This window comes from Pseudomonas sp. efr-133-TYG-23 (assembly GCF_030209215.1).
Taxonomy (GTDB): domain Bacteria; phylum Pseudomonadota; class Gammaproteobacteria; order Pseudomonadales; family Pseudomonadaceae; genus Aquipseudomonas; species Aquipseudomonas rhodesiae.
On the sequence record NZ_JARVSL010000023.1, the window covers coordinates 1 to 56,833 of the forward strand.

The 56,833-nt window shown below is 60.0% G+C and carries 53 protein-coding genes and 2 pseudogenes (1 of these 55 cut by a window edge); 14 read left to right on the forward strand and 41 right to left on the reverse strand.

Annotated elements, in window-relative coordinates; all coding sequences use genetic code 11:
• From QRN41_RS16710 to QRN41_RS16770, 13 genes and pseudogenes are all read right to left on the reverse strand, one after another.
• Positions 1–1,297 (reverse strand): annotated as a pseudogene (locus QRN41_RS16710) (YncE family protein); the annotation flags it as partial.
• Between the two features lie 631 nt (positions 1,298–1,928).
• Positions 1,929–2,561, reverse strand: coding sequence for a class I SAM-dependent methyltransferase (locus QRN41_RS16715; protein ID WP_034095334.1), 633 nt, complete (start codon positions 2,559–2,561; stop codon positions 1,929–1,931).
• Between the two features lie 39 nt (positions 2,562–2,600).
• Entirely contained in the window at positions 2,601–3,245 is a 645-nt protein-coding gene (locus QRN41_RS16720; protein WP_034136471.1) for a methionine ABC transporter permease, read from the reverse strand.
• Positions 3,235–4,350 (reverse strand): methionine ABC transporter ATP-binding protein, encoded by a 1,116-nt coding sequence (locus tag QRN41_RS16725; protein WP_167418178.1) that lies wholly within the window; start codon positions 4,348–4,350, stop codon positions 3,235–3,237. Before QRN41_RS16725 ends, QRN41_RS16720 begins: the two co-directional genes overlap by 11 nt.
• A 2-nt stretch (positions 4,351–4,352) precedes the next feature.
• A complete protein-coding gene (locus tag QRN41_RS16730) occupies positions 4,353–5,162 on the reverse strand; it encodes a MetQ/NlpA family ABC transporter substrate-binding protein (protein ID WP_034095337.1) in 810 nt (269 codons plus the stop codon).
• A gap of 75 nt (positions 5,163–5,237) precedes the next feature.
• Positions 5,238–6,590 carry an LLM class flavin-dependent oxidoreductase gene (locus tag QRN41_RS16735; RefSeq protein ID WP_167418177.1) on the reverse strand — a complete coding sequence of 451 codons (1,353 nt, stop codon included), beginning with the start codon at positions 6,588–6,590 and terminating at the stop codon, positions 5,238–5,240.
• The gene (locus QRN41_RS16740) at positions 6,590–7,783 is read right to left on the reverse strand and encodes an SfnB family sulfur acquisition oxidoreductase (protein WP_167418176.1); all 1,194 of its coding nucleotides are present in this window, start codon (positions 7,781–7,783) and stop codon (positions 6,590–6,592) included. Before QRN41_RS16740 ends, QRN41_RS16735 begins: the two co-directional genes overlap by 1 nt.
• A 24-nt stretch (positions 7,784–7,807) precedes the next feature.
• A complete protein-coding gene (locus tag QRN41_RS16745; RefSeq protein WP_167418175.1) occupies positions 7,808–9,049 on the reverse strand; it encodes an SfnB family sulfur acquisition oxidoreductase in 1,242 nt (413 codons plus the stop codon).
• A gap of 186 nt (positions 9,050–9,235) precedes the next feature.
• Positions 9,236–9,996, reverse strand: a pseudogene (locus QRN41_RS16750) (hypothetical protein).
• 316 nt (positions 9,997–10,312) lie between these two features.
• Positions 10,313–11,059 carry an L-cystine ABC transporter ATP-binding protein TcyN gene (tcyN, locus tag QRN41_RS16755; protein ID WP_034136477.1) on the reverse strand — a complete coding sequence of 249 codons (747 nt, stop codon included), beginning with the start codon at positions 11,057–11,059 and terminating at the stop codon, positions 10,313–10,315.
• Positions 11,060–11,062: 3 nt separating this feature from the next.
• Positions 11,063–11,728 (reverse strand): cystine ABC transporter permease, encoded by a 666-nt coding sequence (gene tcyL / locus QRN41_RS16760; RefSeq protein WP_034111309.1) that lies wholly within the window; start codon positions 11,726–11,728, stop codon positions 11,063–11,065.
• Positions 11,728–12,522 (reverse strand): cystine ABC transporter substrate-binding protein, encoded by a 795-nt coding sequence (gene tcyJ, locus QRN41_RS16765; protein WP_034095344.1) that lies wholly within the window; start codon positions 12,520–12,522, stop codon positions 11,728–11,730. Before tcyJ ends, tcyL begins: the two co-directional genes overlap by 1 nt.
• 277 nt (positions 12,523–12,799) lie before the next feature.
• Positions 12,800–13,795, reverse strand: coding sequence for a D-cysteine desulfhydrase (locus tag QRN41_RS16770; protein WP_167418173.1), 996 nt, complete (start codon positions 13,793–13,795; stop codon positions 12,800–12,802).
• Positions 13,796–13,961: 166 nt separating this feature from the next.
• On the opposite strand from QRN41_RS16770, the gene epsC reads away from it, so the two are divergent.
• The 3 genes from epsC (at position 13,962) to mgrA (ending at position 18,363) form a co-directional block, all read left to right on the forward strand.
• Positions 13,962–14,888: a serine O-acetyltransferase EpsC gene (epsC, locus tag QRN41_RS16775; protein WP_034095345.1), complete on the forward strand. Its 927-nt coding sequence runs from the start codon at positions 13,962–13,964 to the stop codon at positions 14,886–14,888.
• A 336-nt stretch (positions 14,889–15,224) separates the two neighbouring features.
• Positions 15,225–17,186 (forward strand): choline transporter BetT, encoded by a 1,962-nt coding sequence (gene betT / locus QRN41_RS16780; protein WP_167389851.1) that lies wholly within the window; start codon positions 15,225–15,227, stop codon positions 17,184–17,186.
• A gap of 139 nt (positions 17,187–17,325) precedes the next feature.
• A complete protein-coding gene (mgrA, locus tag QRN41_RS16785; RefSeq protein ID WP_034111313.1) occupies positions 17,326–18,363 on the forward strand; it encodes an L-glyceraldehyde 3-phosphate reductase in 1,038 nt (345 codons plus the stop codon).
• Positions 18,364–18,425: 62 nt separating this feature from the next.
• On the opposite strand, the gene QRN41_RS16790 is transcribed toward mgrA, so the two are convergent.
• From QRN41_RS16790 to QRN41_RS16835, 10 genes are all read right to left on the reverse strand, one after another.
• Positions 18,426–19,169: a hypothetical protein gene (locus tag QRN41_RS16790; protein WP_167418172.1), complete on the reverse strand. Its 744-nt coding sequence runs from the start codon at positions 19,167–19,169 to the stop codon at positions 18,426–18,428.
• Between the two features lie 57 nt (positions 19,170–19,226).
• Positions 19,227–20,159: a hypothetical protein gene (locus tag QRN41_RS16795; protein ID WP_167418171.1), complete on the reverse strand. Its 933-nt coding sequence runs from the start codon at positions 20,157–20,159 to the stop codon at positions 19,227–19,229.
• Between the two features lie 50 nt (positions 20,160–20,209).
• Positions 20,210–21,184 (reverse strand): hypothetical protein, encoded by a 975-nt coding sequence (locus QRN41_RS16800; RefSeq protein WP_167418170.1) that lies wholly within the window; start codon positions 21,182–21,184, stop codon positions 20,210–20,212.
• Between the two features lie 387 nt (positions 21,185–21,571).
• Positions 21,572–22,408 (reverse strand): taurine dioxygenase, encoded by an 837-nt coding sequence (gene tauD, locus QRN41_RS16805; RefSeq protein WP_167418169.1) that lies wholly within the window; start codon positions 22,406–22,408, stop codon positions 21,572–21,574.
• 13 nt (positions 22,409–22,421) lie between these two features.
• The gene (gene tauC / locus QRN41_RS16810) at positions 22,422–23,258 is read right to left on the reverse strand and encodes a taurine ABC transporter permease TauC (protein ID WP_167418168.1); all 837 of its coding nucleotides are present in this window, start codon (positions 23,256–23,258) and stop codon (positions 22,422–22,424) included.
• Positions 23,255–24,034 (reverse strand): taurine ABC transporter ATP-binding subunit, encoded by a 780-nt coding sequence (tauB, locus tag QRN41_RS16815; RefSeq protein WP_285421856.1) that lies wholly within the window; start codon positions 24,032–24,034, stop codon positions 23,255–23,257. The genes tauC and tauB overlap by 4 nt, the downstream gene beginning before the upstream one ends.
• 17 nt (positions 24,035–24,051) lie before the next feature.
• A complete protein-coding gene (tauA, locus tag QRN41_RS16820; RefSeq protein WP_167418167.1) occupies positions 24,052–25,029 on the reverse strand; it encodes a taurine ABC transporter substrate-binding protein in 978 nt (325 codons plus the stop codon).
• A gap of 243 nt (positions 25,030–25,272) precedes the next feature.
• Positions 25,273–26,856: a glutamate--cysteine ligase gene (gene gshA / locus QRN41_RS16825; protein WP_034095352.1), complete on the reverse strand. Its 1,584-nt coding sequence runs from the start codon at positions 26,854–26,856 to the stop codon at positions 25,273–25,275.
• 214 nt (positions 26,857–27,070) lie between these two features.
• The gene (locus tag QRN41_RS16830) at positions 27,071–27,454 is read right to left on the reverse strand and encodes a PaaI family thioesterase (protein ID WP_034095353.1); all 384 of its coding nucleotides are present in this window, start codon (positions 27,452–27,454) and stop codon (positions 27,071–27,073) included.
• On the reverse strand, positions 27,454–29,778 hold the full coding sequence (locus QRN41_RS16835) for a Tex family protein (protein WP_285421857.1): 2,325 nt from the start codon (positions 29,776–29,778) through the stop codon (positions 27,454–27,456). Before QRN41_RS16835 ends, QRN41_RS16830 begins: the two co-directional genes overlap by 1 nt.
• A 357-nt stretch (positions 29,779–30,135) precedes the next feature.
• On the opposite strand from QRN41_RS16835, the gene ompR reads away from it, so the two are divergent.
• Together ompR and QRN41_RS16845 are read left to right on the forward strand one after the other, a co-directional pair.
• Positions 30,136–30,876, forward strand: coding sequence for an osmolarity response regulator transcription factor OmpR (gene ompR, locus QRN41_RS16840; RefSeq protein WP_003187669.1), 741 nt, complete (start codon positions 30,136–30,138; stop codon positions 30,874–30,876).
• Between the two features lie 117 nt (positions 30,877–30,993).
• Positions 30,994–32,307 carry an ATP-binding protein gene (locus QRN41_RS16845; protein ID WP_034095356.1) on the forward strand — a complete coding sequence of 438 codons (1,314 nt, stop codon included), beginning with the start codon at positions 30,994–30,996 and terminating at the stop codon, positions 32,305–32,307.
• Positions 32,308–32,406: 99 nt separating this feature from the next.
• On the opposite strand, the gene rimK is transcribed toward QRN41_RS16845, so the two are convergent.
• Genes rimK through rimA form a run of 3 tightly spaced genes read right to left on the reverse strand, consistent with a single transcriptional unit; the run spans position 32,407 to position 34,584 of the window.
• Positions 32,407–33,312: a 30S ribosomal protein S6--L-glutamate ligase gene (rimK, locus tag QRN41_RS16850; RefSeq protein ID WP_034095357.1), complete on the reverse strand. Its 906-nt coding sequence runs from the start codon at positions 33,310–33,312 to the stop codon at positions 32,407–32,409.
• A complete protein-coding gene (rimB, locus tag QRN41_RS16855; RefSeq protein WP_005783815.1) occupies positions 33,309–33,791 on the reverse strand; it encodes a retropepsin-like aspartic endopeptidase RimB in 483 nt (160 codons plus the stop codon). Before rimB ends, rimK begins: the two co-directional genes overlap by 4 nt.
• A 13-nt stretch (positions 33,792–33,804) precedes the next feature.
• The gene (gene rimA / locus QRN41_RS16860; RefSeq protein WP_040265300.1) at positions 33,805–34,584 is read right to left on the reverse strand and encodes a S6 modification regulatory phosphodiesterase RimA; all 780 of its coding nucleotides are present in this window, start codon (positions 34,582–34,584) and stop codon (positions 33,805–33,807) included.
• Between the two features lie 116 nt (positions 34,585–34,700).
• On the opposite strand from rimA, the gene QRN41_RS16865 reads away from it, so the two are divergent.
• A complete protein-coding gene (locus QRN41_RS16865) occupies positions 34,701–35,108 on the forward strand; it encodes an RNA-binding S4 domain-containing protein (protein WP_034095359.1) in 408 nt (135 codons plus the stop codon).
• A 43-nt stretch (positions 35,109–35,151) separates the two neighbouring features.
• Here the strand turns inward: QRN41_RS16865 and QRN41_RS16870 are convergent, their stop codons facing one another.
• Positions 35,152–35,955 (reverse strand): phosphatase PAP2 family protein, encoded by an 804-nt coding sequence (locus QRN41_RS16870; RefSeq protein ID WP_034136488.1) that lies wholly within the window; start codon positions 35,953–35,955, stop codon positions 35,152–35,154.
• A gap of 103 nt (positions 35,956–36,058) precedes the next feature.
• On the opposite strand from QRN41_RS16870, the gene hslO reads away from it, so the two are divergent.
• Positions 36,059–36,961 carry an Hsp33 family molecular chaperone HslO gene (gene hslO / locus QRN41_RS16875; protein WP_285421858.1) on the forward strand — a complete coding sequence of 301 codons (903 nt, stop codon included), beginning with the start codon at positions 36,059–36,061 and terminating at the stop codon, positions 36,959–36,961.
• A 179-nt stretch (positions 36,962–37,140) separates the two neighbouring features.
• On the forward strand, positions 37,141–38,682 hold the full coding sequence (locus QRN41_RS16880; protein WP_034095362.1) for a phosphoenolpyruvate carboxykinase: 1,542 nt from the start codon (positions 37,141–37,143) through the stop codon (positions 38,680–38,682).
• A 99-nt stretch (positions 38,683–38,781) separates the two neighbouring features.
• Here QRN41_RS16880 and QRN41_RS16885 read toward each other — a convergent pair whose 3' ends face one another.
• The 6 genes from QRN41_RS16885 to QRN41_RS16910 form a co-directional block, all read right to left on the reverse strand.
• Positions 38,782–39,414, reverse strand: coding sequence for a DUF1493 family protein (locus QRN41_RS16885; protein ID WP_244192332.1), 633 nt, complete (start codon positions 39,412–39,414; stop codon positions 38,782–38,784).
• A 4-nt stretch (positions 39,415–39,418) separates the two neighbouring features.
• Positions 39,419–39,901, reverse strand: a complete 483-nt coding sequence (locus QRN41_RS16890) for a hypothetical protein (protein ID WP_285421859.1) — start codon at positions 39,899–39,901, stop codon at positions 39,419–39,421.
• 348 nt (positions 39,902–40,249) lie between these two features.
• Positions 40,250–40,606: a DUF1493 family protein gene (locus QRN41_RS16895; protein WP_285421860.1), complete on the reverse strand. Its 357-nt coding sequence runs from the start codon at positions 40,604–40,606 to the stop codon at positions 40,250–40,252.
• Between the two features lie 277 nt (positions 40,607–40,883).
• Positions 40,884–41,354, reverse strand: coding sequence for a hypothetical protein (locus QRN41_RS16900; RefSeq protein WP_094066169.1), 471 nt, complete (start codon positions 41,352–41,354; stop codon positions 40,884–40,886).
• A gap of 205 nt (positions 41,355–41,559) precedes the next feature.
• Positions 41,560–42,159, reverse strand: a complete 600-nt coding sequence (locus QRN41_RS16905; protein WP_034136490.1) for a putative adenosine monophosphate-protein transferase Fic — start codon at positions 42,157–42,159, stop codon at positions 41,560–41,562.
• Positions 42,159–42,329, reverse strand: a complete 171-nt coding sequence (locus tag QRN41_RS16910; RefSeq protein WP_080761377.1) for a YhfG family protein — start codon at positions 42,327–42,329, stop codon at positions 42,159–42,161. The genes QRN41_RS16905 and QRN41_RS16910 overlap by 1 nt, the downstream gene beginning before the upstream one ends.
• Positions 42,330–42,504: 175 nt before the next feature.
• On the opposite strand from QRN41_RS16910, the gene QRN41_RS16915 reads away from it, so the two are divergent.
• From QRN41_RS16915 to QRN41_RS16925, 3 genes are all read left to right on the forward strand, one after another.
• Positions 42,505–43,680 (forward strand): tetratricopeptide repeat protein, encoded by a 1,176-nt coding sequence (locus QRN41_RS16915; protein WP_213632844.1) that lies wholly within the window; start codon positions 42,505–42,507, stop codon positions 43,678–43,680.
• 225 nt (positions 43,681–43,905) lie between these two features.
• Complete coding sequence (locus tag QRN41_RS16920; protein ID WP_285421861.1) at positions 43,906–45,843, forward strand: RecQ family ATP-dependent DNA helicase; 1,938 nt, start codon at positions 43,906–43,908, stop codon at positions 45,841–45,843.
• A gap of 23 nt (positions 45,844–45,866) precedes the next feature.
• The gene (locus QRN41_RS16925) at positions 45,867–46,298 is read left to right on the forward strand and encodes an acyl-CoA thioesterase (RefSeq protein WP_285421862.1); all 432 of its coding nucleotides are present in this window, start codon (positions 45,867–45,869) and stop codon (positions 46,296–46,298) included.
• A gap of 68 nt (positions 46,299–46,366) precedes the next feature.
• Here the strand turns inward: QRN41_RS16925 and QRN41_RS16930 are convergent, their stop codons facing one another.
• From QRN41_RS16930 to QRN41_RS16945, 4 genes are all read right to left on the reverse strand, one after another.
• A complete protein-coding gene (locus QRN41_RS16930; RefSeq protein WP_034136493.1) occupies positions 46,367–46,846 on the reverse strand; it encodes a glycine zipper domain-containing protein in 480 nt (159 codons plus the stop codon).
• A gap of 207 nt (positions 46,847–47,053) precedes the next feature.
• Positions 47,054–49,402 (reverse strand): FdhF/YdeP family oxidoreductase, encoded by a 2,349-nt coding sequence (locus tag QRN41_RS16935; RefSeq protein WP_285421863.1) that lies wholly within the window; start codon positions 49,400–49,402, stop codon positions 47,054–47,056.
• A complete protein-coding gene (fdhD, locus tag QRN41_RS16940; protein ID WP_034136495.1) occupies positions 49,399–50,238 on the reverse strand; it encodes a formate dehydrogenase accessory sulfurtransferase FdhD in 840 nt (279 codons plus the stop codon). The genes QRN41_RS16935 and fdhD overlap by 4 nt, the downstream gene beginning before the upstream one ends.
• A gap of 96 nt (positions 50,239–50,334) precedes the next feature.
• The gene (locus QRN41_RS16945) at positions 50,335–51,222 is read right to left on the reverse strand and encodes a LysR family transcriptional regulator (RefSeq protein ID WP_034136496.1); all 888 of its coding nucleotides are present in this window, start codon (positions 51,220–51,222) and stop codon (positions 50,335–50,337) included.
• A gap of 132 nt (positions 51,223–51,354) precedes the next feature.
• Between QRN41_RS16945 and lysM the strand changes: the two genes are divergently transcribed.
• The gene (gene lysM / locus QRN41_RS16950) at positions 51,355–51,795 is read left to right on the forward strand and encodes a peptidoglycan-binding protein LysM (RefSeq protein WP_285421864.1); all 441 of its coding nucleotides are present in this window, start codon (positions 51,355–51,357) and stop codon (positions 51,793–51,795) included.
• 43 nt (positions 51,796–51,838) lie between these two features.
• Here lysM and yrfG read toward each other — a convergent pair whose 3' ends face one another.
• Positions 51,839–52,501 (reverse strand): GMP/IMP nucleotidase, encoded by a 663-nt coding sequence (gene yrfG / locus QRN41_RS16955; RefSeq protein WP_034095373.1) that lies wholly within the window; start codon positions 52,499–52,501, stop codon positions 51,839–51,841.
• A gap of 87 nt (positions 52,502–52,588) precedes the next feature.
• On the opposite strand from yrfG, the gene nudE reads away from it, so the two are divergent.
• Together nudE and cysQ are read left to right on the forward strand one after the other, a co-directional pair.
• Positions 52,589–53,155 (forward strand): ADP compounds hydrolase NudE, encoded by a 567-nt coding sequence (gene nudE / locus QRN41_RS16960; protein ID WP_034095374.1) that lies wholly within the window; start codon positions 52,589–52,591, stop codon positions 53,153–53,155.
• On the forward strand, positions 53,152–53,988 hold the full coding sequence (gene cysQ, locus QRN41_RS16965; RefSeq protein ID WP_285421865.1) for a 3'(2'),5'-bisphosphate nucleotidase CysQ: 837 nt from the start codon (positions 53,152–53,154) through the stop codon (positions 53,986–53,988). Before nudE ends, cysQ begins: the two co-directional genes overlap by 4 nt.
• Positions 53,989–54,050: 62 nt before the next feature.
• Here cysQ and QRN41_RS16970 read toward each other — a convergent pair whose 3' ends face one another.
• The 3 genes in view from QRN41_RS16970 to QRN41_RS16980 are tightly spaced (at most 26 nt apart) and all read right to left on the reverse strand, a layout consistent with a single transcriptional unit that may run on beyond the window.
• Complete coding sequence (locus tag QRN41_RS16970; protein WP_094066146.1) at positions 54,051–54,506, reverse strand: thioesterase domain-containing protein; 456 nt, start codon at positions 54,504–54,506, stop codon at positions 54,051–54,053.
• A 26-nt stretch (positions 54,507–54,532) separates the two neighbouring features.
• Entirely contained in the window at positions 54,533–55,918 is a 1,386-nt protein-coding gene (locus tag QRN41_RS16975) for a sigma-54-dependent transcriptional regulator (RefSeq protein WP_034136500.1), read from the reverse strand.
• Positions 55,915–56,833, reverse strand: the 3' portion of a protein-coding gene (locus QRN41_RS16980) for a sensor histidine kinase (RefSeq protein ID WP_123478606.1). Its footprint extends 890 nt past the window's final position; the window shows 919 of its 1,809 coding nt (coding positions 891–1,809); the start codon falls outside the window, past its right edge; it ends in the stop codon at positions 55,915–55,917. The genes QRN41_RS16975 and QRN41_RS16980 overlap by 4 nt, the downstream gene beginning before the upstream one ends.

Genomic DNA, 56,833 nt, shown 5'->3' on the forward strand with positions numbered 1-56,833 from the left:
CCGTGATGTCTTCACCTGCCGGAATCAACCCCAGCTCGATAGGGCTGACATCGGGGGCCGGCATCAAGACCTTGGTGCCGACCACGGTGATGGTAGTGCTGCCCGATTGCCCCAGCGACACGCCGGCGGCGGTTTGCCACTCGAACGATACCCGAAATGAGCCGCCAACCCATTGAGCGATGATGCTGGCATCCACCGGAACAAAGGTGAAACCGAGGTTCTTGTCGGTAACCGGCTGCAGCACAATTGTCTGGGTGGTGCCGTCTTCGAGCATCCCGAGCAACGTCACAATGATCTGATGCCTGGGGAGGGGGGACGGAAACTGTTTGTCTGTAAGGGCGATCACTTCGAAGGTTGAGCCACTCTGGGTATCGAAGTCGATCTGCCTGGATTCGAGCTCTTCGCCGTCCACCAGGAAAATCGGCGGTTCCAACAGCGAAGGGTCCAATTCGGCGTCCAGGAAATAAGGTTTGGAATACTGATACTTTACCCCGGAAAAGTTTTCCACCACATCATGCACACGAAACCGAAGGGTCACTTTCCCAAGTTGCCCCCCCTTATCAATGATCGATTTGGGCACAAAGACCCGAATCGGTCCTGACCCGGCCGCCTCAGCCGGGCTCACGGTATGCTGCACAAACTCGCCATCCCAGGACAGCTCGATGACATCGTTCTGGCGGATGTGTTCGTACAGATCAATCAGGCACCAAAGGCCGCCCACAACATCGCCTGCGCCAATATTCGATCCTTCGGGGAAGCCTTCTACGCGCATGACCAGGCCGGTATGCCACGGAATGCCGGGGTCTTTGTCCACACCACCGGGGCGGTCGGTCTTGATCAAAAGGGTTCGCACAGGAGAGGTGCTTTCATTGCCACTGCCTATGCGAATCACTCGACCATAACTGGACACCTCACCTTCAGGAATAAATTCGGAGGGGATGGCCAGGTACTGTTGGGGATTTGCCGAACTCCACACGTAATCTTCGGCAACGGGAAAAGTCAGGTCTTCAAGATAAAAAGCAAAATAGTCGAGAAAGTTGGGATTCAGCCATGTTTCAAACACGAACAGCGCATAAGGTCGTACATGGCGGATACCCAGACCGTAGGCCGCATTCTCAGGGTGGGCGGCGAGCTGGAGGTCGACCCAGGGGAAGGCCGAATATGGGTGATCCAGGTCTTCAATTCGTCGCGGTTCAGGGCGTTCCAGGCTGGGTGATTGATAGGGCACTGGAAGCGACGCGGCGGGTAGACCGCCCGAGATCGAATTGTTCTCGGGGTCAAGAGGGGTGTCGGACATGATGAATCTCCTGGCTGGGAGCGCGCTCAGGACTGGCGCGTTGAGCAAGGAGAATCAAACCCCCATCCGGGTGGGGTGGGTAACTGTCAGAATTGACAGTGGCGACGAATGGCAGCCGTTGGCGTCCCGTTGATGTGATTCAGCAACATCACACTTTCCCTTAAAAATTTTTTCACGCTGCGGGTGGGTGCAACGCCGGTGGTGTATCAGGTGCAGTAAATGTGGGAGGGGGCTTGTTGTGGTGAGCTTGCCCTGCGCTGGGCTGCGAAGCGGCCCTAAAACCTGGCAACAGCTCTGGCCTGGCACACCGCAGTGTCTGTAGAGAGGGCCGCTCCGCGCCCCAGCGCGGGGCAAGCCCGCTCACCACAAAAACCGCATTTTTTCAGGTTGCTAATAAGGTTTACACCAGACGCTCGCCAGCCACGCCTCCAGGTCGTGATACGACCCGTAGCGCGGCCCGTTCCAGCCTTCCTGGTTGTCACTGCGGATGGGGGAGGCGCCGGTGGTGTATCAGGTGCAGTAAATGTGGGAGGGGGCTTGCCCCCGATATCGGTGTATCAGTATCAGATGTGCTGACTGACCCACAGTCATCGGGGGCAAGCCCCCTCCCACATTGGTATGTATTGCCAAGCTATTGGTGAGGTTTGCGCCAGACGCTGGCCAGCCACGGCTGTTGTTCGCGAGGCAATCCGGCAGGGCGGTAGTAATGCTCCAGCTCCACGAACCCTGCGCTGGTCAGCAACGTCTGCCACGCCTCCAGGTCGTGATACGACCCGTAGCGCGGCCCGTTCCAGCCTTCCTGGTTGTCACCGCGCGGGTTGGAGCTGAACAGCACGCCCCCCGGTTTCAGCGCGGCATGCAGTTGCTTGAGTACCCGGGGCAATTCCTGTTTGGGGATATGAAACAGCACCGCATTGGCGAAGATGCCGTCGAAGCGCGCAGCGGGTAGTTGCAGCTTGAGGAAGTCTTGTTGCAGCACTTCGCAGCCGCTGTCCTCGCGCGCCATCTGCGCGAAACGCTCGGAGCCGTCGAGCCCTACGGCGATGTGGCCCAGGCGCGTAAAAGTCTGTAGATCGCGGCCAGGCCCGCAGCCAAAATCCAACACGGTAAACGGCGGCGCACCCTGGATATGCCGCAGCAAGGCGTCGATGTTCTGGCTCACATCGTGGTCGCGGGTGCCTTCGCGAAAGTCCTCGGCCACCTTGTTGTAGTGGCCGAGGGTGGTGGAGGTGATCTGGTCGAGGTCGTCGGGTTTGAGGGTCATGGCGAGCGATACCGGGCACTGAAAGGTCCCGACTATACCTCACCGTTTGTTCAGCACCCGCGCCAGGCGATCGCCGCTCACCTGAATCAGCACCACCAACGCCACCAGCAGCACGATCACCGTGAGCATGATCTGCGTATCGAAACGCTGGTAACCGTAGCGGTAGGCAATGTCCCCCAACCCACCGGCACCGATTGCGCCGGCCATGGCCGAGGAGTTGATCATGGTCACCAGGGTGATGGTGAAACCGCCGACAATCCCCGGCAACGCTTCGGGCAACAGCACATGCCAAATGATGTGCCAGCGCCGGCAGCCCATGGCCTGGGCGGCTTCGATCAGGCCGTGGTCGACTTCGCGCAGGCTCACCTCGGCGATCCGGGCAAAGAACGGCGTGGCAGCGATGGTCAACGGCACCACTGCGGCCCACACGCCGTAGGTGGTGCCGACGATCAGCCGAGTGAACGGGATCAGCGCCACCATCAGGATCAAAAACGGAATCGAGCGGAACAGATTGACGAACGCCCCCAGCGCCCGGTTCAACGCCGGCGCCTGGAAGATGCCGCCCTTGTCGCTGGTCACCAGGAACACCGCCAGCGGGATGCCCACCAGCAACGCGATCAACGATGACACGCCGACCATCAGCAGGGTGTCGAGGGCGCCCTGTACTAAACGATCAAACCACATAACCCAGCACCTCCACCTGTTGTGCAAAGCGCCCGGCGCGTTGGCGCAAGGCGTCGGCGCCGTGGGCCGAACCACTCACCGCCAGCAGCAATTGCCCCAGGGCGTGGCCTTGGATGCGCTCCACTCCGCCATGCAGCAAACGCACGCGCCCGCCCAGTGCGCTGAATAGCGCGGCCAGGTCCGGCTCGTCGGCGGCGCTGCCGGTGAACTGCACGCGCAGTACCACCGCCGCCTCGGCAGAGGCTGGCTGGTCCTGCAAGCGCGCTTGCAGCTCCGGCGGCAAACCTTGTTGCAGCGGTGCCAGCAGGGTTTTGCTGACCTCATGCTGCGGATCGCCGAACACCTGCCACACCGGGCCTTGCTCGACGATGCGTCCATGCTCCAGCACTACCACGCGGTCGCAGATTTCGCGGATCACCGCCATCTCATGGGTGATCAGTACGATAGTCAGGCCCAGGCGCCGGTTGATCTCGCGCAGCAGGCCAAGGATCGACTGGGTGGTTTCCGGGTCGAGGGCCGAGGTGGCCTCGTCGCACAGCAGGATTTGCGGGTCGTGCACCAGCGCGCGGGCGATGCCCACCCGTTGTTTCTGCCCGCCGGAGAGCTGCGCCGGGTAAGCCTGATGCTTGTCCTTGAGCCCCACCAATTCCAGCAGCTCGCGCACCTTCTGCTCGCGCTGCAGCTTGGCCACGCCGGCTACCTTGAGCGGCAGCTCGACGTTCTGCCATACGGTCTTGGCCGACATCAGGTTGAAGTGCTGGAAGATCATGCCGATGCGCCGCCGCAGCGCCACCAGGTGGTCTTCGTCGAAGTCGCCGATGTCCACCTGATCGATCAGCACGCGCCCGCTGCTGGGTTGTTCAAGCCGGTTGATGGTGCGGATCAGTGATGACTTACCGGCGCCGCTGCGGCCGATAATGCCAAACACTTCACCACGCTGGATCGCCAGGTCGATGCCTTGCAGCGCATGCACGCTGCCGTCGTAGGTCTTACCCAGGTTGATAAAGCGCACATGGGCGCGGTTCAGGTGCGGATGCAGCTCGGTCTGCTCGGCGTCCCTGGGCGGTAAACCCAGGTCGCGCAAATGTGCGTGGGCGACGGTCATGTTCAGCCCTCCCAACCGACTTGGTAGAGCTTGCCGAGGGATTTATCCAGCGCGGCGCGCACCACCGGCGAGTGCTGGTAGATGTCGACGAACTTGATCACCCGTGGGTCGGTTTTGCTGTTGGGCTGAACCACAAACTGGATCACGTATTCGGGATGGTCGAGGCCGTCGAACAGCAGCGCCGACTCGGCATCGAAGGTCTTGGACAAGCGGATATAGGCCGGGTAGCCCTGCACCAGGTCCGCATCGTCATAGGCGCGTACCAGTTGCACGGCTTCCACTTGCAGGATCTTGATGTGTTTCGGGTTGGCGACGATGTCTTCTTCGGTGGCCTTGTAACCCACCCCCGGCTTGAGGGTGATCAAGCCCGCCTTGGCCAGCAATTGCAGGCCGCGACCGCTGTTGATCGGGTCGTTGGCAATCGCCACGCTGGCGCCTTGGGGCAGGTCGGCGAAGCTTTTATATTTTTTCGAATACAACCCAACGTTGTTGATGATGCCCGGCGCATACGGCACCAGGTCAAACCCGGCGGCGGCCTTGGCGTTTTCCAGGAACGGGATGTGCTGGAAGTAATTCACATCGATGTCGCCCGCCGCCAGGCTGACATTCGGTGCGATCCAGTCGGTGAACTCCACCAGCTCGACCTTCAAGCCTTGCTTGCCGGCTTCGGCCACGGCGGCCTCCAGCGGAATCGCAAAGGCTGCGGTGGTGCCGACTTTCAGCGGTGCGTCGGCGGCGAACACCGTCGAGCTGAACAGCCCGAAGGCCAGGGCCAGTGCTTTGACTGGGTTATTGATCAGTGTCTTTTTCATAGTGGTTTCCAGTCATCAGGGATCAGGGCAAACAAGGCAGTTGTACGGTGGGAGGTGCCCTCCCAGATCTTTTGATCAGGGGCGGTACGTAGAGCCGGTGTGTTGGTCGGGTAGGCGGGCGCTGGCGTGAAAGACTTTTTCACGCAGGGTGCCTTGCTCATATTCAGTCTTGTACGACCCGCGCCGCTGCAACTCCGGCACCACCAGGTCGATGAAGTCCACGTAGCTTTCCGGGGTCACGATGCGCGTGAGGTTGAAGCCATCCAGCCCGGTTTCGTTGATCCACGACTCCAGCTCATCGGCCACCTGTTGGGGCGAGCCCACCAGGGTGATGTAGCGCCCGCCCAGGGCGTGCTGGTCCAGCAATTTGCGGCGGGTCCAATCGTTGTTTTGCAGGGTTTTGGTGGCCGATTGAATGGCGTTGCTCTTCACGTACTGGATCGGTTCGTCGAGTTCGTACTGGGAAAAGTCGATGCCGGTGGAGGCCGAAAAGTGCGCCACGCCCGCTTCCGCGCTGGCGTAGCTCAGGTACTCGGCGTGTTTCTCCCAGGCCAGGGCTTCGGTGGCGCCGACGATCACATTGATGCCCATGAACACCTTGATGTCCTCGGGGTTGCGCCCGGCTTTGAGCGCGCTGGCGCGCACTTTGTCCACCTGCACCTTGGTCGCGGCTTTGTTCTGCCCGCTGATAAACACGCACTCGGCGTGTTGCCCGGCGAAGGCCAAGCCGCGCTCGGAACTGCCGGCCTGAAACAACACCGGTGTGCGTTGCGGTGACGGCTCGCACAGGTGATAACCCTCCACCTGATAGAACTCGCCGCGATGCTCGACCTTATGCACCTTGCCCGGTTGCGCGTAGACCCGTTGCTGCGGGTCGTTGAGCACTGCGTCGTCTTCCCAACTGCCCTCCCACAGTTTGTAGAGCACCTGCAGGTACTCATCGGCCTGGTCGTAGCGGCGGTCATGCTCGACTTGTTCGGTCAGGCCCATGGCCTTGGCGGCGCTGTCCAGGTAGCCGGTGACGATGTTCCAGCCCACTCGGCCTTCGCTCAGGTGATCGAGGGTGGACATGCGCCGGGCGAACAGATACGGCGGCTCGTAGGTGAGGTTAGCGGTGAGGCCGAACCCCAGATGGCGGGTGACCGCGGCCATGGCCGAGACCAGCAGCAACGGGTCGTTGACCGGCAGTTGAATCGACTCCTTGAGCGGCACCTCGACCGATTGCTGGTAAACGTCATACACGCCGACGATATCGGCGATGAACAAACCATCGAACAATCCGCGCTCCAGGGTCTGCGCGAGATCGGTCCAGTAGGCCAGGGTTTTGTACTGGGTCGAGGTGTCCCGAGGATGGGTCCACAGGCCGTGGTTGATGTGCCCGATGCAGTTCATGTTGAAGGCATTGAGCAGGATTTTCTTTTTGCTCATCAGATCGTCCCCCGCAATGGCGGGTTGGCGTCGTTGAGGTAGTAATTGCCCACCGCGTGATACTTCCAGCGCACCGGGTCGTGCAGGGTGTGTACGCGTGCGTTGCGCCAGTGCCGATCCAGGCCGTGTTCAGCCAGGGTCGCCTGGCTGCCGGCCAGCTCGAACAAAGTGCTGCCGGCGGCCAGGGAAATCTCGGTGCTCAAGGCGCGCGCTTCGGCCACCGCAATCGAGGCGGCCGCGACGTGTTCGGCGCTGCTGTCGGCCTGGGCGCGGTCGAGGTATTCGCCGGCGCGCTCCAACAAGGCTTCGGTGGCATGCAGACGCACGCTCAGGTGGCCGAAGCTTTTCAGGGTCAGCGGGTCTTCGCTGGCTTTGTCGCTGGTGGCGTCGATCCACGGCCGGGTTTTGGTGCGCACAAAGTGCAGCGCATCTTCAAAGGCGGCGCGGGCGATGCCGGTGTCGATGGCGGCATGGAGGATCTGCGCCAGCGGGCCCACGGTGGTCGGGCGCTCGAAGGCGCTCTGGAACGGCACCACGTCCTGCGCCGCGACCCACACATTATCGAACACCACCGAACCACTGCCGGTGGTGCGCTGGCCGAAGCCGCTCCAGTCGTCGATTACGTTCAGGCCCTGGCTGTCGCGGGGCACAAAGGCCAGTTGCTGCACGCCGTGTTCGTCCACCACCGAGGTGGGAATGCGTTGGGCGTAGAGCGCGCCGGTGGCGTAGAACTTGCGCCCGTTGATGCGAAAACCATCGCCGTCGCGGGTCAGCGCCGTCACGCGGTCGTGGGCGGTTTTAGTGCCCAGTTCCGCCAGTGCATTGCCAAAACGCTGGCCGGCGAGTACCTCGGCGTACAGGCGCTGCTGCTGGGCGGCGCTGCCATTTACGCGCAGCACCTCCAGGGCATAGAAATGGTTCTGCGGGATTTGGCCCAGGGAGGCATCGGCCTGGGCGATCAGCGCGATGACCTTGGCCAGGGTCACGTTGGACACGCCGGCACCGCCGAAGGCTTTGGGCACGCTGATACCCCACAGCCCGGAGCGCGAGAACGCATCCAGCTCAGGCCACGGCAGGCGGCGCTCGCGGTCGCGCTGGGCGCTGTCGCGACGAAAGTCTTCGGCCAGGTCGCTGGCCACCACAAGGGCATGTTCGTCGCTGGTGATCACCGCGACGTTGGTCGAGAAAGGCATAGAGGTCTCCAGACGTCCGCTCGGTTAAATCCAGGAGTGTCGAGCGGGCAAGGTGCCGTTGAGGCGATACGCGCCCACCGCGTGATACTTCCAGCGCACCGGATCGTGCAGGGTGTGCACGCGGGCGTTGCGCCAGTGGCGGTCGAGGTTGAATTCGGCGAGGGTGGCGCGGCTGCCGGCCAGTTCGAAGAGCTTTTCGCTGACCAGCAGCGATACTTCGGTGGTCAGCACCTTGGCCTCGGCCACGGCAATCGACGCGCGCGCCGCCGACTGCGCAGTGATCGGCGCGGCGCTGACCTGGTCGAGTACCTGGCCGGCCTTGCGCAGCAGGGCTTCGGCAGCGTGCAGTTCGATGGTCAGCTTGCCGATATCGGCGATCACGTACGGGTCATCACTGGCGCGTTCGACCTTGGCGTCGATCCACGGGCGCGAGCGCTCACGCACGAAGGCGATGGTGTCTTGCAGCGCACCGCGGGCAATGCCGGCGTCAATGGCGGCCTGGATCAATTGCGAGACCGCGCCCTGGATGTTCGGGCTTTGGCCGAGGCGCCAGTTGTCCACCACCAGGTCGGCGTCCACCGGGACGCGATCGAGCAACACGGTGCCGCTGGCGGTGGTGCGTTGGCCGAACCCGGACCAGTCATCCACGATGCGCAGCCCTTGGGTGCCACGGCGCACGAAGGCCATGACTTGTTTGCCGTCGTCGTTGAGCGCCTTGATCGCAACCCAATGGGCAAACAGTGCGCCGGTGGAGTAGAACTTCTGGCCGCTGACCACATAACCGTCGCCTTGGGCGGTGAGGCGCGCCTTGAGCTCCAGGGTGTTTTTAGTCCCGCGTTCAGGGCCGCCGTTGCCGATGCGCCAACCGTCGAGCACGCTCTGGAACAGCTGCTTTTTCTGGCGCTCGGTGGCAGTGCCCTGCAACAGATGCAGGATGCCGAAGTGGTTTTGCGGGATCTGCCCCAACGCGGGGTCGGCCGCGCTGATGATCGCGAACACCTCGGCCAGGGTGGCGAAGGACACCTGCGGGCCGCCGTACTCGCGGGGAATAGAAATGCTGCCCAGCCCACTGCGGGTGAACTGTTCGATTTGCGCCCAAGGCAGTTTGCGTTGCTGGTCGCGCGTGGCGGCTTGCAGGCGCGCGGCCTGGGCCAGCTCATGGGCGGCGTCGAGCGCCTCTGCGTCGTTGCGCAGCACCACGGCCGGCAACAGCAAAGGCGCGACGTCCAGCTGAGTGACTGGGGGTGTAAGAGCCAAGTTAGACATCAGCGCCGCTCCTTGGCTGCACGCAATGCCCTGGCGTTGCGCACCGGGGTAATTCTGACCATACCGACCTCGCATTCAATGAAATTAAAAACAAAAATTCAGAGATGTCCGGTGGTCCGGTGCATATACCCTAAGCTTGTTAAATATTTAAATAAACTAACTTATAGGAATATGCATAGAAGGCGATCAGCCCGGTTCGCACGGGGAGCCGAGCGTCTGGGGCGCTAGGGCGTCACGGCCCGGGTCGGCCGTGACGACGTCGACGCCGCGATGCGCACCGTGCGTGACGGCGCCCAGTGCGAGGTGTTACCAACGCGATCCAGAATGCAGTACGTCACCTCCAGCCGGCAGTCGTCGCCCGCCTCCGCGATCACCGTCGCCGGCACCCAAACCTGCACGGCCAGGCCGATGCCGCGGGCCTGGATCTTCGGCAGATCCATGCGCACATCGCCCCAGCGCAGGGTGATGGCGTCGCCGGTAGTCATGTTCAGGTAGGGCTCAATGGTCAGCGGCACACCACGGCGTACCTGGCGACTGTTGACGCCGTAGCGGCGAATGGTCTCGGGCAGGCCGACGGGGGCCAGGTTCTGGTTTTCGTCGCTGTACAGCGCCGGGGGCTGGCCGCCTGGGGCGTTGGTCTTGACGCGCACCTGGGTCACGGCCGAGCGCGCCGGGCCGTGGCCCACCTGCATAACCTGGTAATACACCTGCGCCAGGCCGTCTTGCACAAAGCTCTCCGGCACCCGCAGGTGCGTGGGCGTGCCGACCTTGCACGCCGTGATCCGCCGCGAGGCGGCAAAGCAACGGTTCCAGAACAATTCGATCAGGTCGCCTTCGTCCATGCCGAGGTACGGCGCAATGGCAACCTGCAACTGGGTGGCCGCCCGAGCGTTGATGCCATATCGGTTGGCCTGGGGCAGCGTTGGGGCGGTGAGCGTGGGCGTCATAAGTCATCTCCTTGATGCAGCCAGCAGCAATCGTTCCGGCCCCTTGGCGCGGGTGCGCAGGGGGGCTGAAAGGCACGATTCAGTGAATAGCCGGGATAGGATCCAATCCTCTGAGGCCTAGATAAGAGGGTTGGCCAAGGAGCGTCAATGGCGGCAAAAGGCTAAACGGCGGGTTTGCGGATATTCAGAAGGGTCTGACTGGGAGGGGGATTTCAGGCGGCGCGAGGCAGGGCGTTTTATGCGGTTCGATGGGGCGTTGCTGTAGGAACGCGGGGTATGGCGAGGGCGCAGGCACCCTCGCCACAAACAGGCAGGCTCAGTGAGCGAGAAACTTGCTCAGGAACTGCCGTGTGCGTTCTTCCTTGGGGTTGGCGAACAACGCCTTGGCTTCGCCTTGCTCCACGATCACGCCCTTGTCGAAGAAGATCACGCGGTTGGCCACATCCCGGGCAAAGCTCATTTCGTGGGTGACGATGACCATGGTGCGCTTCTCTTCGGCCAGGCTACGGATGGTCGCCAGTACTTCGCCGACCAGCTCCGGGTCCAGCGCCGAGGTGGGTTCGTCGAACAGAATCACCTCCGGCTCCATGGCCAGCGCACGGGCAATCGCCACGCGCTGTTGCTGGCCGCCGGACAGGCGCCGTGGGTAGGCGTCTTCTTTGCCCGCCAACCCGACCCGAGCCAGCAGCTTGCGGCCCAGAGCCACCGCAGCCTCATGGGGCATCTTTTTGACCACGGTCGGGCCTTCGATGACGTTTTCCAGCGCGGTGCGGTGCGGGAACAGGTTGAAGCTCTGGAACACAAAACCCACATGTTGGCGCAGACGACGTATCAGGCCTTGCTGTTGGTTGATTGGGCGGCTGCCGTCGATCTCGATATCGCCCACCTTGATGCGTCCGCTGGTGGGCGTTTCGAGAAAGTTGAGGCAGCGCAGGAAGGTGGTTTTGCCGGAACCGCTGGGGCCGATGATGGCGATGACTTCGCCTTCCTTGACCTCCAGGTCGATGCCGGCGAGCACCACCTGACCGTTGAATTGTTTGGTCAGTTTTTCAACCACGATCATGCTTCAAGACTCCAGGTCATGCCGGTTGACCCGGTCTTCCAGGCGATTCTGAAAATGCGCCAGGATGCTGGCCAGGATCCAATAGATCAGCGCAGCGCTGAGGTACATGGTGAAAATTTCGAAGGTGCGCGCCGACACCAATTGCGCCTGGCGAAACAGCTCGGGGACCTGAATGGTGGCGGCCAGCGCCGTGTCCTTGACCAGCGAAATAAAACTGTTGCCCAACGGTGGCAGCGCTGTGCGCATGGCCTGCGGCAGGATGGCCCGGCGCAGGGTTTGCGCGCGGGTCATGCCGATACTGGCCGCTGCTTCCCACTGGCCGCGCTCGATTGAGCCGATGGCGGCACGCAGGATTTCACAGGCGTAAGCGGCCATGTTCAGCGAGAAGCCGATCAATGCCGCCGGAATCGGGTCCAGCTCGATGCCTACTTGTGGCAAGCCGTAGTAGATCAAAAACAGCTGCACCAGCAACGGCGTGCCGCGAAAGAACGACACATAGATCCGAGCAATCCCACGCACCGGCAAGAAGCGCGACAAGCGCATCAAGGCTAGGCCAAAGCCCAGCAGCAAACCGAAGAACATGCCGCCCAGGCTGAGGATCACCGTGTAGTACGCGCCCTTGAGCAGAAAGGGCGCGGAATCCAGTGCGAGTTGGAAACTTGCTTCCATTATTGAGTGACGTCAGCGTTGAAGTACTTCTCGGACAGCTTCTTCAAGGTGCCGTCGGCGCGCAGTTTGTCGAGGGCCTTGTTCACGGCGTCCAGCAGTTCAGGCTCGCCCTTGCGCAAGGCAATACCCGATTCCTGGCGCGAGAATGCTTCGCCGGCAGCGGCGGTGTCCTTAGCCTTCTTGGCATATTCCAGCGCGGCCAGGCGGTCGATCAGGATCGCGTCGATGCGGCCGATACGCAGGTCCTGGAACTTGGTCGGGTCGTCGTTATAAGTCTTGATGATGGCTTTGGGCTGGTTGTCCTTGAGCCATTGTTCGTAGTTGGTGCCCAGGCCCACGCCGACTTTCTTGCCGGCCAGGTCATCGGCGGTCTTGATGCTGTCCACATTCTTTTTCAGAACCAGCGCCTGAATCCCGGAAACGGTGTAGGGCTTGGAAAAATCGTACTTTTTCTTGCGCTCTTCAGAGATGGTGACCTGGTTGACCACCGCGTCCAGGCGTTTGGATTCCAGCGCGGCGAGGATGCCGTCCCATGGTGTGGCTTGCAGCTTGACCTTCACGCCCAGCTCTTTGGCCAGGGCTTCGGACAGCTCCACCTCGAAGCCACTGAGCTTGCCGCTTTCATCTTGGAAGCTGAAGGGTGGATAGGTACCTTCCAGGCCGATTTTGATCTCGCCGGCCTTCTTGATATTGGCCAATTGTTCGCCGGCCACAGCCTGACCCAACCAACCGGCACCGAGTGCCAGACCCAGCGTGCCAACCAGTAACGTGCGACGGAATGCAGAAATAGACATGAAGAGCCCCTGTGTTTTTTATGGTGAGCGAAGCAGGTGACGCAGTAGGCGTATCCTGCCTTAAAGCGCGAAGCGCGTCTTCGCCTGCGGCGCGACTATAAAGCCGGTTTTTAAGACTTGAAAATAATATAAATTCAAAATCATATTCTTTTTTAGAATATAAACTGTTTCTAATGTGGGAGGGGGCTTGCCCCCGATAGCTATAGTCCAGCCAGCGCATCTCTGACTGATAGGCCGCCATCGGGGGCAAGCCCCCTCCCACTTTTAACTGGTTTACTCAGTTGAACACCGCGTCATAGGCAAACAGCGCCGGCGCGCCGCCGGTGTGCAGGAAGATAATCGGCCCGTCCTCAAAGCGCTGACGCCCGATACCGTCGAGCAAACCCGCCATGGCTTTGCCGGTGTAGACCGGGTCGAGCAACAGACCTTCCTGGCTGGCCAATAGTTTGATCGCGGCCAATGTGCCGGCATTCGGCTCGCCGTAGCGCGGGGCAAAGTACTCATCCCACAGGATCACCTTGAACGCCTCGGGCAAGCCCACGCCCAGCAGCTCGGCGGTGCGCTCGGCCAGGCCCTGGACTTTCGGGAACTGTGCCTCTTCGGTACGCGATACGGTGACGCCGATGACGGGCAATTGCGGCAGTACCTCACTCAAGGCCAGCGCCAGACCGCTGTGCGTACCGGCACTGCCGGAGGCGAGCACCACGGCGGCGAAGTCGATGCCGCTGTCCTCGATCTGCGCGGCCAGCTCCAGCCCGGCGCGCACGTAGCCCAGGGCGCCCAACGCATTGGAGCCACCGATGGGCACCAGGTATGGCGTCTTGCCGTTGCTGCGCAGCCGGTCGGCGAGGGCGTTGAGCTGCTCGTCGACGTGATCGAGGTTTTCCACCAATTCCACCTTGGCGTCGAACAACTCCAGCAGCAGGCGATTGCCGTTGCCCAGGTAGTTCGGGTCGTCGGTGCCGGTAGGATTTTCCAACAGGGCGACGCAACCCAGGCCGAGTTTGGCGGCGAGGGCGGCGGTCTGGCGCACATGGTTGGACTGGATCGCGCCGGCGGTCACCAGGGTGTCGGCGCCTTGGGCGATGGCATCGGCGGCCAGGTATTCGAGCTTGCGCAGCTTATTGCCGCCCATGGCCAGCGGGGTGGTGTCGTCGCGTTTGACGTAGATATCCCGGCCCAGCCACGCCGATAGCCGTTCGAGTTTTTCCAGCGCGGTGGCACCGCCCAGCAGTTCCAGGCGGTCAAAACGGTCGAGCTGTTGTTTGATCATGGTTAAACACAGTGGCGAAGTAATGGGCCGACTATAGGCAGGCACTTTTCATCGGGCAACCGTCAATCGCTTATGTCCGATGGTTATGAGCATCGCACCATTGGTTCTTAATGTCGGTCGGTGCGCTTGCCGTAAAGTGATGGCCATTTTGTCAGGAGTGAAAACCGTGAGTGAGCGTTCCAGTCATTGGCAATTGCAGACCATCGTCAGCCAACTGCGCGGCGCCCGCGATCAGTGGCGCTCTCGCAATGGCCGCCTGAGCGGCGAGCATGGTGGGCGCGAGTTGCCCTCGCGCCAGGCCGTGGCGCAGATTCTTGAGTCGCTGTGCGGGGCGCTGTTCCCCATGCGCCTGGGCCCGGCGGACCTGCGTGAAGAAAGCGAGGATTTTTACGTCGGCCACACCCTCGATGTGGCCCTCAATGCCCTGCTCGCCCAGGCACGCCTGGAACTGCGCTACGCCGCGCGCCAGGGCGGTGAGGATGACAGTGACATCGACGCCCACGCCATCCGCCTGATCCAGGATTTCGCTCTGGCGCTCCCAGCCCTGCGCAGCCTGCTGGACACCGACGTGCTGGCTGCCTATCACGGCGACCCGGCCGCGCGCAGTGTGGATGAAGTGCTGCTGTGCTACCCGGGGATCCTGGCGGTGATTCACCATCGCCTGGCGCACCATTTGTACCGCGCCGGTTTGCCGTTGCTGGCACGCATCAGCGCGGAAATCGCCCATTCGGCCACCGGCATCGATATCCACCCCGGCGCGCAGATCGGCCCGAGTTTCTTTATCGACCACGGTACGGGCGTGGTGATCGGCGAGACCGCGATCATCGGCGAGCGCGTGCGCATCTACCAGGCAGTGACCCTGGGCGCCAAGCGCTTCCCGGCCGATGAAGATGGGCAGCTGCAGAAAGGCCACCCGCGCCATCCGATAGTCGAGGATGACGTGGTGATCTACGCCGGGGCGACCATCCTGGGGCGCATCACCATCGGCAAGGGCTCGACCATCGGCGGCAATGTGTGGCTGACCCGCAATGTGCCAGCGGGGGCGAATATCACTCAAGCGAATCTGCAACATGATGATGGGGCGCAGAAGTAGAGAACCTGCACGGGTCACCTGTGGGAGGAGGCTCACCACAAGTGACCTGTCAGCCACCGATACACTGACTGTATTCCACACCGGGGCGGTATTTCCGTGAGCAGTCGCTGAACGATTTCCTTTGCTCACCCGTCATACCGCTCAGCCCTGCGATTAGTCCAAAACCACCTATTCATGTTTAACTTGAACGTTCGTTCAAGTTAAACCGGTGGTTCGCTGCCCGCTCACAACAGGAGGCTTACCTTTGCTGAGTCTGTTTTTCCCAGCCACATTTCACGTCCCAGGGGTGCATCGCTCATGAGTGCATCGTCCACCCCTTCCAGCGGCCTGGTGCGCATGAATGCGCCCGTTTTCTACTTTGCCGCCACGGTTATTCTGCTGTTCGGCTTGACCGTTATCGCCATCCCACAACAGGCCGGTGCCTGGCTGCTGGCGGCGCAAAACTGGGCGGCCAATACGGTCGGCTGGTACTACATGCTGGCGATGACCCTGTATCTGGTCTTCGTGGTGGTCACCGCGTTATCGGGCTACGGCAAGATAAAACTCGGTGCCGACCACGACGAGCCCGAATTCAGTTACTTGTCCTGGGCCGGCATGCTGTTCGCCGCCGGCATCAGCATCACGCTGTTTTTCTTCTGCGTCTCGGAGCCGCTGACGCACCTGGTGCAACCGCCCCAAGGCGCGCCGATGAACGCCGACGCCGCGCGCCAGGCCATGCAGGTGCTGTTTCTGCACTGGGGCCTGCATGGCTGGGGTGTGTTCGCCTTTGTCGGCATGGCCCTGGCCTATTTCGCCTACCGGCATAACCTGCCGCTGGCGTTGCGCTCGGCGCTGTACCCGCTGATCGGCAAACGCATCAACGGCCCCATCGGTTATGCGGTGGATGGCTTTGGCATCATCGCCACGGTGTTCGGCCTGGGGGCCGACATGGGCTTCGGCGTGCTGCACCTCAACTCCGGTCTGGACTACCTGTTCGGCATCGCCCACACCCAGTGGATCCAGGTCGGGTTGATCACCCTGATGATGGGCGCTGCGATCTTGGTGGCCGTGGCCGGCGTGGACAAGGGCGTGCGGGTGATGTCCGACATCAACATGCTGCTGGCCTGCGCGCTGCTGCTGTTCGTGTTGTTCGCCGGGCCTACCCAGCACTTGCTCAACACTCTGATCCAGAACATCGGCGACTACCTCGGCGCCTTGCCGACCAAGAGTTTCGACGTCTACGCCTACAACAAACCCAGCGACTGGCTGGGCGGCTGGACGGTGTTCTACTGGGCTTGGTGGATCGCATGGTCGCCGTTCGTGGGTCTGTTTATCGCGCGGATTTCCCGTGGCCGCACCATCCGTGAATTCGTATTCGGCGTGCTGCTGATCCCGCTCGGCTTCACCCTGGCGTGGATGTCGATCTTCGGCAACAGCGCCATCGATCAAGTGCTCAACCACGGCATGGCGGCGCTCGGCCAATCGGCCATCGATAATCCATCGATGAGCCTTTACTTGTTGCTGGAAACCTACCCGTGGAGCAAGGCCGTCATCGCCGTCACGGTGTTTATCAGCTTTGTGTTCTTCGTGACGTCGGCCGACTCCGGCACTGTGGTGCTGTCGACGCTGTCGTCCAAGGGTGGCAACGCCGACGAAGACGGGCCGAAATGGCTGCGGGTGTTCTGGGGCGCGATGACGGCGCTGGTGACCAGCGCGTTGCTGTTCGCCGGCAGTATCGATTCGCTCAAGTCGGCGGTGGTGCTGACCTCGTTGCCGTTCTCGCTGATTCTGCTGCTGATGATGTGGGGGCTGCACAAGGCGTTCTACATGGAGTCGCAAAAGCAGATCGCCCAGTTGCATTCGCTGGCGCCGATCTCTGCGTCACGCAAGGGCCGTGGCGGCTGGCGTCAACGCTTGAGCCAGGCGGTGCACTTTCCATCGCGTGACGAGGTGTACCGTTTCCTCGAATCGACCGTGCGCCCAGCCATCGAAGAAGTGACCGCGGTGTTTGTCGAGAAGGGCCTGAACGTCGTCACCCAGCCGGACCCGGCCAACGACAGCGTCAGCCTGGAAATCGGCCACGGCGAGGAGCGCCCGTTTGTCTATCAAGTGCAGATGCGCGGCTACTTCACGCCGTCGTTTGCCCTGGGCGGCATGGGCAAGAAAGCTATCAATAACCGCCGCTATTACCGAGCGGAAGTGCATCTGAGCGAGGGCAGCCAGGATTACGACTTGGTGGGCTACACCAAGGAGCAGATCATCAACGACATCCTCGACCAGTACGAGCGTCACCTGCAGTTCCTGCATCTGGTGCGCTAGAGAAGAGGCGTGCGTGTTCCTCTCGGGTAGGACTTTGCTGTAAAACAGCAATGGCGAAGTTAAGCGATTCAGCTGGTTAAAGGGCCTGGGAATAGTCTTGTTCCCGGGCCTTATTTGCCGACGTCCAAGAGAGGATTCGATGACTTATATTGCTGCCGAAAACCGCTATGAATCTATCCCGTACCGTCGCGTAGGCCACAGTGGCCTGGTGCTGCCGGCACTGTCCCTGGGGCTGTGGCACAACTTTGGCGACAGCACGCCGATCGCCACCCAGCGCGCGCTGTTACGCACCGCGTTCGACCTGGGGATCAACCACTTCGACCTGGCCAATAACTACGGCCCACCCTACGGCAGCGCCGAGATCAACTTCGGCCGTTTGCTGCGCGAAGACTTCAAGCACTATCGCGACGAATTGATCATCTCCAGCAAGGCTGGCTGGGACATGTGGCCCGGCCCGTATGGCCAGGGCGGCGGCTCGCGCAAATACGTGCTGGCCAGCCTGGACCAGAGCCTGCAACGCCTGGGCGTGGATTACGTGGACATCTTCTACTCCCACCGCTTCGACCCCGACACGCCCTTGGAAGAAACCGCCAGCGCCCTGGCCACTGCCGTGCAACAGGGCAAGGCGTTGTACATCGGCATTTCGTCCTACTCCGGCGCCAAAACCCGCGAGATGGCCGCGCTGCTCAAGGAATGGAAAGTACCGTTGCTGATCCACCAGCCGGCCTACAACCTGCTCAACCGCTGGGTGGAAAAAGACCTGCTGGACACCACCGAAGCGCTTGGCACCGGCGTGATCGCCTTCACGCCGCTGGCCCAGGGTTTGCTCACCGACAAGTACCTCAACGGCGTGCCGGCCGATGCGCGGGTCAATCGTCCCGGCGGTGGTTCGTTGCAGGCCGGGCACTTGTCTGAAGCCAACCTCGCCCACGTCCGGGCGCTGAACGAGATCGCCCAGCGTCGCGGCCAGAGCCTGGCGCAACTGGCCCTGGCCTGGACCCTGCGCGACCCTCGGGTGACCAGCGCGCTGATCGGTGCGAGCCGGCCAGAGCAGATTGTTGAGAACGTCGGCGCGCTGAACAACTTGTCGTTCAGCGCTGAAGAACTGGCGGAAATCGATCGGTTTGCCCAGGAAGGTGGGATTAACTTGTGGGAAAAGCCGTCACTGGCGCAGTAATGCACGACGCCCTCTCGCCTGGACGGCGAGAGGGCGTTTGATCATCCGGTCAGGCGCGGGCGCTATACCAGCTTGAGGTACATCCCGCGCCAATTCCGGAATGGGGACGTCGAAAACGGTCTTTTTTCACCGTAGAGGTCCACGTGCCCATCGACCACGGCCACCGAATGGTTGTTGAGGGAGGCGGTGCCGGTGTTGCCTTTGTCCAGTTCGCGAAAATGAGTCCAGCGGGTTTTGCCTAACAGGCCCAGGCGCTTAAACCCATCCCGGTCTCCTTCACCGTCGTTGAGCGTGCCCATGGCGGCTTCGAAGCTTCGCTTAGCCCGGCCCTCGTGGTTTTTCATCTGCGCGCGCTTGGCACTGGCGGCATATAAAAACACCGCATCCGCCAATACGTCGGGGTCGTCGCCATAAAAAGCCGAACCGGTCTTCGCCTGTTTTATTTCGTCATGGGTCAGGCTTAGCTTGAACGTGTCACGCATGACGATATCGAAGCCCGTGGGGGTTTCTGTCACCGACTTGTAGATGCCACGGGGGTTGTGACCGTATTTCATCATCGCCGCTTTTATAGCCGAAACAGTGACGCAATTCCCCTGCCTGCCTTGCGTGAAAGCAGTCCAGATATTCTTGGGCTTGATGCCAGCGGCGGTTTTGGACATGGGCATGTAGCCCGTGTCGAACCGGTTAACCTGTGCCGCCGTATTGTCATACGCGCCAGGACGCGCGGTGCGGGTGTGCTCAATCGCAGGGGGGACGAGGTTCGAATAAGGTTGGGCATAGCTGCCCACGAGTGCTGATAAGTTCATGCAATGCGCCTTGATGCTTGGAAATCCGCCTGTGTTACAACCAACGAGCAAGGATGCTCAGACCAGGATGTAGCCGTGCCCGTCATACGGCAGCGCCTCCTTATCCAGCACCAAGCCGTGGTTATATAGATAGGACGGTGCCTTGGTTTCCGACATTTCATGTGCGTTGGCGTGGGTCATGAAAGACACCATGCCAAGGTCTTCCAGGATCCTTTTCTCAAACCCTTGCGTAGTGATGACGCTGCGCAAAGCGGCTTCGAAGTTGGAGCGAATGACCGGATCTTCATGGGTGTTCTGAACGCGCTTTACGTAAGCGGTCAGCATGAAGTTGGCGTCCTTGATCATTCCGTTGTCATGGCCGGCGAATTTGGCGGCATCTGCCGTAAGTTGTATTTCCGCGCGGGTGATGTTCACGCTTTCTCCGTCTTTCATGTCGACGGCATAGGTGTCTCCCGTTCGGGTGACTTTTTCGAAACAATCCGTGGGGCTCTGTCCGAACCTCATCATCATCAGTTTGATCATTGCCGCGTAGCGATCCGTATAGCGGTTTTCACCAAACTCGCGGGGCACGGAATAAAACCCCTTTTCGATATCGCTGGGCGCTGCGCCGTTGGTTTTTGACGAAAGGTCCGGGAATTGCGGGTTTTCAGTGTCGTTCGTTGGCGTGACCTCTTTTTGCAGCAGGCTATTAAGACGGGTCGGGAGTTGCCGTGTTGTATCAACGCCGGGACGGACAGGCGTGGAAAGTGGCGTGTCTTGATGGATGACCCCTGCCTGTTGCGGGTGGGTCAAGTTCTTTAGAGCAGTTTCAAGGCTTTGCAATAACGTGAACATCGAACTTAAGACCAACTCGATGCTGTGCTGGGTGTGTGCATTGGGTTGCTGGGGAGCCTCGTAATCGTGGTTTTTTAGCAGCGCATTGCGGTTGTCCAGCGAGGGAGAAACATTGGCGGACAGGGCGTTGGAGCGGTAGTTGGAGAACGTGTTCATCGGCTCAATTCCTAAGAATGTGATGTTGTCCCGGACGTTTACGGGAGTATTCAAGTAAGTAGATAGGCATGTTGATGTTTTCTGACACCAGAAGGTGTGCAGTTGAAGTCTGCCAACCCATCGACAATGGCGAGGGACTCCACAGGGCTTTTCACAATAATGCCTAAACCTTTATTCGCGGCGATGTCATGGGACTTGGCCGACTGGATATGGTTTTTCAGGCCCAATAACTCCAACACGTTTTTGGCCGACTCCCCCTTGTTGGTTTCCCACATGGCAATGGCATAGTCGGAGGGCGCCGAAGCATTAAATGATTCGATCTGCTTTCGTTTTACCAAGGCGCCGAAAAGAAAGGCTGCATCTTTGAGCATGCTTTCGTCACCGAGCATCTGGCAGCCTTCTTGAGCCAGTTTTAGTTCTTCAAACGTAATATGAAGTTTGAAGCCGTCGCGCATCGTTATGTTGAAGCCCGTGTCAAGTCTGGTGACTTCACTGAAAATATCCCGCGGACTTTGCCCAAACCGTTGCATGGCCAGTTTTATACCCGCGACATGGGAACTGAGCGGGGCGCCGCTCGAATACAGCGTGAGCACCGGTGAAGAAAACAGCCCGCCCCAGATGTCATCCGGTTTTTCGCCACTTTTTTTGGCTGAAAGAAACTCGTGCGATTGGGGGACGGTCGCCTTGTCAACTACCTGTGTGGTTTCCAATGTTGTATGGGGTAGTTCGGTGGCTGGCCGGAGAGGCTTGTGATCAACCAACGTTTTTACCGATGGTTGTATGTTTAGCAGGTTATTCAGTGATGTCATGATTTCATTGAGTGCATTGCCAAGCAGTGCAAGTGTTTTTTCGACACTTATATGAGAGGGTGCGGATGCTGAGGTAGTCTGAGCAAGTGTATGTTCCATTGATGTTGAATTAGAGTGCCTGTGAGGCGCAGTTGCCGTGGGTAACGTGTTGTTATAATTCTCGCTTTGTCTATTGGCGGCGATTGACGGGTAAGTAGATGTTAGTGATGTGTTCATCTATTTGTTTCTCAATTAAATAAGTTTTTCGTCGATATAAGATTCAGTTTTATATCGCTTTTGCGGTATTGATGAGTGAGGCGTTAGCGTTTTCACGTCGCGACAGTGTCGTGAGATCTGTGGTTGGTAACTGTCTGGGGTTCCGAGTGCCAGTGCGGAATTGGTAACGTGAGATAACGATAGCTATAGAGGATTTTTCTGAAGTAATAGCAAGGCGGGGATGTTAATTAATTGTGTAGCGAGGTTGCCGAGAGTAGGCAATATGGCGAGTTTTATTTTAATAAATCGGAAGCGGTCGATATTGGCTGTTTAAAGTTTGCTATGAGCATAAAACGCGCCGACGCGAGGCGGCGCGTAATGAGCTGGACTGCATGGGGGCGCCGGAAATCAGAACGGTACATCTCCCAGAATCGTCGCGCGGTGCATCACCCGCCGTTGCGGTCGGTAGTCATCCACTGCGTAGTGCTGGGTCACACGGTTATCCCAGAACGCCACGTCATGGGCTTGCCAGCGCCAGCGCAGGGTAAATTCCGGCCGAGTGGCGTGGGCAAACAACAGCTTCAGAATCACCTCGCTTTCGGCGGCTTCCAACTCGTTGATCCGGGTGGTGAAACCTTCGCTGACAAACAGCGATTTGCGCCCACTCACCGGATGCGTGCGTACCACCGGATGGGACAATGGCGGGTTCTTTTGACGTGCAGCTTCCCAGCGTTGCAGGGCTTCGGCGCTGTTGCCGAAGCGCTCCAGAGGGAAGGACTTGATGAAGTCGTGGGTGGCGGTCAAGCCGTCCAGCAGCCGTTTCATCGGCGCGGATAGCGCCTCATACGCCGCGATCCCGCTGGCCCACAGCGTGTCGCCACCGTACGCCGGCAGCAGCTTGGCGCTGAGCACCGCGCCGAGGGCCGGGGTGGGCAGGAACGTCACGTCGGTGTGCCACACCGCATTGTCGCGCACGTCGGTGACGGCGGTGTCGAGCACCAATACTTCGGGTTGTTCCGGCACGTTGGGGTAGATCGGATGGATGTGCAAGTCACCGAAATTCGCCGCGAATCGTGCCTGCTGTTGCGGGGTGATCGGCTGGTCGCGAAAGAACAGCACCGAGTGGGTAAGCAACGCCTGTTCAATGGCGTCGCGCTGATCGGGGGACAGCGGCCGGGTGATATCGACGCCACTGATCTGGGCGCCCAGGGCGGTGCTCAAGGGGCTCACGGTAACGTTGCTCATGGGATTCTCACAGTCAGTGTGCCTGGCCATGCCAGGGCACTAATTTACGCTGCAGGGCACGCAGGCCCATTTCCAGGGCGAAGGCGATCAGGGCGATGACCAAAATCCCCAGCACCACCACATCGGTCACCAGAAACTGCGCCGCCGACTGCACCATAAACCCCAGCCCACTGGTGGCCGCGATCAGTTCAGCGGCCACCAGCGTCGACCAGCCCACCCCCAGGCCGATGCGCACACCGGTGAGAATGTCGGGCAGGGCGCTTGGCAGAACTACATGACGAATCAATTGCGCGCGCGTTGCCCCCAGGGACTGCGCCGCACGCAGCTTGGCCGGGTCGACGGTGCGTACACCGGTGGCGGTGGCGATCGCGATGGGTGCAAAGATCGCCAGGTAGATCAGCAGCACCTTGGACAGCTCGCCGATGCCGCACCAGATCACGATCAACGGCAGATAGGCCAGCGGTGGAATAGGCCGATAAAACTCGATCAACGGGTCGAAGATGCCACGGGCGATGCGGTTGGCTCCGATGGCGATCCCCACCGGCACGGCGGTCAACACCGCAAAACCCAGGCCCAGGCCGATGCGGCTGAGGCTGGCGGCCAGGTGCTGCCATAAGGTGGAATCCATATAACCGCTGGTCGCCAGCAACCAGCCTTTTTGCAGCACGGCGGCCGGCGGCGGCAGAAACAGCGGCTCGATCACACCGGTGGCAGTCACGGCCCACCAAGCGATCAGCAAGGTAGTGAGGGTCAACAGGCTGATCCAGCGCGTGCTCAGGCTGCGGCGGACCGGAACGGGCGTTTGTGCCGCCGGCTCGGTGGTGGTGACAGGAAGTTCGTAGCTGCTCATGGGGACACCTGCCGTTGCGAGAACACCTTGCCCAAGACATGTTCGCGGGTTTCGATAAAGCGCGGATCGGACTTGATCGCTCGCGCCGACTCGCCGGCGGCATAGCGTTGGCCGAAATCCAGGCGCAGGCGTTCGACGATCTGGCCTGGATTGGGCGCCAGCGGAATCAGATCGGTGGCGAGAAATACCGCTTCTTCAATATCGTGGGTGATCAGAAACACCGGCTTGGCCGTGCGCCGCCAGACTTGCAGCAGCAGCTCCTGCATCTGTTCGCGGGTGAAGGCATCCAGGGCGCCGAACGGCTCGTCCATCAACAACACGCGCGGGTCGGCGGCCAATGCGCGGGCCAGGCCGACACGTTGCTTCTGGCCACCGGACAGTTGCCAGATGCGGCGGTGGTCGAAACCGGCCAGGTCCACCAGTGCCAGCATTTCCCGCGCGCGGGCTTCACGCTGTGTTTTAGGCACGCCGGCCAATTCCAAGCCGAAGCCAACATTGGCCAGCACGTCCTGCCAGGGCAGCAGCGCATCGTCTTGAAACACCACGCCACGCTCGGCGCTCGGGCCTTTGACCGGCACGCCGTCGAGGCTGATACGTCCTGCGCTGGGTTCGACGAAGCCGGCGATCAGGTTCAACAGTGAAGTCTTGCCACTGCCGGACGGGCCGAGAGCTACCAGCAATTGCTGGGGCCCCAGGTCCAGTGAGATATCCGCCAGCACCGGTGCCGGGGCGCCTGGGTACTGTGCGCTGATGCGCTCCAGTTGTAGCAAGGCCATCGCGATAAACTCCCGAATCAGTGGGTAATGAACTGAGCGCTGACGTATGGGGCGTAATCCGGCAGTACCGCGTCGACTTTGCCCTGTTCCTTGAGGAATGCAGCGGTGTCGGTTACGGCCTGGGTGGTCGGCGCGCCGAGCAGGGTGATTTGGTCTGCGGCCAGCGGGTAGACGTTGCCTTGCAGCAGTTGTGGGATATCACTGGCCTTGGCGCCGGAGAGCTTGACCAGTTTGTCGACGTTGCCTGTGTTGGCCAGCCAGGCTTGCGGGTCTTTTCGATAGTCCGCGTAGGCATCCAGCGTAACCTTGGCGAAAGCCTTGACGATTTCCGGATGCTTCTCGGCAAAATCCTTACGCACGATCCAGGCATCGAAAGTCGGTGCGCCGAATTTGGCCAGTTCGCCGGAAGTGATCAGCACCTTGCCGTTTTCCTTGGCTACGCCCAGTGCCGGGTCCCACACGTAGGTGGCGTCGATATCGCCGCGCTTCCAGGCAGCAATGATCGCCGGCGGTGCGAGATTGAGGATGGTCACCTTGGAAGGGTCAATATTCCAGTGCTTCAGCGCGGCCAAGAGACTGTAGTGGCCGGTGGACACGAACGGTACGGCGACTTTCTTGCCGATCAGGTCTTGCGGGCTGGTGATCCCCGAACCGTCACGCGCCACCAGCGCCTCGGCGCCGCCGATCTGCGTCGCGACCAGAAAGGTTTGCACCGGCACTTTGCGCGTAATCGCGGCGGTCAGTGGGCTGGAACCGAGGTAACCGATCTGCACGTCGCCGGAGGCAATGGCGGCGATGATGTCCGCACCGTTATCGAATTTGCGCCAGTCGATCTTGGCGTTGGTGGCTTTTTCGTAAGCGCCGTCGGCCTGCGCGACTTTGGCCGGGTCGACGGTGGTCTGGTAGGCAATGGTTACATCCGCCGCCTGGGCAAACAGGCTGGCACCGGCCAGGGACAATGCGGCCAACAGGCGCAGAGGGGTAAGCAGTTTCAAGGGGAATCTCCTCAATCAGGCGGCCGAGGCTCGGCGTGAGAGGAGACTAAATGATCTAAGAATCGAAAAATAAATAACTTTTTCGAATTAGCTTATGTGGGTAAGGGTGAAGCGAGCCTTGAGCTTGATTGGGGGCAAATGTGGGAGGAGGCTTGCCCCCGATGGCGGTAGTGAAGCCACTGGTGGGTTGACTGGCCCAGTACAATCGGGGGCAAGCCCCCTCCCAATTGACCGAGTTCGGTCTTAGTTACTGATAGCCAGAATACTCGCCTGGTACGAGCCGACAAACACATCGAAATCGCCCACTTCGTTCTGCTCCAATTCCGCCTGCTGCGCCAGCGAGGTGCGCGCCAGCTCCTCAAAGCGTGCCTGCTCTTCAGCCGGCAACGGCTCGCGGCGGAAGTACTCGGCGTGCACTTCGCTCTGATGCAGCGAGAACTGCGCGAAACTCTCTTTGCGCTCGGCCATCGCCGCCAGCACCTGGGCCGACGGTGTCAGGGACGGGTCATTGACCTTGGCCAGTTGGGCGTCCAACGCGTGACTGTGTTCGGTGATGCCGTGGCTTTCATCGAGCAGGGCGGCCAGCGGCGCGATTTGTTCTAACAATTCGGTAGCCCATTCCTTCATGTCCACGGCCTGGCCCTGACGCTGCAATTGCAGGCCCGGACGGCGGCCTTCTTTGACCACGCTGAGGAAGTTGGAGGTGGCGTTGCTGCACTCGTTGTTGGCGAACAGCGGGCTCTCGTTGAGGGCGCAGTACAGCAGGAACGCGTCAAGGAAGCGCGACTCCGGCAGGTCGATGCCCATCGGCAGGAACGGGTTTATATCCAGGCAACGCACTTCAATGTACTGGATACCCCGCGCCATCAGCGCCTGGATCGGCCGTTCGCCGGTGTAAGTCACGCGCTTGGGGCGGATGTTGGAGTAGTACTCGTTTTCGATCTGCAGGATGTTGGTGTTGAGTTGCACCCACTCACCGTCCTTGTGCGTGCCGATTTCGACGTACGGCGCGTAGGGCGTTGCCACCGCTTTGCGCAGGCTGTCGGTGTAGCTTGCCAGGTCGTTGTAGCAGGGCGTCAGGCCGGCCTGGGCGTTACTCTGGTAACCCAGGTCACTCATGCGCAGGCTGGTGGCGTAAGGCAGATACAGGGTGTCGGCGTCGAGTACTTCCAACTGGTGCGAACGTCCGCGCAGGAACCCGGCATCCAGGGCCGGCGAAGCACCGAACAGGTACATCAGCAGCCAGCTGTAGCGGCGGAAATTGCGGATCAGCGCGATATACGCGTCGGACTGGAAGTCGCGATCAGTGCCGACATAGCCCTCGTCTTGCTTGAGCAGCGGCCACAATTTTTCCGGCAGCGAGAAGTTGTAGTGGATGCCGGCGATGCACTGCATGGTCTTGCCGTAACGCAGGGCCAGACCCTTGCGATACACATACTTGAGTTGTCCGATATTGGAGGTGCCGTAGTAGGCAATCGGAATATCTTCTTCGGCCGGCAATGGGCACGGCATCGAAGGACTCCACAGGTATTCGCTGCCCAGCTTGGTGTAGGCGAACCGATGGATTTTTTCCAGGCTGCTCAGGGTATCGGCCGGGTTGGGCAGGGCTGGGGTGATGAACTCCAGCAGCGATTCCGAGTAGTCAGTGGTGATCTGTTCGTGGGTCAACGCAGCGCCCAGGGCTTCGGGGTGCGGCGTCTGCGCCAGGCGACCTTCACCCGTGACACGTAGGCATTCGCGCTCGATGCCGTGCAGGCACTGCTCTAGCAGGGAGAGGTGTTCGCGCTTGCCGAGCAGGGCCAGGCGGCGGTTGAGAAGTTCGCTCAAGTTGGATTCCTTCACGCGTCAGTCGCCCCAATATGGGGGTGGGCAGGACGGTCTACAAGGGTGAAGTTAAAACTGGCGTGATCGCCTGGTTTTGAGTCAAGTTGACCCGCTTTGAAAAAGCCTACTTCATTCCATGAATTGGGCTATAGCACAGCGAGAAAATTCCGACGCTGTTTCAGCAGCGCCGAAATTAACTCAAATCGAGGGTGGGGAGCTATAGGACAGCGAACGTGCCCTGTGCTTTTGCGACAAGTCTTTCGCCTTGGTACACATCCGCCTCGACCACCAACGTGCGTCGGCCGGCGTGAACGATGCGGCTGGTGCACAGCACCTCACCGTCTTCCACGGCGCGGATGTAATTGATCTTGCATTCGATGGTCGCGCTCTGCTGGTCGAAACCATGGGAACTGGAGCAAGCCAGTCCCATGGTGATGTCCACCAGACTGAAAATCGCCCCGCCATGCAGCTTGCCCGCGCGGTTACGCAGATGCGGCTCCAGGCTCAGGGCCACCTCGGCAACGCCCTGCTCCAGGCGTTGCAGGCGGCAGCCGATCAGTTCGCTGAACGCGCTCTGGGTCAAGCCGGCCGGGATCTCCATCAACGTTTCTTCAACTGTTTGGCATTGGCGAACAGCGAGGCCATCGCGTTGTTGCTAGGCGCCGCGGTGGTGGTTTCCTTGCGCGGTGCGCTGTTCTGCGACTGACGCGGCGCCGAGCCAGGACGAGCGCCCCGCGCGCCATCGATTTTTTCTCCGGGGGTGTCGCTCATACGCATCGACAGGCCAACGCGTTTGCGCGGGATATCCACTTCCATGACCTTGACCTTGACCACGTCACCGGCCTTGACCGCTTCGCGCGGGTCCTTGATGAATTTCTCCGAAAGCGCGGAGATATGCACCAAACCGTCCTGATGCACGCCGATATCCACAAAGGCGCCGAAGTTGGTCACGTTGGTCACCACACCTTCGAGGATCATGCCCAGTTGCAGGTCCTTGAGGTCTTCGACACCGTCCTGGAACTCGGCGGTCTTGAACTCGGGGCGTGGGTCGCGGCCCGGTTTTTCCAGTTCTTGCAGGATGTCGGTGATAGTCGGCACGCCGAAGGTTTCGTCGGTGTACTTCTTCGGGTCCAGGCGCTTGAGGAACGCGGCGTCGCCGATCAGCGAGCGGATGTCGCGGTCGGTCTCGGCGGCAATGCGCTGCACCAGCGGGTAGGCTTCCGGGTGGACCGCCGAGGCGTCCAGTGGGTTGTCGCCGTTCATGACGCGCAGGAAACCGGCAGCCTGCTCGAAGGTTTTTTCGCCCAGGCGCGCGACTTTTTTCAGCGCGGCGCGGGTTTTAAAGGCGCCATTTTCATCGCGGTGGTTGACGATGTTCTGTGCCAGGGTGGCATTGAGGCCGGAAATCCGCGCCAGCAGCGCCACCGAGGCGGTGTTGACGTCCACGCCCACGGCGTTCACGCAGTCTTCGACGACCGCGTCCAGGCCGCGTGCCAGCTTCAACTGCGACACATCGTGCTGGTACTGGCCGACGCCGATGGATTTAGGGTCGATCTTCACCAGTTCGGCCAGCGGGTCCTGCAGGCGACGGGCAATGGACACCGCGCCACGGATCGACACGTCCAGGTCCGGGAATTCCTTGGAGGCCAGCTCCGACGCCGAGTACACCGACGCACCCGCTTCGGACACCATGACCTTGGTCATCTTCATGGCTGGGTATTTTTTGATCAGTTCGGCGGCCAGTTTGTCGGTTTCACGGCTCGCGGTGCCGTTGCCGATGGCAATCAGGTCTACCGAGTGCTTGGCGCACAGGGCGGCGAGGATCGCGAGCGTCTGGTCCCATTTGTTATGCGGCACATGCGGATACACGGTCGCGTGGTCCAGCAGTTTGCCGGTGGCGTCCACCACCGCGACCTTGCAACCGGTGCGCAGGCCCGGATCGAGCCCCAGGGTAGCGCGCGGGCCGGCCGGGGCGGCCAGCAGCAGGTCGTGCAGGTTGTGGGCGAACACGTTGATCGCTTCGGTCTCGGCGCCGTCGCGCAGTTCGCCGAGCAGGTCGGTTTCCAGGTGGGTGTAGAGCTTGACCTTCCAGGTCCAGCGCACGACTTCACTGAGCCACTTGTCCGCAGGACGGTTCTGATTCTGGATGCCGAATTGTTGACCGATCATCCCTTCGCACGGGTGCATGGTGCCCGGCAGTTCGTCGCCGACTTTCAGCGCGGAGCTGAGAATACCTTCGTTGCGGCCACGGAAAATGGCGAGGGCACGGTGGGAAGGCATGCTCTTGAGCGGTTCGTCGTGTTCGAAATAGTCACGGAACTTGGCGCCTTCTTCCTCCTTGCCGGCGATTACGCGAGCGCTGAGGATGGCTTCTTGCTTCAAGTAGTTACGCAGTTTTTCCAGCAGGCTGGCGTCTTCGGCGAAGCGCTCCATCAAGATATACTTGGCGCCTTCCAGCGCCGCCTTGGTGTCGGCGACGCCTTTTGCGGCATCGACAAAGCGCGCGGCTTCGGTTTCTGGAGTCAGAGACGGGTTGTTGAACAACCCATCGGCCAATTCGCCGAGGCCGGCTTCCAGGGCGATCTGGCCCTTGGTGCGGCGCTTTTGCTTGTAGGGCAGGTAAAGGTCTTCGAGGCGGGTCTTGGTGTCCGCGAGCTTGATGTCGCGCTCCAGTTGCGGGGTCAGCTTGCCTTGTTCCTCGATGCTGGCGAGGATGCTGATGCGCCGTTCGTCGAGTTCTCGCAGGTAGCGCAGGCGCTCTTCCAGATGCCGCAACTGGGTATCGTCGAGGCTGCCGGTCACTTCTTTACGGTAACGGGCGATGAAGGGCACCGTGGAGCCTTCATCCAGTAGAGCGACGGCCGCTTCGACCTGTTGTGGGCGTACACCGAGTTCCTCGGCAATGCGGCTGTTGATGCTGTCCATAAAACCACCTGAAATTCTGAAAAGCAGCTCGGGAGCCCGGTAAACAAGGCGTTGCGAGGCTGGTTGAGCGGCCCGACCGGCGCCGCTGCCTGGGTCAAGAGGCAGCCTATTGACCCTCGAAATCGAAAAAATCGCGACAAGCGGGTGAAAAAAGCCCGGCAGTAAACGGTAACGATCTGACGTTGCCCTGCACGACGGCGCGGCATTATAACCAGCGTTCTGCTCTTGGGGGGTACTGTGCCGGAGGGGTGTAGGGCGCGGGTTCGCTGGCAGTAGAGGAAAAATCTGCTAACAATGCACACGGTGCGTATAACGGCAGCTACGCCATAATGCGCGCCGAGATAAGAGGAGCATCCAATGAGCAGCACTGCACAAACTGCTGAAGGCGAAAAAATTCTCATCGTTGATGACGATCCAGGGCTGAGCAGCCTGCTGGAGCGTTTCTTCAACTCCAAGGGCTATCGTGCCCGCGCGGTACCGAACACCGAGCAAATGGACCGCCTTCTGGGGCGCGAAGTCTTCAACCTTGTCGTGCTCGATCTGATGCTTCCCGGCGAAGATGGCTTGACTGCGTGCAAGCGTCTGCGCGGCGCCAATAACCAGATTCCAATCATCATGCTCACCGCCAAGGGCGATGAGCTGAGCCGCATCAAGGGCCTCGAACTGGGCGCCGATGACTACCTGGCCAAGCCTTTCAACCCTGACGAGTTGATGGCGCGTGTCAAAGCTGTACTGCGTCGCCAGGCGCCAGCGGTGCCGGGTGCTCCGGGCAGCGAAGATGAAAGCGTGACCTTTGGCGATTACGAACTGTCGCTGGCGACCCGCGAACTCAAGCGCGGTGAAGAAGTGCACATGCTGACCACCGGCGAATTTGCCGTGCTCAAGGCGCTGGTGATGAACGCCCGCCAGCCGCTTACCCGTGACAAGTTGATGAACCTGGCCCGTGGTCGCGAGTGGGATGCCTTGGAGCGTTCCATCGATGTGCAGATCTCCCGTTTGCGCCGGATGATCGAACCGGACCCGTCCAAGCCGCGCTATATCCAGACAGTGTGGGGCGTGGGTTACGTGTTCGTGCCGGATGGCACCGCTACCAAGTGACCGATGATTTGCAGAGGTGGGCATCCCGGCATTTGACCCCGTAAAGGTCGACGGGATGCTCGGCGTCTGCAATTCTGCGAGCGCCGCTCATTCTTGCAAGGTGTCCAGCTGTCCTCTATGAAAACCCCGTTGTGGTTCCCGCAAAGTTTCTTCTCCCGCACCCTCTGGCTGGTGCTGATCGTCGTTCTGTTTTCCAAGGCACTCACGCTGGTTTATCTGCTGATGAACGAGGATGTGCTGGTGGACCGGCAATACAGCCACGGCGTTGCTCTTACACTGCGTGCCTATTGGGCCGCTGACCCCGAGAATCGCGAGAAAATCGCCAAGGCCGCCACCCTGGTACGTGTGGCGGGCGCCGGTGTGCCGGAAGGCGAGCAGCATTGGCCCTACAGCGAGATTTACCAGCGTCAGATGCAGGCCGAATTGGGCAAAGACACCGAAGTGCGGCTGCGCATGCATGTGTCACCGGCGTTGTGGGTGCGTGCGCCAAGCCTGGGTGAGGATTGGCTGAAAGTGCCGCTGTATCCGCATCCATTGCGCGGGCAGAAAATCTGGAACGTATTGGGCTGGTTCCTGGCCATCGGCTTGCTTTCGACGGCGTCCGCGTGGATCTTCGTGCGCCAGCTCAACCAACCGCTGAAGCGCCTGGTGTTCGCCGCCCGCCAGTTGGGCCAGGGCCGTAGTGTGCGACTGCCGGTGAGTGACACACCCAGCGAAATGACGGAGGTATACGGCGCCTTCAACCAGATGGCGGAAGACGTCGAACAGGCCGGTCGCGAACGCGAGTTGATGTTGGCGGGGGTGTCCCACGATCTGCGCACACCTTTGACACGCCTGCGCCTCTCCCTGGAGTTGATGGGCAACCATACGGACCTGACGGATGACATGATCCGGGACATTGAGGACATGGACGCCATCCTCGATCAGTTCCTGGCATTTATCCGTGACGGCCGCGATGAGGTGGTCGAACAGGTCGATCTCACCGATCTGGTGCGTGAGGTCGTCGCCCCCTATAACCAAAATGGCGAACAGGTACGCATGCGCCTGGAACCGATCCAGCCGTTCGCGCTGCGGCGGGTGTCGATGAAGCGCCTGTTGAACAACCTGATTGGCAACGCCCTTCATCACGCCGGTACGGATGTGGAAGTGGCGGCGTACGTGTCCGGCGATAGCGCTGCGCCTTATGTGGTGCTGAGTGTGATGGACCGCGGCACCGGCATTGATCCTGCGGAGCTGGAAGGCATCTTCAACCCCTTTACCCGAGGTGATCGTGCGCGCGGAGGCAAAGGGACAGGCTTGGGCTTGGCGATTGTGCGGCGGATTGCGTCGATGCATGGCGGCAATGTCGAGCTGCGCAATCGCGAGGGAGGCGGGCTGGAGGCGCGGGTGCGGTTGCCGCTTGGGCTGATGTTGCCTAGAGACGCGGTATAAAAAAACAGCGGCAAGTTTCGAAGCTTAAAGCCGCAAGCAAAAGGCAGACAGCTTTTGCCCTTTCTTGCAGCTTATAGCTTGAAGCAAACAGCTGCGTCCCTAACCCTTGCCCTTGGTCCTGGTCATGTTCGGCCCGCCATTCTTTTCCAGATGCTGAATGATGATCCCCGCCACATCCTTGCCCGTGGTGGTCTCGATCCCTTCCAGGCCGGGTGAGGAGTTCACTTCCATCACCAGCGGGCCATGGTTGGAACGCAAAATATCCACGCCTGCCACCGCCAGGCCCATCACCTTGGCTGCTCGTAGCGCGGTCATGCGTTCTTCCGGAGTGATTTTGATCAAGCTGGCGCTGCCGCCACGGTGCAGGTTGGAGCGGAATTCCCCCGGCTTGGCCTGGCGTTTCATCGCCGCGATGACTTTGTCACCCACCACGAAGCAGCGAATATCCGCACCGCCGGCTTCCTTGATGTACTCCTGCACCATGATGTTCTGCTTGAGGCCCATGAAGGCTTCGATCACCGACTCGGCTGCGGTGGCGGTTTCACACAGCACCACGCCGATGCCTTGGGTGCCTTCCAATACCTTGATCACCAGCGGTGCGCCGTTGACCATTTCGATCAGGTCCGGGATGTCGTCGGGGGAGTGGGCAAAGCCGGTGACCGGCAAGCCGATGCCTCGGCGCGACAACAGCTGTAGGGAACGCAGTTTGTCCCGTGATCGAGCAATGGCGACCGACTCATTCAGGGGAAATACGCCCATCATTTCAAACTGGCGCAAGACCGCGCAGCCATAGAAGGTCACCGACGCGCCGATGCGTGGGATGACCGCATCGAAACCCTCCAGAGGCTTGCCACGGTAGTGAATCTGCGGCTTGTGGCTGGCAATGTTCATATAGGCACGCAACGTGTCTATCACCACCATTTCATGGCCACGTTCGGTGCCGGCTTCGACCATGCGGCGGGTGGAATACAGACGCGGGTTTCGCGACAGCACAGCAATCTTCATGCAGCACCTGGGGCAGAAATAGTAGAGACCGGGAACACCGGCTTGTCTTGAACGTACTTGACGCCGGGATTGACCACCAATTGACCGTCAATCAGCGCCTTGGAACCCAGCAAGAGGCGGTAACGCATGGCTTTGCGGCAGGCCAGGGTGAATTCCACCCGCCATACCCGGTCGCCCAATGCCAGCGTGGTGCTGATCACATAGCGCACCTGCGCATGGCCGTTGGAGCTTTTGATGGTTTTCATCGTCACCAGGGGCGCTTCGCAGCGACGATGCCGAAGTTGCACCACGCTGCCCAGATGCGCGGTAAAGCGCACCCACTTTTCGCCGTCGCGTTCGAACGGCTCGATGTCAGTGGCGTGCAAGCTGGAGGTGCTGGCCCCCGTGTCGATCTTCGCACGCAGGCCTGCCACTCCCAGGTCGGGAAGGGCCACCCACTCACGCAGACCCACAACGGTCAAATGATCAAATGTCTTCAATATGGCTAACCGGTCAATTCGCCCAGGCCTGGGAGGGGATCTCGGCCAAAGCATTGAATGCGGGCCTGGCGAACCAATAGCCCTGCATCAGAAATATTCCACAGTCGGACAGGAAGTCTCGCTCACCAGCACTTTCGATGCCTTCGGCGATGACAGTAACCCCCAACTGCTCACAGATTGTGACAATCCCCCGGACGATTACCTGGCGAACACGATCCTTGTCGACATCGCGAATCAGCGCCATATCGAGTTTGATCAAGTCAGGTTGGAAATCGGCCAGCAGGTTCAGCCCCGAATAGCCCGCGCCGAAATCATCGATGGCGGTCTTGAAGCCGAATTCCCGATATTCACGCAGAATATTCGTCAAATGGCGATAGTTATCTACATGCTCGCTTTCCAGCGTCTCGAAAATCAGCTGGTTCAGCGGGAAATTGTGCGCGCGAGCCGCTTCGAGTGTGCTGCGGATACACAACTCCGGACGGTACACGGCGTTAGGCATGAAGTTGATCGACAGGTGCGTTTGCATCCCCAGCGCAGCGGCCCCGGCAATCGCCTGGGTACGGCAGCGTTGGTCGAAGCGGTAACGATTGCTTTCGTTAACCTGTTGCAGCACCGAGAGCGCTCCTTCTCCGTTGACGCCACGCACCAGCGCCTCATTGGCAAAAATCGAATGGTCCCGAAGGTCTACGATTGGCTGGTAGGCGAACGCAAAATCGAACCCTAAGGGTTCGCTCTGCTGGCAGCCCACGCACCGTTGACCCGGCGAGGTGAGTGAAAGGGGAAAGTCGGTCACGGCGTATCCTCGCGAAAACGGGGTGCTACCTGGCGTATCTTAGGTGAGCCTTGGGATTTATGCGTCGAAGGGTTTCAACGGTAAAGTTGCGACATTTTTCAGAGAGAGGAATTCAAGTGGCTCAAAAGCAGGAAGAGGAAGACAAGGTCCGCTTGGACAAGTGGCTGTGGGCTGCGCGCTTCTATAAAACCCGCGCCTTGGCCAAGGCCGCGATTGAAAGCGGCAAAGTGCATCACCGAGGGGAACGCTGCAAGCCGGGTAAAGAGCCGCGTGTTGGCGATGAGTTTGAGATTCGTACGGGGTTTGACGAAAAGACCATCGTGGTCCAGGCATTGTCGATCGTGCGGCGCGGTGCACCTGAAGCCCAGACGCTGTACGTCGAAACCCAAGCCAGCATCGCCAAGCGCGAACAAGCGGCGGCGATGCGCAAGGCTGGGGCGTCAGGCCTGACCACTGACGGTAAACCGAGCAAGAAGCAACGCCGCGACTTGTTCAAGTTTCGCGGCAGTGGCAATGACGATTGATTGCGCCAATCACGCTGTCATCGCTGTGTGCCGCGTCGCGGTGTTAAGAGAAGGTGCGCATGACGCTCAGTCGACCGAGCACTGGCAGTTTGCCAAATACTCCGAAAATCGGTGCCGTTACCCGCAGCAGTACACCGGAAACCTTCGCGGCAAAAGGCGTGTAATAACCCCAACCCAAGGCCAGCAGCGCCAGTAACACTCCACCGATGTAATCGTCCTGACCCCAATGCGCACCGGCGACCAGGCGCGGCATCATGAACAGCAGCGCCAGGCCCCAGATCACCAATACTTGGCCGATTCGCTTGGCAAACACGCTCATGAACATCCCCCAGATCAAGAGCACCGACGCATGATCGCCGGGAAAGCTCTGGCTGGAGCGATCCTTCAACTCCCAGGTTTTTTCCAGCCCTGGGAAATAGTCGCTCATCTGGATAGCGCCGCTGATCATCATCGACGGGCTGCTGTGTTGCCAGCCCATCTGCGCTGCAAGTTTGGAAAACAGCATGCGAATAAACAGCAGCAATAGCAGGATGCTGAAGAACCCGAAAAACGCCTGGCGAACCTGCATTGCTTTGAACACCCAATCGCCGCGAATCAACAGCGCCAGCAGAATCACCCCGACTACCGCATCGAACGGTCGCAAACTCGCCACGGCCCACACATGCAGCCAGGCTGAACTTGTGGCCAGCGGGTCATTGAGCAGATGAAATAGCCATTCGTCGAAAACTACGCACAGCATCTGCCCCGTGGGCCATAGCCAAAAGCACAGCAGCCCGATAGCGAGTAGATTGCAGAGCGCCCACCCCCCGAGGTTCCACCTGGCTTGGAACAAACCCGGATTGTTCATAAACTGTCCCTCTTCGCTCTGTAAAATCGCACCAGTTTGGTGCCAAAGCGTTTAATTTTATAAACTTTGTAACCATTTTGTCATCACTTCAGATATCCGACCTATGACTGATTTGCCGCATACCGACTTCACCCAACGCTTCATCTTCGACGACAGCGACGCTCGCGGCGAACTGGTGTCGCTGGAACTCAGCTATGCCGAAGTCCTTGCCAAACACGCCTATCCAGAGCCGGTCGCGCAATTGCTCGGCGAGCTGATGGCCGCGGCGGCGCTGCTGGTGGGTACCATGAAATTCGACGGTTTGCTGATCCTGCAGGCCCGCTCCGAGGGCCCGATTCCGCTGCTGATGATCGAGTGTTCCAGCGAGCGCGATATTCGTGGTCTGGCCCGCTACGAGGCCGAGCTGATCGCCCCGGACGCGAGCTTGTCCGACCTGATGCCCAACGGCGTATTGGCGCTCACCGTCGACCCGACTGAAGGCCAGCGTTACCAGGGGATTGTCGACCTTCACGGTAAAACCCTGTCGGAATGCTTCACTAACTATTTCGTGATGTCGCAGCAAGTGGGCACCAAGTTCTGGCTCAACGCGGACGGCAAGCGCGCCCGCGGCATGCTGTTGCAGCAACTGCCGGCCGATCGCATCAAGGACGAAGACGAACGCGCGGAAAGCTGGCGCCACACCATCGCCCTGGCCGACACGTTGAAAGCCGAAGAATTGCTGGGCCTGGACAACGAAACCATCCTGCATCGCCTCTACCATGAGGAGGAAGTGCGGTTGTTCGATGCACAAAGCCTGCGCTTCCATTGCAGTTGCTCCCGCGAGCGTTCGGGCAATGCGCTGGTCAGCCTTGGCCTGCACGACGCGCAAAATCTTGCGGCGGAGCATGGCGGCAAGGTCGAGATCGATTGCCAGTTCTGTAACCAGCGCTACCTGTTCGATGCTGCCGATATCGCCCAATTGTTTGCTGGTGCAGGCGTCGACACCCCTTCCGGTACCCGCCACTAAAACGTTTAAGTACAGGTAAATCACCTGTGAATCGCCGGATTAGCGCTGTTCTGACGGGAGGGCCCTACTCTTTTTGGGCTTTTCTGGCATAATCCGGCCCACTTTTTTCGCGGTAGTAGTGCGCGACTTTCTACTACAAAACGTTTGGAGCACTCGGCCATAGGCCGACGGGGAACCTCATGACGCAAGCCAACAACGCCGTATACACCGATCTGAGTGTTGACGATCTGGTTAAAGAAGCCCTGAAGCGCGGTGAAGGCGTGCTTGCCGATACTGGTGCGCTGGTCGTAGAAACCGGGCACCGCACCGGCCGTTCGCCAGTCGATCGTTTCATCGTTGAAGAGCCTTCCACTCAGGACGCCATCGCCTGGGGCCCGATCAACCGCAAGTTCCCAGCCGACAAATTCGACGCTCTGTGGGCTCGCGTCGAGGCGTTCAACAACGCGCAAGAGCATTTCGTTTCCCACGTTCATGTAGGTGCTTCCGAAGCTCACTACCTGCCGGTGAAGATGACCACCCAGACTGCTTGGCAGAATCTGTTCGGTCGTTGCCTGTTCATTAACCCGGCGAAATACAACCCGGCGGGTCGCGACGAATGGCAAGTGCTCAACGTGGCCAACTTCGAGTGCGTGCCGGAGCGCGACGGCACTAACTCCGACGGTTGCGTGATCCTCAACTTCGCCCAGAAAAAAGTGCTGATCGCGGGCATGCGTTACGCCGGCGAAATGAAGAAAGCCATGTTCTCGGTGCAGAACTTCCTGCTGCCGGCCGCCGATGTACTACCGATGCACTGCGCCGCCAACATCGGCGAAGCAGGCGACGTGACCCTGTTCTTCGGCCTGTCGGGCACTGGCAAAACCACCCTGTCCGCCGACGAAAGCCGTTACCTGATCGGTGACGACGAACACGGCTGGGGCGAGGGTGTAGTGTTCAACATCGAAGGCGGTTGCTATGCCAAGTGCATCGACCTGTCCGAGAAGAACGAGCCTGTCATCTGGAAAGCTATCAAGCACGGTGCTGTGTTGGAAAACGTGGTGATCGACGATGCCAAGCACGCCGACTACACCAACGTGAGCCTGACCCAGAACAGCCGCGCTGCTTACCCGTTGGAGCACGTTGCCAAGCGTTCCGAGAAGAACCTGGGCGGCGAGCCTAACGCGGTGATCTTCCTGACCTGCGACCTGACTGGCGTACTGCCGCCCGTGTCGATCCTCAGCGAAGAACAAGCGGCCTATCACTTCCTGTCCGGCTACACCGCGCTGGTGGGCTCCACCGAAATGGGTTCGGGCAGCGGCATCAAGTCCACCTTTTCCACCTGCTTCGGTGCGCCGTTCTTCCCACGTCCGGCCGGCGAATACGCAGAGCTGTTGATCAAGCGTATCCGCGGTTTCGGCTCCAAGGTCTACCTGGTCAACACCGGCTGGACCGGCGGCGGCTACGGCGTCGGCAAGCGCTTCAACATCCCGACCACTCGCGGCGTGATCGCAGCGATCCAGAGCGGCGCGTTGGTCGGTGCTGAAACCGAACATCTCGACACCATCAACCTCGACGTGCCATTGGCCGTACCGGGCGTTGAAACCGGCCTGTTGAACCCACGTAACACCTGGGCTGACAAAGCCGCTTACGATGAAGCAGCGAAGGCGCTGGCTGGTCTGTTCATCGAGAACTTCAAGAAGTTTGAAGTGAGCGACGCGATCAAGGCTGCGGGTCCGAAGTTGTAAAATTCGGAAACTGTGAAAAAGCCGCCCCTTGTGGGCGGCTTTTTTATGGGCGTCAGGCTGGCGAAGATACCCATGTGGGAAGGCTCAGTATTTTTGCGCTCAGCTCAGATTTTCCAGTGTTTGCGTGTCCCAACTGTGGGTTTTGATGGCCAGGTAGAGCATACCGATAGTCAGCGGGACCTTGTCGCCATGCCCTTTGCTGCGACGTTTGAGGAACACGTCAAAGACCGGCGGGTTGAAGTAGCGATAAGTGTCGTAGTCGCCCAGGTCGAGGGCAAACTCCTGCTCCAGTGTTTCCATAAGCTGCTTGGCTTCACTGCCGTCACAGCCCAAGTCGAAATTAAGTGAGGTTTGCAGGCGGATGGTCTTGTGTTTAGGCAGACCGATTTCTTCGTGCAGCAATTGCAAGAGTTGCTGCATAACGGGGTCTTCGGGGAAGTTGGGGGCGAGGTTCATGGTGGGGGCTGTGGTTAAGTGATGGCTGGTTTTTGCCTTGCAATAAAGATTTTGGGTGCTCAATAACCCGATACCGATCACAAAGGCCACGACTGGCAAGCTTTCTAAGTGAGCCTCTCTGATCCAAGAGGTGGCATAGAAAAGAAGTGCTGGCCCAGTTACCAAAAGGTAGAGTCCAAACCACTTTCTGAGTGCTGGTAGCTTTATTGTTCTGTCGACGAGTGCGGCCAGTATGAGCAGGAGCAGCAGATTGGTCCACTGGGTGTAATCGCTCATCGTATCAGCCCCCCTGGAACTGTCGGACCATAGCCGACAGTGAACGCTGAGGGCTGATTCCGCCGCTGACCTGCGCGTCCAGGCCTATAACTACGTCGCCGGCGTGATAGCTGCGAATGATGCCTTTCACTGTCAGGGTGGCGGTCGCGCCAACAATGCCTCCGATAGGTCGAGATACCAGGCTGATAGGTGCAGCCAGAGCGCCTCCAATCAATCCTGAGATGATGTCTGCTCGAGTGTTGAGCACGTCTGCCTGTTGCCGATTCAGAGGCTTTGAAATCGCGAGCTTCATTTTGCAAGGTAAGTCGCGGGCAAGCATTTTTTCGTAAAAATCCCTGATGTGGCTCCTCAGCTCGTTTGCGGTGTTTCCTGCTCCCAGTAGGCATAGGTTGCCCAAAGCATTCCGATTTTCAGGCACAACAGTGAAGCGCATCACTGTGAACGTGACGCCATAGTGGCCGATGTGTTGAGTCCTTTCGATGTTCACGGGGTTCTGCCGAGAAAGTAGAGACCGCGTTATTTTCATGCAGTTACGGCTAGCTTCTATAGAGGGGTAAGCGGGCGTTTGGAGCAGTTTGGGAAGGGGATGTCGTGGCGTTTGGTGATTTCCTACAACTGTTTCCGGCATTCGTGGCTAGGCAGCGACGCACCGGGTAGAACTGGTCAAATGTGGAAGCCGGGCTTGGCCGAGGCTCCGCTATCGCAGGGGTGGCTGTGCGTGGCGTGTAGCGTTGGGATTTCAAAGCGTTCCCACGTAGCGCTGATACATCGCTCAGCAATGGGTAGCGTCAGGCTGAAGCAGATACCCCTGTGAAAAGGCTCAGTGTTTTTGCGCTCAGCTCAGATTTTCCAGTGTTTGCGTGTCCCAACTGTGGGTTTTGATGGCCAGGTAGAGCATACCGATAGTTAGCGGGACCTTGTCGCCATGCCCTTTGCTGCGACGTTTGAGGAACACGTCAAAGACCGGCGGGTTGAAGTAGCGATAAGTGTCGTAGTCGCCCAGGTCGAGGGCAAACTCCTGCTCCAGTGCTTCCATAAGCTGTTTGGCTTCACTGCCGTCACAGCCCAAGTCGAAATTAAGTGAGGTTTGCAGGCGGATGGTCTTGTGTTTCGGCAGACCGATTTCTTCGTGCAGCAATTGCAAGAGTTGCTGCATAACGGCGTCTTCGGGGAAGTTGGGGGCGAGGTTCATGATGGGCGCACTCAAGAGTGGGTGAGGAGGATGGTTGCGTTGTAGGCGGTATTTGTTTCGAGTGATGAAGAGCGCTAAGCCCACCAAGAACACAAAGACAGGCAGGAACGGCATTCTGAGGATCACTGCTACGTAGGGTAGGAGGAACGTCAAAATAAGGCCTGTTATGAGGCAAGTGACAGCGAAGCGCTTTCTGAGCAGAGGGTCTGTTATGTGATAGTGCAGCACCCAATAGATAATGAGAAAAGAAGCGAATTGAAGATAAAGGGCCATGTTACTAAGACTCGTCCGAGTAGACATGCATTGAAAGTATTGACCGCTGAGGCCCTATGCCTCCTTTCACACTGGCATCCAGACCGATGATGATGTCTCCTGCGTGATATCTGCGAAGCTTGCCGGAAATCGAATCGCCAACGAAGCCCGCAGCGACTGTTGAAACCGCAACCCCCGGCGCTTTCACCGCACTGGAGAATATTTGTTTGATGAGCACGTTTTGGTCGTTTAGCCGATCGGCCTGACTCCGACTTAACGGAAAGGAAACCGCCACCGCCATATCGCATGGCAAGTCTCTGGCCAGCATTTTTTCGTACAACCTGCCTATCTGATCACGCACTTGCCGTGCTCGCGTTTTTGCTTCGCGCACACATAGATTGGCTAAAGCATTCCGATTTTCAGGCACAACAGTGAAGCGCATCACTGTGAACGTGACGCCATAGTGGCCGATGTGTTGAGTCCTTTCGATGTTCACGGGGTTCTGCCGAGAAAGTAGAGACCGCGTTATTTTCATGCAGTTACGGCTAGCTTCTATAGAGGGGTAAGCGGGCGTTTGGAGCAGTTTGGGAAGGGGATGTCGTGGCGTTTGGTGATTTCCTACAACTGTTTCCGGCATTCGTGGCTAGGCAGCGACGCACCGGATAGAACTGGTCAAATGTGGAAGCCGGGCTTGGCCACAATCACTGATCTACAGGTCTACTGATACACCGCTCAAAGATCGCCTCCAAGCCCCGATAGTCACACGCCACGGCATCAATATTCGCCGGTATCCATGCTGCCTGTTTCACCAGCCACCAATTCACCGAAAACCCCGCATTTACGATGATCTGTTCGAACAAAATTCGCTGCGCCCGGCCGTTGCCTTCGCGGAAAGGATGGATGACGTTGAGGTCGCCATAAGCTTCGGCGATTTGTGTCACCAGTTCGGCTTGGCTTGTGCCGACGAACCAGTTTGCCTCTTCCATATGCCGAATGATCTTTGCCGCTTCCGGCTGGATGCGTTCCGGGGTGCAGAACAGGGTGTCGCCTTTCTGGATGTTGACGCTGCGCAGTTCGCCGGCCCAGTCGTAAATGTCGCTGAACAGCGTGCGGTGGAGGTATTGCAGGCGTTCGAGGTCGTAGGGGGGAGGGAAGAGCGGAAGGTTGCTCACGGCAATTTCGGATAATTCCCGCTCGGCTTGGTGCAGTTTATGTTCATCGTGCAAATCGAGGCGATTGCGCAGGACGCTGCTACCGGGGTAGCAGTACGGGTCCTGGCCTACCCCGTATTTGTCGAGCATCAGCGTGGAGTGTTGCGGTACTTGGCAAGCACGGCTTCGCGGGTCGGCAGGGGTTTGTCGACGTCGGCCGGTTGGGTCTCGAACCCTTCCAGGCGCAGGCTGGCCAGGTAATTGGAACGGCGGATCTTATGGTAGTGATCCTGTTTCTGCTCAAAGGTCAGTTCGCTCATCGCAGCGTCCTCCTGGGTGGCAAGGCTTGATTGTAGCGCAATGCGTCAGCGGGAAGGCGGGATAAAAACCATGTCACATTTTGTATAAATACTCTGCCATCGAGCTGAATTCAGCGTATGTTTCACCGCAAAATCTTGTAGGGCGATTCCGCCCTCTAATTAAAGGGAGTTAAGCATGGGTTTGCTTCGTGTTGCTTCGGCGATGTCATTGTGTGCGGTAGCTTTTTCGATCCAGGCTGAGCAATTGCCGATCGAAGTGCTCAGTGCGGTGGTCAAGGACCAGAAAATCGCCGACGCCGAAGTATTGCTGCAGCGCAATGGCGCACAAAACGTGGTGGGCCGCACCAACGCCCAAGGCCAAGTGACGCTGACCAGCGAAGCCGCCGATGATGCGAGCAATCTGCTGATCATCAAAAAGCCTGGCTATTCCAACCTGGTGGTCAAGTGTCCCTGTGCGGGCATGACCTATGCGATCAGCCCGGTTATGGAGAATCTCGACGGCCTGCGTGTCGTGCTGACCTGGGGCAAGACGCCGGAAGATCTCGATTCCCACATGATCTTCCCGGGCAACAATATCTACTTCGAAAACAAGCAGGGTACCGACGCCGAGTTGGACGTGGACGACGTCGACAGTTATGGCCCGGAAACCATCACCCTGCAGAAAAAACACTACGGCGAAAGTTATGTATATGCCGTGCATGACTTCACCAACATTGCCAATCCGGGCTCGCGCCAGCTGTCCAACAGCGAAGCCAAGGTGTTTGTGTACATGGGCCAGTCCCTAGTGCGCACTTACTATGTGCCGAAGAACCGCAGCGGCAACCTGTGGACCGTGTTCCGCATGACCGGCAGCGGTGACTTCCAGGACATCAACACCTTCAGCGGTGTAAAGGTGGACGCCAAGGACGTGCTCGACGCAGTCAAACCGCTGCTGGATGACAGCGTCGCGGTAACGGCAGTAGCCGTTAGCTCCTCCGCACAAGCGGATGCGAAACGTCTGAACGTGCAAGGTGAAGCGGCCTACCAGGCCGGCAAACTGGATCAGGCCATCGAGTTGTTCCGTCAGGCCATCGACCTGGATAACAGCTTCGGTAAAGCCTACGGCAACCTGGGCTTGGCCTATCAGAAGGCCGGTAACACCGCCGAGTCGATCTGGGCCAACCGCAAGGCCATCGCCCTGGCCACTGGTGCGAACGCCGCGACTGTACGTGCCGGTGCTTACTACAACATCGCCCGGATCTACGAAGCGGCCGGGCAATTCTCTGACGCGTTGCGTCACTACCAGTTGGCCAAGGAACAGAAGGCTAACCCGGTGTATGACACGGCGATTGAGCGCGTGCAGAACCGCTGATTCAGCACTTAGCGCTGTTCTGAACAACTGTGGGAGGGGGCGGCCCTCCCACAGTTTTTTGTGGTGTTCCTACAACCACAGTCTCCCTTGTCGAATTTGGCCCAAGGCCATGGCTGCACCCTGTGTATCATCCTGTCTCGTTTTTCCATGCGATCTTTCTCGATTCGCTGAACCGGCTGAACTACGTTTTAAAGCCACCTTCAGCGGTCAATGGAGTGACAGCCTATGCACGACACCCTCCAGCAGGTTTTTGGTTATCCACAGTTTCGTACGGGCCAGGAAGACACCGTCAGAGCTGTGCTGGCCGGGCGTTCGGCCGCCGCCATTTTCCCGACCGGATCGGGTAAGTCTCTGTGTTACCAGCTGTCGGCGGTGTTGCTGCCACATTTGACGTTGGTGGTATCGCCGCTGCTGGCGCTGATGCAGGATCAATTGGGCTTCCTGCAGCGTCACGGTATTTCGGCGGGCAGTATCGATTCGGCGCAAAGCCGCGAGGACGCCAATGACGTGATGGCCCGGGCGCGTTCCGGCGAGTTGAAAATCCTGATGATTTCCGTGGAGCGCTTGAAGAACGAGCGTTTTCGCAACTTTCTGCAGAGCGTGCGGATATCGCTGCTAGTGGTGGATGAAGCCCACTGTATTTCCGAATGGGGCCACAACTTTCGTCCGGACTATCTGAAGCTGCCGGACTACCAGCGTCAGTTCAATATCCCACAGGCGCTTTTGCTGACGGCTACGGCGACGCCCGAGGTGATTGCCGATATGCAGACGAAGTTCGCCATCGCCGCGAACGATGTGGTCACCACCGGCTTCTACCGGCCCAACCTTAACCTGTTAGTGGAGCCGGTGAGCGGTGCAGACAAGCGTCGCAGGTTGATCCAGTGGATGAACGAGCGGGCCGGCCAGCCAAGTATCGTCTACGTCACCCTGCAGAAAACCGCCGAGCAGATTGCCGAACACCTGAACCGTCATGGCATCCAGGCCGAGGCTTATCACGCCGGTCTGCCCCACGATAAGCGCGAGGGCATTCAGCAGCGCTTCATGGAGGGGCGTTCCAATTGCATCGTGGCCACCATCGCGTTTGGTATGGGGATCGACAAAAGTGACATCCGCAATGTGGTGCACTTCGACCTGCCCAAATCCATTGAAAACTACAGCCAGGAAATCGGCCGCGCCGGTCGCGATGGCCGGCCGTCCGACTGTTTGGTGCTGGCCAATCGCGACAGCCTCAATGTGCTGGAAAACTTTGTATACGGCGATACGCCCGAACAGGAAGGCATCCTGCGGGTACTGGAGCAGTTGCAGGCAGCTCGGGGCGAAGGGCAGTGGGAGTTCCTGCTCAGGTCATTGGCGGATCACAGTAATATCCGCGAACTGCCACTCAAGACGCTGCTGGTGCAACTGGAGCTCAGGGGCGTAATCGCGCCGCGCTATGCGTTCTACGCCGAATACCGGTTTAAGTACCTGGTCGAGCCCGAGGCATTGTTGGCGCGGTTTTCCGGTGAACGGCAGCAGTTTGTAGCGGCGATCATTCAGGTGTGCAAGCGGGCAAAAACCTGGGCGACGGTAGATTTCGACGCGCTCCACCAGCAGCACAATGCCGTGCGCAGCCGTGTGGTGAAGGCCCTGGATTATTTTCAGGAGCAGGGTCTGATCGAGCTGGAAAGCAAGCAGATGACCGAAGTCTACAGCCTGCTGAATACCGAATTTGATCCACAGGCGCTGAGCCAGGAGTTATACACAGGCTTCAAGCAGCACGAGCTTGCGCAGGTGGCGCGGATTCACGCCATGCTGGAGCTGTTCGCCACCGAGCACTGCTTGGGGCAGCGACTGGCACGCTATTTCGGCGATGAAAACGCGCCTCAACGTTGCGGGCATTGTTCGGTCTGCCATGGCCAGGTGGCGCACCTGCCGCCGCCGCCGAGCTTGCCGGCGCTTGTGGATAAAAACTTTATGGGGCTGTGCGGTGATTTTATCCACAGGCATCATGAGCACACCGGTCACCTACCCGGCGCCGAGCGCCTGACGCGCTTCCTGGGCGGTATCAGCGTGCCGTTGTTCACCAAGTTGAAGGCACGAACTATTCCCGGTTTTGCCGCGTTGGAAGACTATCCCTATGCCGAGGTTCGCGCCTGGGCCCAGGCCCATTTGAACGAACTGTAACGCCCATTCGAAGAGAGGTGCCGATGCCTGACTCAATGCCGCAACGTGCTGATTACCGTCACTTCCAGCCGATCATTACGCGCTGGCACGACAACGATGTGTATGGCCATGTTAACAACGTCACCTATTACAGCTTCTTCGACACGGCGGTGAATACCTACCTGATCGACCAGGGCGGGCTGGATATACATGACGGCGAAGTGGTTGGGTTTGTGGTCAGTTCGTCGTGCGATTACTTTGCGTCGATCGCTTACCCTGAGCGCATTGAGATCGGCCTGCGCGTAGGCAAGCTGGGCAATAGCTCAGTGCAGTACGAGTTGGCGGTGTTTAAAGCAGACGAGGAGGATGCCTGTGCGGCGGGGCGTTTTGTGCATGTGTTTGTGGATCGGGGGACGAACCAGCCGGTGACGATTCCGGGAATGTTGCGCGATGCATTGCAGAGATTGGTGGTGTGACCGCAGCAACCCATGTGGGAGGAGGGCAAGCCTCCTGCCACATGGGGTTTTGCTGTGTTTTTAAGGAATCAACGGTGGCGGTAGTGGTGCTTGTTCTTGCGATGCCCGTAAGCATGGCCACGGCCTGGGTGATCGTCACGGTAGTAGCGACGGTCGTCGCGGCCACGATAATGACGGTCATCGTCATCGCTCTTATTGCCCATGTAATTGCCCAAGGCACCGCCGGCGCCACCGCCTGCTGCTGAGCCGATCAGCGCGCCGGTGCTGCCGCCGACACTGCGGCCTACCACGTTGCCGCCCGCGGCGCCCAATGCGCCGCCGATGGCTGCTTCGCCACGGCTACGCTTGTCGGCGCCGACCGCGCTACCGCCCGCGCCGCCCAGGGCTGCGCCGATCGTCGAACCGGTGTTGCCGCCCAACTGCTGGCCGACCACAGAACCTAGAACCCCGCCCAATGCGCCGCCCACACCGGCTTCGGTGGTGCCACCGGCCATGGCTGCGCCACTGACCAGGCCAAGGGACAACAAGAGAATCGAGGAGAACTTCATTCGGGAAACCTCAAGGGGATGACGGCGCGATCCTGAGGCTGTATTGACATTGTGACAATAGAAATCCGACCAGTAACACGAGTTGTACACAATTCTCTAAGTTACTGTTTTGAATAGGGAACTTAAGTGTTTTTTACGAGTCATTAGCTACTTCGGAACGGCCGCTTTTATGCAAAAGCGGCCTTTTTTTGTGTCCGAAATGATCGATCAGGCCGAGCGCGACATGATCAAACCGCTCTCGCTCGCCGCTTCCAGACGAATCGCTACAAATTTCGACGTTGGCGTATGGCTGCCATCGCCTGTGCTTTCGAGCGGCACCAGTGGGTTCACTTCCGGGTAATAAGCGGCTGCTTGCCCAGCTGGAATATCAAATGCCAGCAAGGTGAAGCCCTTTACACGACGCTCACGGCCGTCTTCCCACAGCGACACGATGTCAGCCTTCTGCCCTGGCTTGAAGCCCAGACGGATGATGTCGGCTTCGTTGACGAACAGCACGTCACGCTGACCTTTGACCCCACGGTAGCGGTCGTCCAGGCCATAGATCGTGGTGTTGTACTGATCGTGGGAGCGCATCGACTGCATGATCAGGTCCGGCACCCGGCCAGTGGCGTGGGTGCGCTCGTGGATCAGATCCTTGGGCAGCACGTTCGGGCGGAAGTTGGCGCGTGTCGACGGCGTGTTCCATTTGCGCGCACCGGCCGCATTGCCCAGGTAGAAGCCGCCCGGGTTTTTGATTTTTTCGTTGAAATCCTTAAAGCCTGGAATGGTGTCGGCAATTAGATCGCGGATGCGCCCGTAGTCGGCCACCAGCCAGTTCCAGTCCACCGGCTGGCTGCCCAGGGTCGCGGCGGCAACGCCGGCCAGAATCGCCGGCTCGGATTTCATCAGGCTCGACAGCGGCTGCAATTGACCATTGGAGCCGTGGACCATGCTGAACGAGTCCTCCACCGTCACCGCCTGCGGGCCTTCGGCCTGGATATCGATGTCGGTACGGCCCAGGCACGGCAGGATCAGGGCGTCTTTGCCGTGCATCAGATGGCTGCGGTTGAGCTTGGTGCTGATCTGCACGGTCAGGTCGCAGTTGCGCAACGCTTGGAAGGTGCGCGTGCTGTCCGGCGTGGCTTGGGCGAAGTTGCCGCCCAGGCCGATAAATACTTTGGAGCGTCCTTCGAGCATGGCGTGGATCGCTTCGACCACGTTGTGGCCATTGGTGCGCGGCACCTGAAACTGGAAGCGACGCTCAAGGGAATCAAGGAACGCAACCGGCGGGCGCTCGTTAATGCCCATGGTGCGGTCGCCCTGCACGTTGCTGTGGCCGCGTACCGGGCACAGCCCGGCGCCCGGGCGGCCGATATTGCCGCGCAGCAACATCAGGTTGGCGATTTCCTGGATGGTCGGCACCGAGTGGCGGTGCTGGGTGATACCCATCGCCCAGCACATGATCACGTTCTTGCCTTTGGCGTACATACGCGCCGCTTGCTCGATTTCAACCAGGCTCAGGCCTGACTGCTCGACGATCTCCTCCCAAGAGGTATCGTCGATCTGGCCCAGGTACTCCAGCACATTGGCGGTGTGTTCGTTGAGGAAGTCATGGTCGAACACCGTTTCGGTGCCTTCGGCCTGCGCCTGGCGTTCCCACAGCAACAGGAATTTGGCCATGCCGCGCAGGATCGCCATATCGCCGCCCAGCGCCGGGCGGAAGTACGCGGTGTTGGTCGGTTTGTCGCCGTTGGTGAGCATCTCCAGCGGGTGCTGCGGGTGCTGGAAGCGTTCCAGGCCGCGCTCCTTGAGCGGGTTGATGCACACCACCTGGGCGCCACGTTTGACCGCTTCGCGCAGGGGTTCGAGCATGCGCGGATGGTTGGTGCCAGGGTTTTGGCCCCACACGAAAATCGCGTCGGCGTGTTCGAAGTCATCAAAGGTCACGGTGCCTTTGCCGACCCCCACGCTTTGCGCCAGGGCCACGCCGCTGGCTTCGTGGCACATGTTCGAACAGTCCGGGAAGTTGTTGGTGCCATAGGCGCGTACAAACAATTGGTATAGGTACGCGGCTTCATTGCTGGCGCGGCCGGAGGTATAGAACTCGGCCATGTCCGGGCTGGGCAGGGCATTGAGGTGCTGGCCGATCAGGTCGAAGGCCGCTTCCCAACTGATGGATTTGTAACGGTCGGTTGCGGCGTCGTAGCGCATCGGCTCGGTCAGGCGGCCTTGGTATTCCAGCCAATAGTCACTTTGCTCCAGCAGCGACGTCACGCTGTGCTTGGCGAAAAACGCCGCATCCACCCGGCGCTTGGTGGCTTCCCAGTTGACGGCTTTGGCGCCGTTTTCGCAGAACTTGACCATGCCGCTTTCCGGCGAGTCGCCCCAAGCACAGCCTGGGCAGTCGAAGCCGCCGTTCTGGTTGGTCTTGAGCATCATGCGCAGGTTTTTCAGCGCGTTATCGCTGGTCAACCACGCCTGCGCCACACTGATCAGCGCGCCCCAGCCGCCTGCCGGGCCTTTGTATGGCTTATAGCGCGGTGTGGGGGTTTGGTCGGCTTGATGATGATTGCTCACGGCTGGTTCTCCATCGCAGGGCTGTAGACCCGCGGCGCACTTTTCTGCGGCAGGTGGATGAGATTGAGGTTGTGCCGACGGGCCCATTGCAAGGCCAGGCCGGTGGGCGACGACAGGCTGACCAGGGTCTGGATGCCCGCGCGCAGGACTTTCTGGATCAATTCGAGGCTGCAACGGCTGGTGACAATCGCCACGCCGCCGTCGGTTGGAATTTGTTGACGGACCAATGCACCGATCAACTTATCCAGAGCGTTGTGCCGGCCAATGTCTTCGCGGCCCAGCAACAATTCGCCCTGATTATTCATAAACACCGCCGCGTGCACCGCACCGCTGTGCTGGCCGAGGGGCTGGAACGCGCTGATGCGCTGGCGCAGGCCGTCGAGCCACTCAGCAGGCGGCAGGGGCGCGCCGGCCAGCACTTGCAGATCCGGCAGGGCCTGTTCCACGGCTTCTACGCCGCATAAGCCACAGCCGCTGGTGCCCGCTAACTGACGACGCTGCTGCTTGAGGTTCCAGAACGCGCGGCTGGAAATCTGTACCTGGGCGTATTGCGCAGAGCCCGAGCCGCTAAGCTTCAGGTCGTAGATATCGCTGATGTCGGCGATGATGCCGCTGCCCAGGCTGAAGCCGACGATAAAGTCTTCCAGATCCGTAGGCGTCACCAGCATCACCGCTTGGCTGATGTCGTTATAGGCGATCGCCAACGCCACTTCTTCGGCCAGCGCGGTGCTGGCGACGTCTGAGTGTTCGAGGGTGCAATACTGGTAGCTCTGGCTGGCGGCCGACGCGGGCGTTTGTGCAGCAGGCGCCGCGCAGGCTGGGCGCTGGGCGTTCATTTGGCGTACCACCGGCGGATTGATCAGTGTTTAGACTAGGCGCGACAAAGCGTCGCGTCTAATTGCCAGTACTGATGCACCGATAGATGACGTCGATCAAGGCTCTATTTGCGATTTCTGATACAGCGCAAAGCACGCCTCGGCCAATGCCGAACGCGGTGCACTGCGACGCATGATCAGCCCCAGCCGCGCGAGGGTGTGGGCGTTTTCGATCGGTTGCAGGCGCAGGTGTTCGGTGAGGGCATCCAGCCCGCCCTCCAGGGGCATGACCGCGCAACACAAACCGCCATGCACCGCCTGCAATAACTGATGGACGGCATCGGTCTGCAGCAGCGGTTGTGGGTGCAGGCCGCGACTGTGGAAGTTGTGGTCGATGGATTGGCGAAAGTGCATGCCGCTGGTGAGCATGCCCAGCGGCAGTTCGATCAGCGCTTCCCAGCTCAACGGTGTGTCGCCGAAGCTGAAGAAACGCTGGTCATATAGCAGCCCCATGCGGGTTTCGCCCAGGGCCAGGGAGTCGAAGCGTTCCGTGTCGAGACGCTCCAGGTACGACACGCCCAGGTCCAGGCGATTGCTGGCCAGTTGTTCGAGGATCTGCTCGGAACTGAGCGCCGACAGCTCGAAGCGCAGGTTCGGATGCTCTTTATGCAACTGCTGCATCAGTGCCAAGGGATCGAAGCTCGACAACGGCACCACCCCCAGGCGCAACGTGCCCACCAGGTTGCCGCGACACGCTGCCGCTTCAGCCTGCAAACCGTCGTAGGCCGCCAGCACCGTCCGCGCCCACGCCAGTACCCGTTCGCCTGGCGCGGTAAAGCCTTCGAAGCGCTGGCCACGGTTGACCAGCGGCAAGTCCAGCTCTTCTTCCAGGCTGCGCAGGCGCATCGATAACGTGGGTTGGGTGATATGGCAACGGGCTGCGGCCTGGCCGAAGTGACGGGTCTCGTCGAGGGCGATGAGGAATTTCAGCTGTTTGATGTCCATCTTCGCTCCAGGGCTTATTCCAATGGCGGGGGGATTCTAGCGCGTTTGGGTCTTTGGTCGGTCTGGAACCCAAGTGTGCAGGACTGGTCTAGTCTTGGGCATCTGGAATTCATATCCCAAGGAGAGCGCACCATGAGTCTTTTTAGCTTTGTTAAGGAAGCCGGCGAGAAGTTGATCGACCTGTTGACGCCGGGTAATGCCAATGCCAGTGAGCAGTTGAAGGAACACGTGGCCAAGGTGGGTCTGGGTAATCCGAACGTGCAGACCAAGGTGGAGGGTGACAAGGTGATCGTCACCGGTGAAGTCGCCAGCCAGGAAGAGAAAGAGAAAATTCTGCTGGCGCTGGGCAACATTAAAGGTGTTGCGAGTGTGGACGACCAGATCACCGTATCCGGCCCGGTGGTGGCTGCCGCACGTTTCGTCGTTGTGAAAGAGGGCGACACTCTAAGTGCGATTTCTCTGGCGGTGTATGGCAACGCCAACCAGTACAACAAGATCTTCGAAGCCAACAAGCCGCTGTTGTCGCACCCGGACAAAATCTACCCAGGGCAGACGCTGCGTATTCCTGAGTAATACACGGAAGAAAGGTGGGTGGGGGCTCATCGCCCCTCTCACCTCAGAGACCGACAATAAGATCGCGGTAGTCACCGACCGCTGCAAACTCGCCAGTGTCTTTCGGCCCCTTCTTGCTATCCGGTTCTTTTACCGCCAGCAAATGCCTTACGCCAAACGCCCCGGCGCTGCGCAGGATCGGCAGGGTGTCGTCGATAAACAGACTGCGGGCCGGGTCGAACTCTATATCAGCTTGCAAAGCGTCCCAGAATTGCGGGTTTTCCTTCGCGAAACCGTAGTCGTGGGAACTGATCAACCGTTCGAAATAGGGCGCCAGCTCGATGCGTTCCAACTTCAACGACAGCGAGTCGCGGTGAGCGTTGGTGATCAGGATCACCCGCTTGCCGGCCTGTTTGATGGCCTGCAAAAACGTGTCGGCATCCGGGCGCAGGGCGATCAGGTGCGCGGTCTCCAGCTTGAGTTCGCGCACCGGGAGGTTGAGTTCTGCGCTCCAGAAGTCCAGGCAATACCATTGCAACTGTCCAGCGTTACGCTCGAACAGGGGCTGCAATTCCATCTCGGCCATGGCGCGGCTGACGCCATGCAGCTCGGCGTAACGCTGAGGCAGGTGTTCCATCCAGAAATGGTTGTCGTAATGCAGGTCCAGCAGGGTGCCGTCCATGTCCAGCAGGACGGTGTCGATGGCGTGCCAGGGCAAAGATGGCATGGGGCGTTCTCATGTAAGTAAAGATATCCGACACAGACAATCGGAAAAGCCACGGTATAGTAACCCGATCACGCCAAGGAGCCGCTTATGCGCCAGAAACCCACCGTCCTCGCCCGCGAAATAGTCGCCAGTAGCCGTTTGTTCCGCGTGGAGGAAGTGCAGTTGCGCTTTGCCAATGGCGTTGAACGGACCTACGAGCGCCTGGTGGGCCGGGGGAACGGTTACGGCGCGGTGATGATCGTGGCGATGATCGATGAGGACCATGCGTTGCTGGTGGAAGAGTACTGCGGCGGCACGGATGAATATGAAGTGTCGCTGCCCAAAGGCTTGATCGAGCCCGGTGAAGATGTGCTGGCGGCCGCGGATCGGGAACTCAAGGAAGAGGCAGGCTACGGTGCCCGGCAGTTGGAGCACATTACCGAGTTGTCGCTGTCGCCTGGCTATATGAGTCAGAAAATCCAAGTGGTGCTGGCTACCGATCTGTACGAAGAACGTCTGGAAGGCGATGAGCCCGAGCCGATGCGGGTGGACAAGGTCAATCTGCGCGAGCTGTCGAGCCTGGCGCAGAACGAGCAATTCAGTGAAGGTCGCGCCCTTGCCGCGTTGTACCTGGTGCGCGATCTGTTGACCCAGCGTGGAGCCTTCAACGCATGAGCGAACTGTTCCTGGGCCACCCGTTTATCGCCCCTGTCATTGAACTGGCCCGCCAGGCGGGTGAAGCGATCCTGCCGTACTGGCGCGCGGATGTGGCCGTGACCTCCAAGGCCGATGACTCGCCGGTGACGGCGGCGGACCTGGCGGCGCACCACCTGATCCTCGCCGGCCTGACGGCCCTGGACCCCAGCATCCCGGTGCTCTCCGAGGAAGATGCCGATATCGACCAAAGCGTGCGTGCCAGCTGGCAACGCTGGTGGCTGGTGGACCCGCTGGACGGCACCAAGGAATTCATCGCCGGCAGCGAAGAGTTCACCGTCAATATCGCGCTGATCGAACAGGGCCGCGTTGTGTTTGGCGTGGTCTCGATGCCCACCAGTGGCCGTTGCTACTTCGGTGGCGCGGGCCTGGGGGCGTGGCGTTCGGATGTCAATGAAGCCCCACGGCAGATTCAAGTGCGCCAAGCGCCGGCGGAGGGCGAGTGCTTTACGGTGGTGGCCAGTCGTCGACACACCAGCCCTGAGCAGGAGCGATTGCTGGAGGGGCTGAGCGAAGGGCTGGGCAAACTGGAGCTGGCGAATATCGGCAGTTCGTTGAAGTTTTGCCTGCTGGCCGAAGGCAGCGCCGATTGCTACCCGCGCCTGGCTCCGACCTCACAGTGGGACACCGCTGCCGCCCAAGGCGTGCTGGAAGGTGCCGGTGGCGAAGTGCTGGAGTTGAGCGGTGCGCCGTTCAGTTATCCGGCGCGGGAATCGCTGCTCAATCCGTTCTTTTTGGCGCTGCCGGCCAAGGCGGCCTGGCGTGAACGTTTGCTGAGCTTGGCGCGTTCTTAAGACCTCAAGCGAGCTGACTGTGGGAGCTAGCCCCGTCCCACAGTTGTTTTGTGTAGGGGGTTCTAGCGGTGCAGGACGTATTGGCCAGTGAAGGCGACCGCTCTTTCGTCACTGCCCTCATTCACGATCCAGGTGTCCAACGTCAACCGCGCCCGCCCATAGCGCTTGTAGGTGGCTAAAAAACGCTTCCACACCTTTTCCTCCGGCGCCTGGCAAATCACCGTGGCGTCCTGTGTCACCGGCAACGGATAACTGATCTGCCCCTCCTGAATCACGATATGCCCGTCCTCGATACCTTCCTCGCGCAACTGCAGGTGCAACCAACCCCAGCCCGCCAGCACCGCGCCGCAGTAGAGGCTGCCGCCGAACATGGTGCTCTTGTGGTTGATATTGGCTTGCAAGGGCAGGTGCAGCTGCAACTGGCGATCTTGCCAGTCGAGCACCTTGAGCCCCATTTCCCGGGTCAGGGGAATGTCATGGTGAAGGATGGATTCCAGGTAACGGCTGTCGCGGCTCATGGTGGCCTCTTGGCGGGTAGGAAGGGTCATTCGTCGTCGGCACTGTGCTGGGCGCTGTCGGCGAAGTTCAGCCCGTGCTTGCGTAGTTTGTCGTGCAAGGTCTTGCGCGGTACGCCGAGGGCTTCGGCGAGGCTGCGCAGAGAACTGTGGGGGCGGGCGAGTTCGGCGGCGATCAGGCTTTTTTCGAACTGTTCGACCTGTTCGCTCAAGCCGCCCGGCGTGGATGTCAGCACGCTGCCGGTGGGGTTGTCCGCCGAGCTGTCCAGGGCCAGCTCCAGGCCCAGTGCAAAGCGCTCGGCGGCATTCTGCAGTTCCCGCACATTACCCGGCCAGCTGTGGCGCAACAGCAATGCGCGCTGGCCCGGTTGCAGTTCGTGTAGCGGCAGGCCATGGCGACTGCTGGCCTCGTCGGCAAAGTGTTGGAACAACATCAGCGCATCCTCGCCCCGTTCGCGCAACGGCGGGATGCGCAGCGGCGCCACGTTGAGACGGTAATACAGGTCGGCGCGGAAGCGGCCCTGGTCGGCGGCCTGGCGCAGGTCTTCCTTGGTCGCGGCGATGATGCGGATGTCCAGTGGGATCAACTGGTTGCCGCCCAGGCGCTCTACCACGCGCTCCTGTAACAGGCGCAGGAGTTTGACCTGCACATCCAGGCTCATGCTTTCGATTTCATCCAGAAACAACGTACCGCCATTGGCAAACTCGAACTTACCGATGCGGCGCTTCTGCGCACCGGTAAATGCGCCGGGTTCATGGCCGAACAGTTCGCTTTCGACCACCGACTCGGCCAGGGCCCCGGCGTTGATCGCCACGAACGGCCCGCTGCGTCGGCTCGATAGATCGTGCAACGCGCGCGCCACCACTTCTTTACCGGCGCCGGTTTCGCCGAGGATCAGCACGTCGGCCTTGGTTGCGGCCAGGGCGCCGATCTGCTCGCGCAGGCGCAGCATCTGCGGCGAATGCCCCACCAGGCGCGTGCTCAGTTGCTGGCGGTCGCTAAGGGCCAGGCGCAGGCTGCGGTTGTCCAGCACCAATCGACGCAAAGCCAGGGCGCGGCGCACGCTATCGAGCAAAGCGTCGCTGGCGAAAGGCTTTTCGAGAAAGTCATAGGCCCCGGCGCGCATGGCTTGCACAGCCAGCGGTACATCACCGTGGCCGGTGATCAGCAACACCGGTAGATCCGGGTCCTGGCCGTGCAGCTCGGCCAACAGTTCCAGGCCGTCCATGCCGGGCATGCGGATGTCGCTGACCACCACCCCCGGCCAGTCCCGCGACAGCTGCGCGGTGAGGCCGGTGGCTTCGGCCAAAGGCAGGACCTTCAACCCGGCCAGGTCCAGGGTCTGGCACAGGGCCTGACGCAAGTGCGGGTCGTCGTCGATCAGCACCACCTGAATCTGGTTATCGATACTCATACACTGCGGTCCTCGGACGGTTGCAGACTGACGCCCGGCGAACCGGCACGCAATTTCAAAGTTAACAGCGCGCCGCCTTCCTTGTGGTTGGCAAACAGCAGTTCGCCGCCAAAGGCGCGCATCAGGGTTTCACAGATGGCCAGGCCCAGCCCAAGGCCTTGTGTGCGCGTCTTGGTGGTATAGAACGGCTCGCTGGCGCGGCCCAGGGCTTCCATGCAAAAGCCTGGGCCGTTGTCGCGAATGTACAGGTTGACGCCTTGCTCGGTGGTTTCGGCACTCAGCCAGAGTTTGCGCGGCTGGCCTTTTTCGGTCAGCGCGTCCAGGGCGTTGGCCAGCAGGTTGCCCAGCACCTGGCGCAGGCGGGTTTCGCCGGCCTGCACCCACAGCGTGGCTTCCGGCAGATCGCGGATCAATTCCACTTCCATCGAGCGGCGGCGCTTGGCCAGCAGCGCCAGGGCGTCATCGAGCGCCGGTTGCAGCGCCACGCTCTCGGGGGCATGGCGGTCGCGGCGGGCAAAGGCGCGCAGGTGGGCGATGATCGAGGCCATGCGCCCGGTCAGTTCGCTGATCAGCTTGAGGTTGCCGCGCGCGTCGTCGGTGCGCTGGTGATCGAGCAGGATCTCGGCGTTTTCGGCGTAGCTGCGGATCGCAGCCAAGGGCTGATTGAGTTCGTGGCTGATGCTCGCCGACATGGTCCCCAGCGCCGACAGCTTGCCGGCCTGTACCAGGTCATCCTGGGCGCGTACCAGTTCCTGCTGGGCGTGTTCGCGCTCCAGCACTTCTTGTTTCAGGCGTCGGTTAAGGCCTTCCAGGTCGCTGGTCCGTTCGGCCACACGCATTTCCAGTTCGCGGCGGGCTTTGGCCTCAAAGGCAATACGCTCCAGATAGTGGCGACGGCGCTGCATCAACAGACCG

Excerpts from the sequence above, each read along its gene's own strand:
- QRN41_RS16930 (WP_034136493.1), bottom strand. The coding sequence starts at position 46,846 with ATGAAGTTCTCCTCGATTCTCTTGTTGTCCCTTGGCCTGGTCAGTGGC.
- QRN41_RS16725 (WP_167418178.1), bottom strand. The coding sequence starts at position 4,350 with ATGACCGTCGCCCACGCACATTTGCGCGACCTGGGTTTACCGCCCAGG.
- tcyL (WP_034111309.1), bottom strand. The coding sequence starts at position 11,728 with ATGGAAGCAAGTTTCCAACTCGCACTGGATTCCGCGCCCTTTCTGCTC.
- hslO (WP_285421858.1), top strand. The coding sequence starts at position 36,059 with ATGACTGATTTGCCGCATACCGACTTCACCCAACGCTTCATCTTCGAC.
- tcyN (WP_034136477.1), bottom strand. The coding sequence starts at position 11,059 with ATGATCGTGGTTGAAAAACTGACCAAACAATTCAACGGTCAGGTGGTG.
- QRN41_RS16735 (WP_167418177.1), bottom strand. The coding sequence starts at position 6,590 with ATGAGCAAAAAGAAAATCCTGCTCAATGCCTTCAACATGAACTGCATC.
- QRN41_RS16835 (WP_285421857.1), bottom strand. The coding sequence starts at position 29,778 with ATGGACAGCATCAACAGCCGCATTGCCGAGGAACTCGGTGTACGCCCA.
- QRN41_RS16975 (WP_034136500.1), bottom strand. The coding sequence starts at position 55,918 with ATGAGTATCGATAACCAGATTCAGGTGGTGCTGATCGACGACGACCCG.
- mgrA (WP_034111313.1), top strand. The coding sequence starts at position 17,326 with ATGACTTATATTGCTGCCGAAAACCGCTATGAATCTATCCCGTACCGT.
- QRN41_RS16910 (WP_080761377.1), bottom strand. The coding sequence starts at position 42,329 with ATGAGCGAACTGACCTTTGAGCAGAAACAGGATCACTACCATAAGATC.
- tauC (WP_167418168.1), bottom strand. The coding sequence starts at position 23,258 with ATGAGCAGCTACGAACTTCCTGTCACCACCACCGAGCCGGCGGCACAA.
- tcyJ (WP_034095344.1), bottom strand. The coding sequence starts at position 12,522 with ATGTCTATTTCTGCATTCCGTCGCACGTTACTGGTTGGCACGCTGGGT.
- QRN41_RS16970 (WP_094066146.1), bottom strand. The coding sequence starts at position 54,506 with ATGAGCCGCGACAGCCGTTACCTGGAATCCATCCTTCACCATGACATT.
- cysQ (WP_285421865.1), top strand. The coding sequence starts at position 53,152 with ATGAGCGAACTGTTCCTGGGCCACCCGTTTATCGCCCCTGTCATTGAA.
- QRN41_RS16880 (WP_034095362.1), top strand. The coding sequence starts at position 37,141 with ATGACGCAAGCCAACAACGCCGTATACACCGATCTGAGTGTTGACGAT.
- lysM (WP_285421864.1), top strand. The coding sequence starts at position 51,355 with ATGAGTCTTTTTAGCTTTGTTAAGGAAGCCGGCGAGAAGTTGATCGAC.
- QRN41_RS16925 (WP_285421862.1), top strand. The coding sequence starts at position 45,867 with ATGCCTGACTCAATGCCGCAACGTGCTGATTACCGTCACTTCCAGCCG.
- QRN41_RS16915 (WP_213632844.1), top strand. The coding sequence starts at position 42,505 with ATGGGTTTGCTTCGTGTTGCTTCGGCGATGTCATTGTGTGCGGTAGCT.
- tauB (WP_285421856.1), bottom strand. The coding sequence starts at position 24,034 with ATGGCCTTGCTACAACTGGAGCGCATCAGCGCACAGTACCCAGGCGCC.
- nudE (WP_034095374.1), top strand. The coding sequence starts at position 52,589 with ATGCGCCAGAAACCCACCGTCCTCGCCCGCGAAATAGTCGCCAGTAGC.
- QRN41_RS16720 (WP_034136471.1), bottom strand. The coding sequence starts at position 3,245 with ATGTGGTTTGATCGTTTAGTACAGGGCGCCCTCGACACCCTGCTGATG.
- tauD (WP_167418169.1), bottom strand. The coding sequence starts at position 22,408 with ATGAGCAACGTTACCGTGAGCCCCTTGAGCACCGCCCTGGGCGCCCAG.
- QRN41_RS16795 (WP_167418171.1), bottom strand. The coding sequence starts at position 20,159 with ATGAACACGTTCTCCAACTACCGCTCCAACGCCCTGTCCGCCAATGTT.
- betT (WP_167389851.1), top strand. The coding sequence starts at position 15,225 with ATGAATGCGCCCGTTTTCTACTTTGCCGCCACGGTTATTCTGCTGTTC.
- ompR (WP_003187669.1), top strand. The coding sequence starts at position 30,136 with ATGAGCAGCACTGCACAAACTGCTGAAGGCGAAAAAATTCTCATCGTT.
- QRN41_RS16895 (WP_285421860.1), bottom strand. The coding sequence starts at position 40,606 with ATGAACCTCGCCCCCAACTTCCCCGAAGACGCCGTTATGCAGCAACTC.
- QRN41_RS16920 (WP_285421861.1), top strand. The coding sequence starts at position 43,906 with ATGCACGACACCCTCCAGCAGGTTTTTGGTTATCCACAGTTTCGTACG.
- QRN41_RS16885 (WP_244192332.1), bottom strand. The coding sequence starts at position 39,414 with ATGAGCGATTACACCCAGTGGACCAATCTGCTGCTCCTGCTCATACTG.
- yrfG (WP_034095373.1), bottom strand. The coding sequence starts at position 52,501 with ATGCCATCTTTGCCCTGGCACGCCATCGACACCGTCCTGCTGGACATG.
- QRN41_RS16770 (WP_167418173.1), bottom strand. The coding sequence starts at position 13,795 with ATGATCAAACAACAGCTCGACCGTTTTGACCGCCTGGAACTGCTGGGC.
- QRN41_RS16830 (WP_034095353.1), bottom strand. The coding sequence starts at position 27,454 with ATGGAGATCCCGGCCGGCTTGACCCAGAGCGCGTTCAGCGAACTGATC.
- QRN41_RS16945 (WP_034136496.1), bottom strand. The coding sequence starts at position 51,222 with ATGGACATCAAACAGCTGAAATTCCTCATCGCCCTCGACGAGACCCGT.
- fdhD (WP_034136495.1), bottom strand. The coding sequence starts at position 50,238 with ATGAACGCCCAGCGCCCAGCCTGCGCGGCGCCTGCTGCACAAACGCCC.
- QRN41_RS16740 (WP_167418176.1), bottom strand. The coding sequence starts at position 7,783 with ATGCCTTTCTCGACCAACGTCGCGGTGATCACCAGCGACGAACATGCC.
- QRN41_RS16870 (WP_034136488.1), bottom strand. The coding sequence starts at position 35,955 with ATGAACAATCCGGGTTTGTTCCAAGCCAGGTGGAACCTCGGGGGGTGG.
- QRN41_RS16745 (WP_167418175.1), bottom strand. The coding sequence starts at position 9,049 with ATGTCTAACTTGGCTCTTACACCCCCAGTCACTCAGCTGGACGTCGCG.
- QRN41_RS16845 (WP_034095356.1), top strand. The coding sequence starts at position 30,994 with ATGAAAACCCCGTTGTGGTTCCCGCAAAGTTTCTTCTCCCGCACCCTC.
- QRN41_RS16730 (WP_034095337.1), bottom strand. The coding sequence starts at position 5,162 with ATGAAAAAGACACTGATCAATAACCCAGTCAAAGCACTGGCCCTGGCC.
- rimK (WP_034095357.1), bottom strand. The coding sequence starts at position 33,312 with ATGAAGATTGCTGTGCTGTCGCGAAACCCGCGTCTGTATTCCACCCGC.
- QRN41_RS16800 (WP_167418170.1), bottom strand. The coding sequence starts at position 21,184 with ATGAACACATCACTAACATCTACTTACCCGTCAATCGCCGCCAATAGA.
- QRN41_RS16715 (WP_034095334.1), bottom strand. The coding sequence starts at position 2,561 with ATGACCCTCAAACCCGACGACCTCGACCAGATCACCTCCACCACCCTC.
- QRN41_RS16790 (WP_167418172.1), bottom strand. The coding sequence starts at position 19,169 with ATGAACTTATCAGCACTCGTGGGCAGCTATGCCCAACCTTATTCGAAC.
- QRN41_RS16905 (WP_034136490.1), bottom strand. The coding sequence starts at position 42,159 with ATGCTCGACAAATACGGGGTAGGCCAGGACCCGTACTGCTACCCCGGT.